The sequence below is a fragment of the Ferrovibrio sp. genome (assembly GCF_046297595.1).
Lineage (GTDB): Bacteria > Pseudomonadota > Alphaproteobacteria > Ferrovibrionales > Ferrovibrionaceae > Ferrovibrio.
The window spans coordinates 373,697-428,524 of sequence record NZ_JBKBHT010000003.1 but is presented as its reverse complement, the minus strand read 5'-3'; the positions used below and the strand labels follow the sequence as shown (position 1 = coordinate 428,524).

General features: G+C 64.8%; 53 protein-coding genes and 1 riboswitch (2 of these 54 only partly in view). Of the genes, 29 read left to right on the top strand and 24 right to left on the bottom strand.

Annotation, left to right across the window (positions count from 1 at the left end; all coding sequences use genetic code 11):
- Window positions 1-908 carry the 5' portion of a LysR family transcriptional regulator gene (locus ACK4FJ_RS10990; protein WP_409766332.1) on the bottom strand. The gene continues 85 nt to the left of window position 1, outside the view, so 908 of the gene's 993 nt are visible here — the first part of the coding sequence; its start codon is at window positions 906-908; its stop codon lies beyond the left edge, outside the window.
- A 113-nt stretch (window positions 909-1,021) separates the two neighbouring features.
- Between ACK4FJ_RS10990 and ACK4FJ_RS10985 the strand changes: the two genes are divergently transcribed.
- Window positions 1,022-1,234 carry a hypothetical protein gene (locus tag ACK4FJ_RS10985; RefSeq protein WP_409766330.1) on the top strand — a complete coding sequence of 71 codons (213 nt, stop codon included), beginning with the start codon at window positions 1,022-1,024 and terminating at the stop codon, window positions 1,232-1,234.
- 79 nt (window positions 1,235-1,313) lie between these two features.
- Complete coding sequence (locus ACK4FJ_RS10980) at window positions 1,314-2,096, top strand: DODA-type extradiol aromatic ring-opening family dioxygenase (RefSeq protein ID WP_409766327.1); 783 nt, start codon at window positions 1,314-1,316, stop codon at window positions 2,094-2,096.
- Window positions 2,097-2,109: 13 nt separating this feature from the next.
- Here ACK4FJ_RS10980 and ACK4FJ_RS10975 read toward each other — a convergent pair whose 3' ends face one another.
- Together ACK4FJ_RS10975 and ACK4FJ_RS10970 are read right to left on the bottom strand one after the other, a co-directional pair.
- Window positions 2,110-2,679 carry a hypothetical protein gene (locus tag ACK4FJ_RS10975; RefSeq protein WP_409766325.1) on the bottom strand — a complete coding sequence of 190 codons (570 nt, stop codon included), beginning with the start codon at window positions 2,677-2,679 and terminating at the stop codon, window positions 2,110-2,112.
- A 44-nt stretch (window positions 2,680-2,723) separates the two neighbouring features.
- Window positions 2,724-4,346, bottom strand: a complete 1,623-nt coding sequence (locus ACK4FJ_RS10970; RefSeq protein ID WP_409766323.1) for a tetratricopeptide repeat protein — start codon at window positions 4,344-4,346, stop codon at window positions 2,724-2,726.
- 226 nt (window positions 4,347-4,572) lie between these two features.
- Between ACK4FJ_RS10970 and ACK4FJ_RS10965 the strand changes: the two genes are divergently transcribed.
- The 13 genes from ACK4FJ_RS10965 to ACK4FJ_RS10905 all read left to right on the top strand — a co-directional run bounded on the left by ACK4FJ_RS10965 (window position 4,573) and on the right by ACK4FJ_RS10905 (window position 20,138).
- Window positions 4,573-6,492: a flagellar hook-length control protein FliK gene (locus ACK4FJ_RS10965; RefSeq protein ID WP_409766321.1), complete on the top strand. Its 1,920-nt coding sequence runs from the start codon at window positions 4,573-4,575 to the stop codon at window positions 6,490-6,492.
- Between the two features lie 24 nt (window positions 6,493-6,516).
- Entirely contained in the window at window positions 6,517-7,245 is a 729-nt protein-coding gene (locus ACK4FJ_RS10960) for a flagellar hook assembly protein FlgD (protein ID WP_409766319.1), read from the top strand.
- A gap of 61 nt (window positions 7,246-7,306) precedes the next feature.
- A complete protein-coding gene (locus tag ACK4FJ_RS10955) occupies window positions 7,307-7,660 on the top strand; it encodes a DUF1153 domain-containing protein (protein ID WP_409766317.1) in 354 nt (117 codons plus the stop codon).
- Window positions 7,661-7,834: 174 nt separating this feature from the next.
- Window positions 7,835-9,487: a flagellar basal-body MS-ring/collar protein FliF gene (gene fliF / locus ACK4FJ_RS10950; protein WP_409766315.1), complete on the top strand. Its 1,653-nt coding sequence runs from the start codon at window positions 7,835-7,837 to the stop codon at window positions 9,485-9,487.
- A 22-nt stretch (window positions 9,488-9,509) separates the two neighbouring features.
- Complete coding sequence (fliG, locus tag ACK4FJ_RS10945) at window positions 9,510-10,523, top strand: flagellar motor switch protein FliG (protein WP_409766313.1); 1,014 nt, start codon at window positions 9,510-9,512, stop codon at window positions 10,521-10,523.
- Between the two features lie 20 nt (window positions 10,524-10,543).
- On the top strand, window positions 10,544-11,200 hold the full coding sequence (locus ACK4FJ_RS10940) for a hypothetical protein (protein ID WP_409766311.1): 657 nt from the start codon (window positions 10,544-10,546) through the stop codon (window positions 11,198-11,200).
- Between the two features lie 23 nt (window positions 11,201-11,223).
- Window positions 11,224-11,559, top strand: a complete 336-nt coding sequence (fliN, locus tag ACK4FJ_RS10935; RefSeq protein WP_409766309.1) for a flagellar motor switch protein FliN — start codon at window positions 11,224-11,226, stop codon at window positions 11,557-11,559.
- Window positions 11,560-11,611: 52 nt separating this feature from the next.
- Window positions 11,612-12,982 (top strand): sigma-54 interaction domain-containing protein, encoded by a 1,371-nt coding sequence (locus tag ACK4FJ_RS10930; RefSeq protein ID WP_409766307.1) that lies wholly within the window; start codon window positions 11,612-11,614, stop codon window positions 12,980-12,982.
- 34 nt (window positions 12,983-13,016) lie between these two features.
- Window positions 13,017-15,149: a flagellar biosynthesis protein FlhA gene (flhA, locus tag ACK4FJ_RS10925; RefSeq protein WP_409766305.1), complete on the top strand. Its 2,133-nt coding sequence runs from the start codon at window positions 13,017-13,019 to the stop codon at window positions 15,147-15,149.
- A 29-nt stretch (window positions 15,150-15,178) separates the two neighbouring features.
- Window positions 15,179-16,243: a hypothetical protein gene (locus ACK4FJ_RS10920; protein ID WP_409766303.1), complete on the top strand. Its 1,065-nt coding sequence runs from the start codon at window positions 15,179-15,181 to the stop codon at window positions 16,241-16,243.
- Window positions 16,240-17,076 carry a MinD/ParA family protein gene (locus ACK4FJ_RS10915; protein WP_409766301.1) on the top strand — a complete coding sequence of 279 codons (837 nt, stop codon included), beginning with the start codon at window positions 16,240-16,242 and terminating at the stop codon, window positions 17,074-17,076. Before ACK4FJ_RS10920 ends, ACK4FJ_RS10915 begins: the two co-directional genes overlap by 4 nt.
- A gap of 28 nt (window positions 17,077-17,104) precedes the next feature.
- Complete coding sequence (locus tag ACK4FJ_RS10910) at window positions 17,105-19,141, top strand: hypothetical protein (protein WP_409766299.1); 2,037 nt, start codon at window positions 17,105-17,107, stop codon at window positions 19,139-19,141.
- Between the two features lie 97 nt (window positions 19,142-19,238).
- Window positions 19,239-20,138 carry a DMT family transporter gene (locus ACK4FJ_RS10905; protein ID WP_409766297.1) on the top strand — a complete coding sequence of 300 codons (900 nt, stop codon included), beginning with the start codon at window positions 19,239-19,241 and terminating at the stop codon, window positions 20,136-20,138.
- On the opposite strand, the gene ACK4FJ_RS10900 is transcribed toward ACK4FJ_RS10905, so the two are convergent.
- On the bottom strand, window positions 20,135-20,572 hold the full coding sequence (locus ACK4FJ_RS10900) for a hypothetical protein (protein ID WP_409766295.1): 438 nt from the start codon (window positions 20,570-20,572) through the stop codon (window positions 20,135-20,137). The genes ACK4FJ_RS10905 and ACK4FJ_RS10900 overlap by 4 nt on opposite strands.
- Before the next feature lie 17 nt (window positions 20,573-20,589).
- Window positions 20,590-21,915 (bottom strand): flagellar protein export ATPase FliI, encoded by a 1,326-nt coding sequence (gene fliI / locus ACK4FJ_RS10895; protein ID WP_409766293.1) that lies wholly within the window; start codon window positions 21,913-21,915, stop codon window positions 20,590-20,592.
- A gap of 296 nt (window positions 21,916-22,211) precedes the next feature.
- Between fliI and ctrA the strand changes: the two genes are divergently transcribed.
- Window positions 22,212-22,931 carry a response regulator transcription factor CtrA gene (ctrA, locus tag ACK4FJ_RS10890; protein ID WP_409766291.1) on the top strand — a complete coding sequence of 240 codons (720 nt, stop codon included), beginning with the start codon at window positions 22,212-22,214 and terminating at the stop codon, window positions 22,929-22,931.
- A gap of 71 nt (window positions 22,932-23,002) precedes the next feature.
- On the opposite strand, the gene ACK4FJ_RS10885 is transcribed toward ctrA, so the two are convergent.
- The 4 genes from ACK4FJ_RS10885 to ACK4FJ_RS10870 form a co-directional block, all read right to left on the bottom strand.
- On the bottom strand, window positions 23,003-23,728 hold the full coding sequence (locus ACK4FJ_RS10885) for a DUF4198 domain-containing protein (RefSeq protein WP_409766289.1): 726 nt from the start codon (window positions 23,726-23,728) through the stop codon (window positions 23,003-23,005).
- 30 nt (window positions 23,729-23,758) lie between these two features.
- A complete protein-coding gene (locus ACK4FJ_RS10880) occupies window positions 23,759-25,885 on the bottom strand; it encodes a TonB-dependent siderophore receptor (protein WP_409766287.1) in 2,127 nt (708 codons plus the stop codon).
- Window positions 25,886-26,121: 236 nt separating this feature from the next.
- Window positions 26,122-26,322: riboswitch (cobalamin riboswitch) on the bottom strand.
- 55 nt (window positions 26,323-26,377) lie between these two features.
- Complete coding sequence (gene ggt, locus ACK4FJ_RS10875; RefSeq protein WP_409766284.1) at window positions 26,378-28,069, bottom strand: gamma-glutamyltransferase; 1,692 nt, start codon at window positions 28,067-28,069, stop codon at window positions 26,378-26,380.
- Between the two features lie 7 nt (window positions 28,070-28,076).
- Window positions 28,077-28,694, bottom strand: coding sequence for a histidine phosphotransferase family protein (locus ACK4FJ_RS10870; protein ID WP_409766282.1), 618 nt, complete (start codon window positions 28,692-28,694; stop codon window positions 28,077-28,079).
- Window positions 28,695-28,783: 89 nt separating this feature from the next.
- Between ACK4FJ_RS10870 and ACK4FJ_RS10865 the strand changes: the two genes are divergently transcribed.
- Window positions 28,784-28,963, top strand: a complete 180-nt coding sequence (locus ACK4FJ_RS10865; protein ID WP_409766280.1) for a DUF3553 domain-containing protein — start codon at window positions 28,784-28,786, stop codon at window positions 28,961-28,963.
- Entirely contained in the window at window positions 28,963-29,727 is a 765-nt protein-coding gene (cysQ, locus tag ACK4FJ_RS10860) for a 3'(2'),5'-bisphosphate nucleotidase CysQ (protein WP_409766278.1), read from the top strand. Before ACK4FJ_RS10865 ends, cysQ begins: the two co-directional genes overlap by 1 nt.
- On the opposite strand, the gene trhA is transcribed toward cysQ, so the two are convergent.
- The 5 genes from trhA to ACK4FJ_RS10835 all read right to left on the bottom strand — a co-directional run bounded on the left by trhA (window position 29,724) and on the right by ACK4FJ_RS10835 (window position 35,335).
- A complete protein-coding gene (trhA, locus tag ACK4FJ_RS10855) occupies window positions 29,724-30,362 on the bottom strand; it encodes a PAQR family membrane homeostasis protein TrhA (protein ID WP_409766276.1) in 639 nt (212 codons plus the stop codon). The genes cysQ and trhA overlap by 4 nt on opposite strands.
- Window positions 30,363-30,428: 66 nt before the next feature.
- Window positions 30,429-30,992 (bottom strand): hypothetical protein, encoded by a 564-nt coding sequence (locus ACK4FJ_RS10850; protein WP_409766274.1) that lies wholly within the window; start codon window positions 30,990-30,992, stop codon window positions 30,429-30,431.
- A gap of 93 nt (window positions 30,993-31,085) precedes the next feature.
- Window positions 31,086-32,894, bottom strand: coding sequence for a feruloyl-CoA synthase (locus ACK4FJ_RS10845; protein WP_409766272.1), 1,809 nt, complete (start codon window positions 32,892-32,894; stop codon window positions 31,086-31,088).
- A 156-nt stretch (window positions 32,895-33,050) separates the two neighbouring features.
- Window positions 33,051-34,040, bottom strand: coding sequence for an MDR family oxidoreductase (locus ACK4FJ_RS10840; protein ID WP_409766270.1), 990 nt, complete (start codon window positions 34,038-34,040; stop codon window positions 33,051-33,053).
- A 128-nt stretch (window positions 34,041-34,168) separates the two neighbouring features.
- Complete coding sequence (locus ACK4FJ_RS10835; RefSeq protein ID WP_409766268.1) at window positions 34,169-35,335, bottom strand: acetyl-CoA acetyltransferase; 1,167 nt, start codon at window positions 35,333-35,335, stop codon at window positions 34,169-34,171.
- Window positions 35,336-35,627: 292 nt separating this feature from the next.
- Here ACK4FJ_RS10835 and ACK4FJ_RS10830 point away from each other — a divergent pair, with 292 nt between their 5' ends.
- The 4 genes from ACK4FJ_RS10830 (at window position 35,628) to ACK4FJ_RS10815 (ending at window position 37,801) form a co-directional block, all read left to right on the top strand.
- Window positions 35,628-36,821, top strand: coding sequence for a peptidoglycan-binding protein (locus tag ACK4FJ_RS10830; RefSeq protein ID WP_409766266.1), 1,194 nt, complete (start codon window positions 35,628-35,630; stop codon window positions 36,819-36,821).
- 27 nt (window positions 36,822-36,848) lie between these two features.
- A complete protein-coding gene (locus ACK4FJ_RS10825) occupies window positions 36,849-37,148 on the top strand; it encodes a hypothetical protein (RefSeq protein WP_409766264.1) in 300 nt (99 codons plus the stop codon).
- Between the two features lie 167 nt (window positions 37,149-37,315).
- Entirely contained in the window at window positions 37,316-37,618 is a 303-nt protein-coding gene (locus ACK4FJ_RS10820; RefSeq protein WP_409766728.1) for an usg protein, read from the top strand.
- Window positions 37,619-37,660: 42 nt separating this feature from the next.
- A complete protein-coding gene (locus ACK4FJ_RS10815) occupies window positions 37,661-37,801 on the top strand; it encodes a hypothetical protein (RefSeq protein WP_409766262.1) in 141 nt (46 codons plus the stop codon).
- Window positions 37,802-37,917: 116 nt separating this feature from the next.
- On the opposite strand, the gene ACK4FJ_RS10810 is transcribed toward ACK4FJ_RS10815, so the two are convergent.
- Window positions 37,918-38,901: a GSCFA domain-containing protein gene (locus ACK4FJ_RS10810; RefSeq protein WP_409766260.1), complete on the bottom strand. Its 984-nt coding sequence runs from the start codon at window positions 38,899-38,901 to the stop codon at window positions 37,918-37,920.
- Window positions 38,902-39,162: 261 nt separating this feature from the next.
- Here ACK4FJ_RS10810 and asnB point away from each other — a divergent pair, with 261 nt between their 5' ends.
- Entirely contained in the window at window positions 39,163-40,965 is a 1,803-nt protein-coding gene (gene asnB, locus ACK4FJ_RS10805; protein WP_409766258.1) for an asparagine synthase (glutamine-hydrolyzing), read from the top strand.
- The gene (locus tag ACK4FJ_RS10800; RefSeq protein WP_409766256.1) at window positions 40,962-42,746 is read left to right on the top strand and encodes a TylF/MycF/NovP-related O-methyltransferase; all 1,785 of its coding nucleotides are present in this window, start codon (window positions 40,962-40,964) and stop codon (window positions 42,744-42,746) included. Before asnB ends, ACK4FJ_RS10800 begins: the two co-directional genes overlap by 4 nt.
- A gap of 12 nt (window positions 42,747-42,758) precedes the next feature.
- On the opposite strand, the gene ACK4FJ_RS10795 is transcribed toward ACK4FJ_RS10800, so the two are convergent.
- The 5 genes from ACK4FJ_RS10795 to ACK4FJ_RS10775 form a co-directional block, all read right to left on the bottom strand.
- On the bottom strand, window positions 42,759-43,472 hold the full coding sequence (locus ACK4FJ_RS10795) for a class I SAM-dependent methyltransferase (protein ID WP_409766254.1): 714 nt from the start codon (window positions 43,470-43,472) through the stop codon (window positions 42,759-42,761).
- A 63-nt stretch (window positions 43,473-43,535) separates the two neighbouring features.
- Entirely contained in the window at window positions 43,536-44,522 is a 987-nt protein-coding gene (locus ACK4FJ_RS10790) for a radical SAM protein (protein WP_409766253.1), read from the bottom strand.
- Between the two features lie 158 nt (window positions 44,523-44,680).
- On the bottom strand, window positions 44,681-46,018 hold the full coding sequence (locus tag ACK4FJ_RS10785; RefSeq protein ID WP_409766251.1) for a dihydroorotase: 1,338 nt from the start codon (window positions 46,016-46,018) through the stop codon (window positions 44,681-44,683).
- A 4-nt stretch (window positions 46,019-46,022) separates the two neighbouring features.
- Complete coding sequence (locus ACK4FJ_RS10780) at window positions 46,023-46,790, bottom strand: glycosyltransferase family 2 protein (RefSeq protein ID WP_409766249.1); 768 nt, start codon at window positions 46,788-46,790, stop codon at window positions 46,023-46,025.
- 1 nt (window position 46,791) lies between these two features.
- Window positions 46,792-47,748, bottom strand: coding sequence for a glycosyltransferase family 9 protein (locus ACK4FJ_RS10775; protein WP_409766247.1), 957 nt, complete (start codon window positions 47,746-47,748; stop codon window positions 46,792-46,794).
- Window positions 47,749-47,851: 103 nt separating this feature from the next.
- Between ACK4FJ_RS10775 and ACK4FJ_RS10770 the strand changes: the two genes are divergently transcribed.
- Together ACK4FJ_RS10770 and ACK4FJ_RS10765 are read left to right on the top strand one after the other, a co-directional pair.
- Complete coding sequence (locus ACK4FJ_RS10770) at window positions 47,852-48,724, top strand: YgfZ/GcvT domain-containing protein (RefSeq protein WP_409766245.1); 873 nt, start codon at window positions 47,852-47,854, stop codon at window positions 48,722-48,724.
- Between the two features lie 17 nt (window positions 48,725-48,741).
- Entirely contained in the window at window positions 48,742-49,350 is a 609-nt protein-coding gene (locus ACK4FJ_RS10765; RefSeq protein WP_409766243.1) for a DNA-3-methyladenine glycosylase I, read from the top strand.
- A 20-nt stretch (window positions 49,351-49,370) separates the two neighbouring features.
- Here the strand turns inward: ACK4FJ_RS10765 and ACK4FJ_RS10760 are convergent, their stop codons facing one another.
- Window positions 49,371-51,434 carry an alpha/beta fold hydrolase gene (locus tag ACK4FJ_RS10760; protein WP_409766241.1) on the bottom strand — a complete coding sequence of 688 codons (2,064 nt, stop codon included), beginning with the start codon at window positions 51,432-51,434 and terminating at the stop codon, window positions 49,371-49,373.
- Window positions 51,435-51,594: 160 nt separating this feature from the next.
- Between ACK4FJ_RS10760 and ACK4FJ_RS10755 the strand changes: the two genes are divergently transcribed.
- Complete coding sequence (locus tag ACK4FJ_RS10755) at window positions 51,595-52,341, top strand: winged helix-turn-helix transcriptional regulator (RefSeq protein ID WP_409766239.1); 747 nt, start codon at window positions 51,595-51,597, stop codon at window positions 52,339-52,341.
- Here the strand turns inward: ACK4FJ_RS10755 and ACK4FJ_RS10750 are convergent.
- The gene (locus ACK4FJ_RS10750) at window positions 52,316-52,915 is read right to left on the bottom strand and encodes a DUF924 family protein (protein WP_409766237.1); all 600 of its coding nucleotides are present in this window, start codon (window positions 52,913-52,915) and stop codon (window positions 52,316-52,318) included. The two genes, ACK4FJ_RS10755 and ACK4FJ_RS10750, sit on opposite strands and share 26 nt — an antisense overlap.
- Window positions 52,887-53,402, bottom strand: coding sequence for a PAS domain-containing protein (locus ACK4FJ_RS10745; protein ID WP_409766236.1), 516 nt, complete (start codon window positions 53,400-53,402; stop codon window positions 52,887-52,889). The genes ACK4FJ_RS10750 and ACK4FJ_RS10745 overlap by 29 nt, the downstream gene beginning before the upstream one ends.
- 107 nt (window positions 53,403-53,509) lie before the next feature.
- Between ACK4FJ_RS10745 and ACK4FJ_RS10740 the strand changes: the two genes are divergently transcribed.
- Both ACK4FJ_RS10740 and hspQ read left to right on the top strand, forming a co-directional pair.
- Window positions 53,510-54,262 (top strand): SDR family NAD(P)-dependent oxidoreductase, encoded by a 753-nt coding sequence (locus tag ACK4FJ_RS10740; RefSeq protein WP_409766234.1) that lies wholly within the window; start codon window positions 53,510-53,512, stop codon window positions 54,260-54,262.
- Between the two features lie 52 nt (window positions 54,263-54,314).
- A complete protein-coding gene (gene hspQ, locus ACK4FJ_RS10735; RefSeq protein ID WP_409766232.1) occupies window positions 54,315-54,647 on the top strand; it encodes a heat shock protein HspQ in 333 nt (110 codons plus the stop codon).
- A gap of 26 nt (window positions 54,648-54,673) precedes the next feature.
- On the opposite strand, the gene ACK4FJ_RS10730 is transcribed toward hspQ, so the two are convergent.
- A protein-coding gene (locus ACK4FJ_RS10730; protein WP_409766230.1) for a sulfite exporter TauE/SafE family protein crosses the window boundary here: on the bottom strand, window positions 54,674-54,828 show its final stretch. Its footprint extends 619 nt past the window's final position; only the last 155 of its 774 coding nucleotides appear in the window; the start codon falls outside the window, past its right edge; its stop codon occupies window positions 54,674-54,676.

Below are 54,828 nucleotides of genomic sequence, written 5' to 3'. Positions count from 1 at the left end.
GCCATCATCCAGGGCGGCTGCGGCGAGAAGCGGTCGACCAGGAAATCGACGAAGGCGCGCACCTTCGCAGCCAGATGCTTGCGGGCCGGATAAACGGCATAGATCGGCCAGGATGAATCCACCAGGCAATCGTCCAGCACCGTGCGCAGGCGGCCGGCCGCCACGTCCTTGTGGCAGAGGAAATCGGCGCTGAAGCCAAGGCCCATGCCGTCCAGCAGCAGGCGGTAAAGCGCATCGCCGGAATTCGACGCGACCACGCCCTGCATCGCCACGCGTTCCACATGGCCGTCGGGAAAGCGCATCGGCCATTGGTTCAGCAGGGCCACGTTGGTGCTGAGCACGGCGCGGTGATGGGCGAGGTCGGCCGGCGTCTGCGGCACGCCGTGGCGTTCGAAATAACCGGTCGCCCCGCAGATCATGCGGCGGTAATCACCTAGTTTGCGTGCGATCAGAGATTCGTCGCCCGGCACGCCGAGGCGGATGCCGACATCCTCGCCGGCGGCGACCAGGTCCACGATATGGTCGTCGAAGGTGATCTGCACCTGCACCTGCGGATGACGGGCGATGAAATCCGGCACCAGCGGCACGATCTGGCTCATGCCGAAGCCATGCGCCACATTCACGCGCAGCAGGCCGCGCGGTTCCGCCTCGGCGCCGCCGATGCTGGCCTCCACCGCATCGATCTCGGTCAGGATGCCGCGCAGCTGTTCGAAATAGGCGCGGCCTTCCGCCGTCAGGCTGACGCGCCGGGTGGTCCGGTGCAGCAGGCGCGCGCCCAACCGGTCCTCCATGCGCGAGATCAGCTTGCTGACGGCCGACGGGCTAAGACGCAGCTTCCTGGCCGCTTCGGTGAACCCGCCGGATTCCACCACCTGCACGAAGGCTTCCATTTCGCCGTAGCGATTCATGGCCTGCTCATTTATGAATTTCAATCAATAATTACTGCCATAAATCCGTATTAATGAACAGGCCCGGGAGTCCTATCCTCCTTTCCAGCCCCCCAGCAGAGGAAGGCCTCCCCATGACGACCCAGCTGACCACCCAGACGACCCAGCAGGCCATTCCGGCCCGCCATATCTCGGCCGAAGAAATGGCATTCCATACAGCCCGGGCGCAGAGCCTGCGGGCCGAGGCCATGCAGGCTTTTATCGGCGGCATCTTCAGCCTGTTCCGCCCGGCCGGCGCGGCCGGTTCCGCGCGGGTTCAGGGCGCTTCGCTGGTGACCGCGAAGTAACGTCTTGCGGCTCTGCCGCATGCGTCATAGGTGATGTTCCGGCGCGGCCTGCGATGCGCCGCGCCGAAGGAGCATTCCGATGACCCGCCTGCCGACCGTATTCGTCAGTCATGGTTCGCCCATGCTGACGCTGGAGCCCGACCGGCCGGCGCATCAGTTCCTGCGCGAAGCCGCGCGGCACTGGCCGCAGCCGAAGGCCATTCTTGCCGTCTCGGCCCATTGGGAAACCGAGACGCCGGAAATCGGCGCCACGCCGCAGCCCGACACCATCCACGATTTCTACGGTTTCCCGCCGGCGTTGTATCGCCAGCTGTATCCCGCGCCCGGCGCGCCCGCGGTGGCGGCGCGGATCAAGACGTTGCTGGACGCGGCCGGCATCCCGGGAAGGCTCGATCCCGAACGCGGCCTCGATCACGGCGCCTGGTCGCCGCTGAAACTGATTTATCCCGATGCCGGGATTCCGGTGCTGCAGCTTTCGATCCAGTCGCATCGCGATCCGGCCTATCACTACGCACTGGGTCGCGCGCTGGCGCCGTTGCGCGACGAAGGCGTGCTGATCTTCGCGACTGGGTCGCTGACGCATAACCTGCGCCTGCTGGATCGCGCCGATCGTGGTGAAATCTCACCCTGGGCGCAGGCTTTCGCCGACTGGATGGCGAAGAAGCTGACTGCGCGCGACGATGCCGCCCTGCTGGATTACCGGCGCCAGGCACCCCATGCGGCGGTGAACCATCCCAGCGACGAGCATCTGCTGCCGCTCTATGTCGCGCTCGGCGCGGCCACGCCCGATGCGTCGGCCGAACGCCTGCATGCCAGTTTCACGCTGGGCGCGCTGGCGATGGACAGTTACAGGTTCGCGTGAACGAGGACGGCTGTCAGCGGCCGATATCGGCGAGCAGGCGGAAGATCACCACATCCAGCACGACGATATAGAGCAGCATCACCAGCAGGATGAAGTAGCGGTGGACGTCGCTGCTGAGTTTCGGTTTGCGGCGCAGGGCACTGCGCGCCAGATTCGAGAAATCGCCGACCAGGTAGGACATCTTGGCATGTTCGTTGCCCTGCCAGGATTGCAGCATCACGATCACGGCCACGCTGACGGCGCCGACGAAGACCAGGAAGCCGGCCACGAAACGCGCCACGTCGGGCGCGAAGGGCATTGCCGTGCCGATCGCCACCAGCGCCAGGCCCAGCAGGGTGAAATATTCCACCACGCGCCATTGCTGGCGCTTGGCGAACAGCACGTTCTGGGCGGCGATGTCGTAAAGCATGCGGAATTCCGCGTGGCTGGCATCATCCAGTTCGGTGGGAACCAGCTTCTCTTCGTCCGCCGCGTCGTCGTCGGCTGGTCCACCCTTGGGCGCCAGCGGACGTGGGGGCGCGCCAGTACCGCCCGGCGGGCGACCGGCGGCAGGTCCGGAAGGTTGTTTCGGTGGCAAGGCCATGCTGCAACCCTAGTGCGGCCGCGTTAATGAAGCCTTGCGTTATATCAAGCGGGTGCGAAGTCGAAATAGGTGTCGGCCAGCGTCACCCGGAAATCGAGGGCCTGTCCGGCGCGCACCAAACGGTCTTCCGGCAGCCAGCATATCGCCTGGCCCCAGTGCCGCATGGCGCCATCGGGACCGGTTGAGAGCATGATCTCGCCGTCCAGCCAAAGCTCGAACCAGAAGACCAGGGCCTGCGCCGCGCCGTCGCGCTGGATCGGCGCCGACCAGGCCATCTGCTGCGGCTGCACCCAGTCGGGCGGGTTGGCAAAATCGATGCGGCAGACCGGCAGCACGGCGCTTAAGGATTCGTGCGGCTCGTGATCCAGCCGCACCACGCCATGGGCCGACTGGTTGCGGAACCGGTCGAAAGGCGAGAGGTCGAAACCGCAGATTTCGCGCAGCGGGTTCACGGCACGCAAGTTCGGTAGACGGATCACCTGTGCCACCAATTGCGCCGCTGCCGGAATCACGACGGCGCCTGGTTTGGCCAGTCGGCGCAGGGCGTCGCGGATGGTGGGCAGCATGCCTTCGCCGGTCAGGCCGGCATCCAGCACTTCCGCCACCACCAGATCGGCGGGCGCCGGCAGGTCGCGCGCGGGATCGAGTTCGGTGGAGCGTTTGGCGATCACGCTGATGCGGTCGGCATAGCCGTTCTTCGCAACGATTTCCCGTGCCGTTTCGGCGATCAGGCCGTGGGCCTCGCAGGCCGCCACCTGTTTGGCGCCGGCACGCGCGGCCAGCATGGCCAGCAGGCCGGACCCGGTGCCGATGTCCAGCACGGTCATGCCCGACGATACGGCTTTCTCCAGCGCTGCTGCAAAGGCTTCGTTACGCGCGGTATCGGCCAGCATGGGAAAATGCCAGCCCGGGATCTGTGCGCTGAGCAGGCCGGAGAGCAAGGTTTTGATCTGCGGATCGTCGGGCGCCAGTTCGGCCGCTCGGCGGAAGGCGGCCAGGGCCATGGCGGGCTCGTTCAGTTCACGCGCGCATTGCCCGATCACCATATGTGCTGCCGCCAGCGTATCGTCGCGTTTCAGCACGGCGCGCAGGGTGTCTATGGCCTCGCGGAACCGGTGCAGCTTATGCAGCGCGAAACCGGCATTCATCTGGGCCACGATCAGGTCGGGTTGCAGGCTGGCAGCCTTGCGGTAGGCCTCCAGCGCGGCCTCCAGGTCGCCGCCGAGTTCGCAGGCAACCCCCAGGTTGACCAGCCCCGGCACATGATCCGGCTGCCGTTCCAGCAGCAGGCGGTATTCGGCCCGGGCGGCGGCGTAGTCGCCTTGATCCTTCAGCAGGTTGGCTAGGTTGAAGCGGGCCTCGGCGAAATCCGGCCGCAGGTCCAGCGCGCGGCAATAGGCGGTTTCGGCCTCGGCGGTCTGGCCCAGGGTCAGGTGCAGCAGCGCGGCATGCAGCCAGCAATCGGCGTCGGGTTTCAGCGCCAGCGCCTGCTGCAGGAATGTCAGCCCCTCGGCCACCCGGCCGATGCGATACAGCAGCAGGCCATACTGGTGCAGGGCGTCCGGCCGCTGCGGCTCGGCCCGCAACAGGGCCTGGTAGATCGCGGCAGCCTCGGTCAGACGGCCGGCCTTCACATGCTGCAGAGCGGTTTGAATCGGATCGGACATGGGGCCGGACCATAGCCGCAGCCCGGTCCCAAAGCGACAGCCGGCACCTGGGCGCCATGCCGATGCAAGGCCGAGTCGCGCACCGGCAGAAATTGCCGCCCGGCAATGGCGATGCCCCCAAATGGTTGCTGACCCGGAAATAAAAGTATTTAAAAACAACATCTTAAATGGATTTCCGGACTTGGCCCGCCGCTTGCTTCTTACCCGGCGACGAATGAGGGATTCCATGCAGGTCGCACCGGTCAACAATTCTGCCGCTTCCGTCTCCGGCTCCACCGCCGCCGAGGAAACCGACAGCCGCGCCCGCGAATTTTCGCGTCTGCTGCAGAACGCCTTTTTCAGCCAGGGCACCAAGGCCGTCGCCCGCAGCTCCGAGCCCACCGCTCCCCAGGCGGCCAGCCGCAGCGAAACCCGCAACGACACGCGGGCAGATACGCGTGGCGACAGCCGCCCCGATACCCAGATTCGCGCCGAACGCCCGGCCGCAGACAGCAACCCGGCACCCTCCAAGCCGTCCAACTCCACCACTAACGAATCCAGTGCACCGGGCAACGCTCCGGCGCGCAACGAAACGGCGCCCGGGAAAGACAGCAAGCCTGCCGACAAGCCTGTCGCCGGCGGCCAGGACAAGCCGTCCTCGACCGATACGTCCAAGCCGTCCGCCGAAACCGCACCGGAAACCGATCCGGCCATGCCGGCCGAGGAAACCGCCGATGCCGATCCGGCTGCGGAAACGGTCGAAACGCCGGTGGTCCTGGATGCCGATGCGGCACTGATCCTCGGCCTGTTGCAGATGCAGGCCCAGACGCAGCCGAATGCGGCGCCGGTGGTGCCGCAGCAGGCCGAGACTCCCGTTGCTCCCGCCGCTTCCGTTATCCCGGCTGCGACCGATGCCGCCGCCGAGGCGCAGTTGCAGGCCCAGTTGCTGGCCGCGACCGCCGGCCAGACGGCACCGGCCGCCACGCCTGCCTTGCCCGGCGAAACCGCACCGGCCGTTCCGGCTGCCTCCGCTGCCGATGCGGGAACCGACAAACCCGAAGCGCCGCCCGCATTGCCGCAGGCCGCCAAGCCTGCCGATGCACCGGCTGCACCGGTACTGCCGCAGCCGGCCGCACTGCCGGCCGAGATGATGGTCGCCGCCAAGAGCGGCACCGATACCAGCCCGGCGGCCCTGCTGGCCCAGCAGCCGCAGCAGCCGGCGATGACGCCGGAACAGCTTGCCGCTCTGCAGGCGGCGATGCAGACCGATGGCGAATTGCAGACAGCGCTGCAGGACCAGATGCCGCGCCAGCCGCAGGGCGAGTCGCAGCCGTCTGGCGATCCGGCGCCGAAGCAGGCGGCGGGCAAGGGCCTGCTGCTTGATGTCCAGCCAGCCACGACGACCGCGAAGCCTGCAGTCGACCAGGCCGTGCTGCTCGCTGCGCAGGGCGATGCCGAGGCCGCTTCCGAACAGATGCTGGTGCAGCAGCAGCTCACCGCCGCGCAGCATCATCAGTCGGCCGCCGAAGCGAAATTCACTGCTGCCCTGCATGCCCAGATGAACGGCGATGCCCAGCCGCCGGCCGTTGCGGCCGCGACGGCGCAGTCGGCTTCGGCCACGCAGCAGGGCGTGCAGCCGGCACCGATGAGCAATCCAGGCACCAGCATGCCGCAGGCCGTGCAGCATGCCACCACGCAGACCCTGGCGCGCCAGCTCGGCGCCCATATTCCGGCCGGCGAACAGGTCGCCGTGCAGATCCGGAAGGGTGTGGCGGAAGGTGCCGACAAGATTTCGATCAAGCTCGATCCCGGCAATCTCGGCAAGGTCGAGGTCAAGCTCGAAGTCGGCCATGACGGCAAGCTGCTGGCGGTGATCGCCGCCGACAAGCCGGAAACCCTGGCCATGTTGCAGCGCGACTCACAGCAGCTTGAGCAGTCGCTGCGCGATGTCGGCCTGAAGACCGATGCCAATTCGCTCAGCTTCAGCCTGCGCGAGCAGGGCCAGAACGCCGATGGCCGCGACGGCCAGGGCAATACCGGCCGCCAGCGCGGCCGCGGTCACGAGGAATATGTCGAAACCGGCCATGTCGTCGATGCGGCGGCACAGGCTGCCAGCAACGCCCAGCGCGCGGCCGCCGCGCGCGGCGGGCTCGATATCCGCATTTAAGGCGCCCCGCACAGGAGCACGATCATGGTCAGCAGCGTCACCGATACCTCCAGCGTCGCGAATACCGCATCGAATGCGGCGGCTAGCAAACTGGCCAGCGATTTCGACACCTTCCTGGTGCTGCTGACTACGCAGCTCAAGAACCAGGATCCTACCTCGCCGATGGATCCGAACGAATTCACGCAGCAGCTCGTACAGTTCAGCCAGGTCGAGCAGCAGATCAACATGAACAAGAATCTCGAGCAGATGATCGCGATGCTGCAGGCGGGTCAGAACAGCAACAACCTGAATTTCATCGGCAAGATCGTCGATGTGAACGACAACAAGGTGAAGCTGGCAGAGGGCGGCAGCGCCTTCTGGGCCTATGAGCTGCCGAGCGGCGTGATGAACGTGCAGTACAAGATTCTCAATTCCAAGGGCGAAACCGTGCGCACGGTGAGCGTCAGCTCCGATCAGACCGCGGGATTCAAGCCTGGCCGCGTCGAGGTGGCCTGGGATGGCAAGGACAGCCAGGGCAACGCGGTGCCGGCCGGCAACTACACGCTGGAAGTGGTGGCCAAGGATGCCAGCGGCAAATCTGTCGATGGGGTGAGCGTCTATGCGCGCGGTTATGTCGAAGCGCTCGAGACCGTCGATGGTCAGCAATACCTGGTCGTGTCGGGCAGCAAATACCTGCCCGAGAAGGTGGTCTCGGTCTTCGCGCCGCCGCAGAACGACAATACCGGGGGCGACGACGAGGAAGAGGCAGCCTGACGGGCGGCAATGGCTCACCAGCGGTCTTGATTTTGGAATCTTGTTGAAACGGGTGATTGGCATGGAAAACGTTCAGACTCTCAACCAGACGGCTCGCCTGCTGCCGTTGCCGGCCCGGCCGACCAGCGTGATCGGCCCCGAAGGCCAGCGCATCACCCGCGATACCCTGCCATCGCCCAACACCAAACGCTGGGTGATCCGCCGCAAGGCCGAGGTCGTGGCGGCGGTGCGCGGCGGCCTGCTCAGCCTGGAGGAAGCCTGCCAGCGCTACGCCCTGACGCTCGAGGAATTCCAGTCCTGGCAGCGCGCCATCGAGCAGCATGGTCTGCCCGGCCTGCGCACCACCCGGCTGCAGGATTACCGGCCCGGCAGCCTGCGCGCGCCGGCGGCGCGGATGTCGGGGGCGGCGGGTTGATGGTCTGCCTCTAACCCACTGATTTTATTGATTCCGGAAGGTTAACAATCCGCTAGGCAAATTTTGCCGGGGTGTTAACCTCTTCTTCATCCCGCGTTCCTACCTTGCAAGCGTGGCAGGAGGTGCCTGCCGTAACGCGTGCCTGGTGCATGGGGTGAAGCCGTGAACGGAATCATGAATATGATGCGGAACATCGGTCCCGCGCGGCTGGCGATGCTGGCGGCGACGGCGGCGGTTCTGCTCGGCTTTTTCGTTTTCCTCGGGATGAAGGTCACGCAGCCCAAGATGGCGCTGCTGTACGGCAATCTCGATCTCGAAACCTCGGCCGAAATCGTCAACCGGCTGGAAACCCAGAAAATCCCCTATCAGATCGCCGCCAACGGCGCGCAGATCCTGGTGCCCGAAGACCGCGTGCTGCGCGTGCGCATGCAACTGGCCGAAGGCGGCGTGACCGGCGGCAGCGGCGCGGGTTACGAGATCTTCGACAAGGCCAATGCCCTGTCGGCCACCAATTTCATGCAGAACATCAACCAGCTGCGCGCGCTGGAAGGCGAGCTGGCCCGCACGATCCGCTCGCTCGACCAGGTTCAGCAAGCGCGCGTCCATCTGGTGCTGCCGCGCCGCGAGGTGTTCAGCCGCGAACAGCGCGAGCCTTCGGCCTCCATCGTGATCAAGACGCGCGGCGGCCGGCTCGACCAGCCGCAGGTGCGCGCGATCCAGAATCTCGTCGCCTCGGCGGTGCCCGACCTGAAACCGACGCGTATCTCGGTGGTGGATGATCGCGGCAACCTGCTGGCGGGCACGCAGGAAGAAGCCGATCCGGCCACGGCCACGGCCAACCGTCTGTCCGACATGCGGCGCCAGATCGAGGATCGCCTGCGCAAGAATGTCGAGGCGCTGATCGAACGCTCGGTCGGTGTCGGCAATGTGCGCGCGGAGATTTCGGTCGACATGGATTTCGACCGCGTCACCACCAACCAGGAACTGTTCAACCCCGACCAGCAGGTGGTGCGCTCGACCCAGACCATCACCGAGAACAACCAGAGTCAGGAAGGCCAGCAGAACGTCACGGTCGCCAACAACCTGCCCGAGGCGCAGGGCCAGGGCGGCACCCAGGCCACCTCGACCGCGAACCGTACCGAGGAACTGGTCAATTACGAGATTTCCAAGACCATCCGCACCCAGGTGCGCGAGGCCGGCGTGGTGCGCCGCGTTTCCGCCGCCGTGCTGGTCAACAACATCATCCAGGTGGATGGCCAGGGCCAGCGGTCCTATCTGGCGCGGTCGCCCGAGGAATTGCAGCAGCTCAGCACGCTGGTGCGCAACGCAATCGGTTTCGATCAGGCCCGCGGCGATACTGTGGAAGTCGTGTCGATGCGGTTCGCCGAGCCGGGCGACATTCCCGAAGAGGTTGATCCGGCCTCGCTGCCGATCTTCCTCGGCCTGACCAAGGATGAACTGTTCCGCATCGGCGAGATCGCCGGCTATGTGCTGCTCGGCCTGCTGGCCATGCTGCTGGTGGTCCGGCCGCTGATCCGCCGCGTGCTGGAAGCTTCGCGCGAAAGCGAGGATATCCCGCCCGGCATGCTGACGCCCGCGGCGCCGGGTCTGCCCATGGTGGTTGGCGGCGCGCCGATCGCCGAATTGCCGGCCGCGCCCGATGCTGGCATGGCGCCGCCCACCCCCGGCATCGAATCGATGATCGACATTGCCCGCATCGAGGGCCAGGTGAAGGCGTCGTCGCTCAAGAAGATCGGCGAGATCGTCGACAAGCATCCGGAAGAAGCGGTTTCGATCATCCGCAACTGGCTCTACCAGACGGCCTGACGGCGGAATTTAGGAGCGCGCTATGGCAGACAAGGACTTCCGCCAGCTCAAAGGTCCCGACAAGGCCGCCATCCTGATGCTGGCGCTGGGCGAGGAGCATTCGTCCAAGATCTGGCCGCTGCTCGATGACGAAGAGATCAAGGAAATCTCGCAGAACATGGCCAATCTTGGCGCCATCAATTCCGATGTCGTCGAAAAGCTGTTCCTCGAGTTCGTCAACAATTTCTCCTCCACCGGCTCGCTGACGGGTACTTTCGACAGCACGGAACGCCTGCTGATGAAGGCGCTGCCCAGCGAGCGCGTCAACCAGATCATGGAGGAAATCCGCGGTCCGGCCGGCCGCACCATGTGGGACAAGCTCGCCAACGTGAACGAGAACGTGCTGGCGAACTACCTGAAGAACGAATATCCGCAGACCGTCGCGGTCGTGCTGTCCAAGATCCGGCCCGAGCATGCCGCGCGCGTGCTGGCGGCGCTGCCGGAAGAATTCTCGATGGAAGTCGTCATGCGCATGCTGCGCATGGAGGCCGTGCAGAAGGAAGTGCTCGACAAGGTCGAGCAGACCCTGCGCACCGAATTCATGTCGAACCTGGCGCGCACCAACCGTCGCGACGCGCACGAGATGATGGCGGAAATCTTTAACAGTCTCGACCGCAACACCGAGGCGCGCTTCCTCGCTGCGCTGGAAGAGCGCAGCCGCGATGCAGCCGAGCGCATCAAGGCGCTGATGTTCACCTTCGAGGACCTGATCAAGCTGGATCCGTCCGGCGTGCAGACCCTGCTGAAAAGCGTGGAGAAGGAAAAGCTCAGCCTGGCGCTCAAGGGTGCCTCGGAAACGCTGCGCGACCTGTTCTTCTCCAACATGTCCGAACGCGCGTCCAAGCTGCTGCGCGAGGAAATGGAATCGCTCGGTCCGGTGCGCCTGAAGGATGTCGACGAGGCGCAGATGATGATGGTCAACACGGCCAAGGAACTGGCGGCCAAGGGCGAGATCATGCTGGCCGACAACAAGGGCGAAGACGAACTCATCTACTGATGCGGAAAGCAGCGTAAGCGATGGTCAGCAAGGCCAAATTCCTGTTCGATCTGCCCTTCGACGGCACCAAGCCGAAGGTCGAACGCTCCTACGCGCCCAAACCGCCGCCGGCGAAATTCTCCACCGAGGATGTCGAGGCCGCCAAGGCCGCAGCCTTCGCCGAAGGCGAGCAGGCCGGCCATGCGGCGGCCTATGGCGAGCATCAGCGCAATCTCGAACAAGCCATGCAGGCCGTCGAAGGCCAATTGGCAGCCATCGCCGCCGGCGAGGAGCGCGCCCGCATCGCCGCCCGCGCCGAAGCGGCGGAGCTGGCGGTGGCGGTGGCGCGCAAGCTGGCCGGCCGGCTGATCGAACGCCAGCCGCTGGAACAGATCGAATCGCTGGTGCTGCGCTGCATGGACGACATGCGCGAGGAACCGCGCCTGGTGATCCGCGCCAACGAGGCGGTGGTGCAACTGCTGGACCAGCGCATCGACCAGCTGGTGGCGCAATCCGGATTCGGCGGCAAGGTCGCGCTGGTGCCCGACGAGACGATGGCGCCCACCGATTGCCGCATCAACTGGGCCGATGGTTCGGCCGAACGGCGCCAGTCGGCGCTGGAGCAGGAAGTCGACCAGGCGGTCGAACGGTATCTGACCGGGCTGCAGTCGCAGCTCGCAGAGCCCGGCGCAGCATAGCCGCGGCCAGGGAGTGAGCAGGCATGGCTGAGAACGAAGACCTCGAACTGAAGGACCTCGGACAATCCCCCGACATGATGGAGGAGGAAGATCCGAATGCCGCCCGTACGGCGGCCGACCTGCAGGCTGTGTTCGATATTCCGGTGCATGTCTCGGCGGTACTCGGCAAGGCCAACATGCAGGTCAGCCAGCTGCTGAAGCTGGGGCGTGGTGCCGTGGTGGAACTCGACCGCAAGGTCGGCGAGGCGATCGACATCTATGTGAACAACCGGCTGGTGGCGCGCGGCGAGGTGGTGGTGGTGGAAGACCGGCTCGGCGTGACCATGACGGAAATCATCAAGGGCGGCCGCGGCGGCTGATGCGGGCCGTGGCGGAATTCAGGCGTATCGGGCAGGGACTCTGGGGCGGATTATGCGACTGATCATCATCGGCACGCTCAACGGACAGATCGGTGCGGCAACCCGCATCGCGCTGCAGCGCGGCGCCAAGGTGGCGCAGGTCGAGGATATAGAGCAGGCCCTCAATACCCTGCGCGCCGGGCGCGGCGCCGATCTTGCGATGATCGATGTCAGCCTCGATGTGAAACATCTGGTCGAGAGCCTGAAGGCCGAGCGGATCAGCCTGCCGGTGGTGGCCTGCGGCATCGGCAACGATGCCCGCGCGGCCGTGGCGGCGATCCGCGCCGGCGCCAAGGAATACCTACCGCTGCCGCCCGAGGCCGACCTGATCGCCGCGGTGCTGGAAGCCGTGGCGGAAGAAAGCCATCAGCTGCTGTTCCGCGATCCGGCCATGGGCCAGGTCGTCAAGCTGGCCGAGCAGATCGCGCCCAGTTCCGCCTCGGTGATGATCACCGGCGAAAGCGGCACGGGTAAGGAAGTGATGGCGCATTTCATCCATGCGCGCTCGCCGCGCGCCGAGCGGCCGTTCGTCTCGGTCAACTGCGCCGCCATTCCCGATACGCTGCTGGAATCCGAACTGTTCGGCCACGAGAAGGGCGCCTTCACCGGCGCAGTGGCCCGTCGCCTGGGCAAGTTCGAGGAAGCCAATGGCGGCACGCTGCTGCTGGACGAAATCAGCGAGATGGATATCCGCCTGCAGGCCAAGCTGCTGCGCGCCATACAGGAGCGCGAGATCGACCGCATCGGCGGCTCCAAGCCGGTCAAGGTCGATATCCGCGTGATCGCCACGTCGAACCGCAATCTCGCCGAGGAAGTCGCCAAGGGCAATTTCCGCGAGGATCTGCTGTTCCGCCTCAATGTGGTGAACATCAAGCTGCCGCCATTGCGCCAGCGCCCGGCCGATATCGAGTTGCTGGCCACGCATTTCGTGAAGAAATACGCCGAGGCCAATGGCGTGCCGGAACGGCCCCTGAGCCCGGCCACCATTGAGGCACTGAAGCAGGCGCCCTGGCGCGGCAACGTGCGCGAACTGGAAAACACCATGCATCGCGCCGTGCTGCTGGCGCTTGGGTCGCAGATCGAGATCGCCGATATCCGCCTGCCCGATGGCAGCGCGCTGTCCGATACGCTTGGCCGGCCTGCCGCCGGCGATGGCGCGACGGCCGAGGCCGGCGGCGCGGCGCCGAACCTGGTTGGCCGCACTGTGGCCGATGTTGAGCGCGACCTGATCATCGACACCCTCAAGCATTGCTTAGGGAATCGCACCCATGCGGCGAATATTCTGGGCATTTCGATCCGCACGCTACGCAACAAGCTGAAACAGTATACCGACGAAGGCGTGGCCGTTCCGGCCGCCAACGAGAGCACGCGCGCGACGGCCTGAGGCCTTGCCGCGCGGGGGTTGAGGAGAGACAGGAATGGCGGAGAACGTACCGGCCGACGGTCAGGCTGGCGCTCCCGGTGCCGCGGGCGCCGGCGGTCCCGGCCTGTTCGACCGGATGCGCGGTGTGGGCAGTCATGGCGACATCATGCTCGCCGTGGGCATCATGGCGATCCTGTCGGTGCTCATCCTGCCGATGCCGACCTGGCTGCTCGACGTCGCCCTGGCGCTTTCGATCACCGCGTCCGTGCTGGTGATGATGACCTGCCTGTTCATCACCAAGCCGCTGGAATTCTCCAGCTTCCCGACCGTGCTGCTGATCACCACCATGCTGCGGCTGGCGCTCAACCTGGCTTCCACGCGCCTGATCCTGGCCAACGGCCATGAAGGCACCGATGCCGCCGGCCATGTGATCGAGGCTTTCGGCCAGTTCATCATGAGCGGCAACCTGGTGATCGGCATCATCGTGTTCGCCATCCTGGTGATCGTGAACTTCGTCGTCATCACCAAGGGTTCCGGGCGCATCGCCGAGGTGTCGGCCCGCTTCACCCTCGATGCCATGCCGGGCAAGCAGATGGCGGTCGATGCCGACCTTTCCGCCGGCCTGATCGACGAGGCCACGGCCCGCGCCCGACGCAAGGAACTGGAAGACGAATCGAGCTTCTTCGGCTCGATGGACGGTGCCTCGAAATTCGTGCGCGGCGATGCGGTCGCCGGCCTGCTGATCACGTTCATCAACCTGATCGGCGGCGTGATGATCGGGGTGATTCAGAATGGGCTGACCTTCGCCCAGGCGATGAACACCTATTCGATCCTCAGCGTCGGCGATGGCCTGGTCTCGCAGATTCCGGCCCTGATCGTCTCGGTGGCCGCGGGTATCATGGTCTCGAAGGGTGGCGTCACGGGTTCCACCGACAAGGCTCTGTCCCGTCAGCTCTCCTCGGTCAAGGCGCTGGGCATGTCGGGCGTGCTGGCCGCCTGCTTCGCCATCATCCCGGGCATGCCTTTCATTCCCTTCCTGCTGCTGGCCATGCTGTCCGGCGGCCTTGCCTACATCGCCTGGCAGCAGGAGAAGAGGGCGCGGCTGGCCGCCTATGTGCCGCCGCCACCGCCACCCGCGCCGGTCAGTCCGCTGGACGAGCCGGTCACCAATGCCCTTGCGATCGACGACCTGCGGCTTGAACTGGGTTTCAGCCTGCTGCCGCTGATCAACGATGCGCGCGGCTACCGCCTGACCGACCAGATCAAGGCCCTGCGCCGCCAGATCGCCATCGACATGGGCTTCATCATGCCCAGCGTGCGCATCCTGGATAACATGCAGCTGCCCGGTACCACCTATGTAATCCGCGTCAAGGAGGTGGAAGCCGCCCGCGGCACGGTGAAGCCGAACGCGCTGCTGGTGATGGATCCGCGCGGCGAGCGCATCGCGCTGGCCGGCGAGGAGACCATCGAGCCGACCTTCGGCCTGCCCGCCATGTGGGTGGACGAATCCCTGCGCGACGAGGCGATGTTCCGCGGCTATACCGTGGTCGATCCCGGCACGGTGATCACCACCCACCTGACCGAGGTGGTGAAGGACAACATGGCCGACCTGCTCAGCTATGCCGAGACGCAGAAGCTGATCGAGGAGCTCAAGAAGGCAAACGAGAAGCTGGTGGCCGAGGTGATCCCGGGCCGCATAAATGTGAATGGCGTGCAGCGCGTGCTGCAGAACCTGCTGGCCGAGCGCGTCTCGATCCGCGACCTGGCCAGCATCCTGGAGGCCATCGCTGAGGCCACCGGATACACCCAGAGCGTCACCCAGATCACCGAACATGCCCGTTCCAGGCTGGCGCGACAGATTTCCAATGCCCATGTCAGCCCGGACGGCTATATTCCGCTGGTGACGCTCTCGCCGCAATGGGAGCAGAATTTCGCCGAGGCGCTGATCGGTCAGGGCGAGGAACGGCAGCTCAGCATGCAGCCCTCGCGCCTGCAGGACTTCATCGCCCAGGTGCGCCAGACCTTCGAACGGCTGGCATCCGAGGGGCATGTGCCGGTGCTGCTGACCAGCCCGGGCATCCGCCCCTATGTGCGTTCGATCGTGGAGCGGTTCCGGCCGGCCACGGTGGTGATGTCGCAGCAGGAAATCCATCCGAAGGCCAAGCTTCGGACCGTGGCGCAGATTTGACCGTGGCTCAGATTTAAGGACGCTGAACGATGCGGCTGAAGACCTTCCAGGCAGCGACGATGACCGAGGCGATGGACCTCGTGCGCCGCAGCCTGGGCGAGGATGCCATCATCGTCTCCACCTACAGCCACCGGAACGGTGGCGGGGTCGAGATCACGGCGGCCGTCGAACAGCACAACGAGGACGACTTCGCCACGCCCGAGGCCCAGGCCCTGCGCTACGGCCAGGGCAACGGCCGGCTGTTCGTGCCCGACGAGGATTTCGCCGGCGGTTCAGAGCAGGTGGGCGAGCTGATCGCCGGTGCGCTGGCCTGGCATGGCGTGCCGCAGCGCGTGGCCGAACGCCTGACCGAGGCGGCCCTGCGCGTTGGCCTCGACGATCCGCTCGGTGCGCTGGCCGAGGCGCTGGACGAGGTCTATCGTTTTCCCGGCCTGAGCAGCGACAACCGCCCGCTGATCCTGATCGGCCCGCCGGGCAGCGGCAAGACGATCGCCAGTGCGAAAATCGCTGCGCGCTGCGTGATGGATCGCCGCCCCGTGCATGTGGTGTCCTGCGATGCCAGCCGCGCCGCCGCCGGCGAGCAACTGGCTGCGCTCTGCCGTGTCATGGCCACGCCCTTCGCCGAGGTCGCCGATGCCCGCGAACTTGGACGCGTGGCTGACGATACGCCCGCCGATGCCAAGCTGGTGATCGATACCGCCGGCGTGAACCTGTTCGATGCCAGCGAACGCAAGACGCTGAAGGCGCTGATCGATGCCAGCGGCGCCGAGCCGGTCGCCGTGTTCGCTGCCGGCACCGACGCGATGGAAACCGGTGAACTGGCCGGCCAGGCGGTGGCGCTGGGCGCGCGGCGTTATATCGCCACCCGCCTCGACACCGCCCGCCGCCTCGGCGCGCTGGTCACGGCTGCCGACCTGGGCGGCCTGGCCTTTGCCGATGCCGGCGCCTCGCCCTTTGTCGGCCAGGGTTTCCTGCGCCTCGATCCGCTCGGCCTGGCGCATCGCCTGCTGGCCGATCCCGATGCGCTGGCCGCCGAGGCCGGCGCTGCTGCCGCTTCCGCCCCGAAACCCGCCGTCTTCAAGGCTGCCGAATGACCGTGACGACCATGACGCCGACGACACCGCCTCCCTCCGCCGCCCGTCCGGCCCGCCATCCGGCCGCCGCCCTGCGCCAGCCCAACATCGTGGCGGTCGCCTCGGGCAAGGGCGGCGTGGGCAAGACCTGGCTTTCCGTCACGCTGGCGCACAGCTTCGCCCGCCAGGGCCAGCGCGTGCTGCTGTTCGACGGCGATATCGGCCTGGCGAATGTGGACATCCAGCTCGGCCTGATGCCCGACCGCGATCTGGGCAGCGTGATCGCCGGACGGTTCAGTCTGGCCGACGCGGTGATGTCGTCGGAGGCGGGTTTCGACATCATCGCCGGCAAGTCAGGCTCGGCTTCGCTGGCCACGCTGGACCAGGCGGCGCTGAGCGGCCTGCGCGACGAACTGGCGCAGCTGGCCAAGAGTTACGACCGGGTGGTGATCGATCTGGGCGCCGGCGTCGACGCCGTGGTGCGCACCCTCTCGGCGATTGCCGGCATCACGCTGGTGGTGACCAACGACGAGCCCACCGCGCTCACCGATGCCTATGCCTTCATCAAGCTCACCCGCATGGCCGACCGCAATGCCGATGTGCGCGTGGTGATCAATATCGCGCCGACCACGCGCGAGGGCGAACGCACCTATGCCAAGCTGAACAAGGCCGCTGAGAATTTCCTGAAATACTCGCCGCCGCTGGCCGGCGTCATCCGGCGCGACGACAAGGTGCGCGATGCGATCCGCAACCAGGTGCCGCTGCTCACCCGCCATCCGATGTGCGAGGCCGCCGAGGATATCGAGGCGCTGATGCACGGCCTGATGGGCGCGCCGCAGCCGGCGCCGCTCTGAAGCATTTCATCGCGGACGGAGCAGGCGCGTGAGCGAACTCGGTCCGCTGCTCCCAAAACCGCCGACGCCGCCGGCCGGCAATAGCGGCGGATCGACGTCGCCCGCTCCGGCCACGCCTGCCGCCGCACCGTCGGCAGCGGAAGGCGCAGCGGTGCAGACCGCGGCGGCCGTGACCCAGCCGGGCGGTTCAGCGCCTGCGCAGACCCAGCCCCAAAACCCGGCGCAGGCCCCGGCGCAAACGCCGACGCAGACGCCTGCCCAACCACCCGCACAAACGCCTACGCAGGGATCGTCGCCATCGCCATCCACCGTTCTGAAAGACACGGCGGCGGAAATCTCCGCTTCGCTGCGGGAGCTGGCGCGCGGTGGCCAGGTTGATGCCACGGTGATCGCGCGCGATGGCCAGGCCCTGCTGGTGCGCACCGCTGCCGGCAGCACGCTCAGCCTGCCCAATCTGGCCAGCATGCTGCAGCAGGCCAATGTCGCCATACTGAATGCCGCGCTGAAGCTGCAGATCGACCCCGAGAATCCGCAGCAGGCCACGCTCACCGCCGTCAACGGCAAGCCGCTCGCGCTGCCCCTGCCCGTGCAGGTGCAGCCGCCCACTGCCGCCCAGCTCGCGCTTGCCGCAGCCCCGCCGCAACCGGCGACCGCCGCCGCGCCCGTCTTGCCGCAGGCGGGCCAGACGCTCACGGCCACCGTGCAGCCGCTGCCCCTGCCGGCCAATGCCGCCGCGCAGGCAGGCTTGCCGCCGGGCAGCCAGGTGCAGGTGATCGTGCAGACCGCGACTTTGCCGTCTGCGTCGCCGACCGCCGCGCCAGCATTGCCGGCCCAGGCGCAACCGACTCAATCGCCTCAGCCTGCTGCGACACCGACCATTCAGCCGCCTGTCCCGCAACCCAGTTCGTCTCCGCAACCCGCCGCGGTGCCATTGCCAGCTCAGGCAGGCCAACCGGCGCCGGTTCCTGCCAGTCTGCCTTCGGCGATGGTGGCGCAGATGGCGGTGCAGACATCACAGGCACCGATCCAGACAACGCTCCAGGCTGCGATTCAGGCAACGATTCAGACACCGGCTCAGAATCCGCTGCAACCGCAAGTGCCGATGCAGCCGCCGTCACCGATGCCGGCGGGTGCACAGTTTCCCGTTCCGCAGGGTCCCGCGTCGCCCTTGTCTATGGCACAGGCCATACCTGCAAGCCTGGTGGGGCAGACGCTCACCGGCATCGTCACCGGCCAGTCGCAGACCGGCCAGGTGCTGGTCAGCACGCCGCAGGGCGTGCTGGCGCTCAGCCTGCCGCAGCCTCTGCCGCCGGGCACGCAGCTCGCACTGGAACTGGCCGCCATCACGCGACCGCCGCCGCCGACACCCACCGCGCTTGGCCCGGCGCCGCTGGCCACGGTGCTGACGCGCCTGCAGGGCGAGTGGCCGGTGCTGCAGCAGACCCTGGATGCGATCCGCGCCGCCGATCCCGCGCTGGCGCAAAGGCTGCAGGCGGAATTGCTGCCACAGCCCAACGCGCGGCTCGCCGCCACGGCGTTGCAGTTCATGGCCGCCGCTGCCGCCGGCAATGCCCAGGCCTGGCTCGGCTCGGAGGCCGTGCGCAAGCTGGAGCAACAGGGCCGGCAGGACCTGCTGCGCCGCCTGGATGACGATTTCCGCGAACTGGGCCGGCTGAACCAGCGTAGCGGCGACAACGACTGGCAGGCCCTGGTGATGCCGATGCTGATCGGCGGCAAGGTCGAGCCGATCCAGATCTTCATGCGCCGTCGCCGCGACCGCCGGCAGCAACAGCAGCAGACCCGTTTCATCATCGACTTCAATCTGGAAAGCACGGGGCCGATCCAGTTCGACGGCCTGGTCGGCGTGAAACAGCTCGATCTGGTCCTGCGCAGCGAAACCGCTTTCGGCCCTGCCTTCCGCATGGATGTGAGCGCGATCTTCGAAGAGGCCCTGGCGATCACCGGCATGGCGGGATCGCTGCATTTCCACGACCGCGAAGCGCCGCTGCCCTGGCCCAGCCCGGAACTGGAAGCCAGGGGCCCCAGCACCGAACTGAAAGCCTGACGGTAACCGCGTCGCAAGAAACGGATGGCTTTCGCCGTCCCGCCGCGCTACATGCCCGCATGGCCGGGAGAACTCTCAATCTGGATGGCGTTTCGATATGACCGGACGCGTTTGGCTGCTGCTTGGCGTATTGTCGCTGCTCTGGGGCGGCTCGTTCTTTTTCATCGGCATCGCCGTGCGCGAATTGCCGCCGCTGACCATCGTGGCATCGCGGGTCGCACTGGCCGCCCTGGTGCTCCTGCCGGCGTTGCATCTGATGGGACAGCAGCTGCCGCGCGAACGGACGATCTGGCTGGCCTTCTTCGGCATGGGCCTGCTCAACAATGTGATTCCCTTCACGCTGATCGTCTGGGGCCAGAGCCAGATCCCCAGCGGCCTCGCCTCGATCCTCAACGCCACCACGCCGATCTCGACGGCCATCGTCGCGCATGTCTTCACCAGCGACGAAAAGCTCACGGCCAACCGCATGCTCGGCGTCCTTCTTGGCGTAGCCGGCGTTGCGGTGATGCTGGGGGCCGACCTGCTCGGGGGTCTGGGACAGAATATCGCGGCCCAGGCTGCCTGCCTGCTCGCGACCTTATCCTATGCCTGCGCCGGCGTGTTCGGTCGCCGCTTCCGCCGCATGGCGGTGCCGCCGCCGGTCACCGCGGGCGGGCAGCTCATCGCGTCCACCATCATGCTGCTGCCGCTCGCCGCGCTGGTCGACAAACCCTGGGCTCTCGCCCTGCCGGGCTGGCCGGTGCTTGTCGCGTTGCTGGCGCTGGCGGTGCTGTCCACCGCTTTGGCCTATGTGATCTTCTTCCGCGTCATGGCGGCGGCCGGCAGCAACGTCAATCTCGTGACCCTACTGGTGCCGGTCAGTGCCATCCTGCTCGGCGTGCTGGTGCTGGGTGAAACCCTGCTGCCGCGCCATCTGCTGGGTTTCGGCATCATCGCGCTGGGCCTGCTCGCCATCGACGGGCGGCTGCTGCGCTGGCTGAAGGGCAGGGCGGCCTAGCCCGGCAGGTCGCCCGGTCTTTCCTGGCGGCGGCGGAAGCCCTGCAGGCCGGCTTCGTCCATCTCGGCCTGCTCGCGGCGCTCCTGTTTCTGGCGTTCGCGCCGTTCCCAGTTCTCGAGCACCAGTTCGTATTTTTTCAGCTCGCGGAAGGCGGCATTCACCTCTTCCTGGGCGGCGGCGATGCGGTCGATCACTTCGTCGCGCGAGACTTCCACATTGGCGCGACGCTCGCGGTTCATCTTGCGGTAATTGGCGAAGCCGAAGCTGGAATCGTAATGCAGCGTGGCGACATGGCGCTCATGCTCCAGCTCCTGGTCCAGCTTGTCCATCTGGCGCTCGAATCCGGCGCGCACGATTTCCAGGTCGACCACGGTGCGTCGCCGCTCGTCGAGCCGCCATTTCCACAGCCGGATCAGTCCGTCCACGCCGCGCATGGGTCAGATTCCGCTTTCTACTGGGCGGCCTGCTGGCCGCCGCCTTCCTCGCCGAGGAAGATTTCGGCCAGACGGGCATAACCCGAGGCCAGGTCGGCGCGTTCGGCCTTCTGCTGCTTGAGGAAAGCCTCCAGCAGCGGCTGGTAGCGGATCGCCTCGTCCACCTTGGGATCGGAGCCCATGCGATAGGCGCCCAGCCGGATCAGTTCGGCCATGTCGTCATAGGTCGCCATCAGCTGCCGCGCGCGGTTCACCAGGATGTTCTCGTCCTCGGTGTTGCAGCCCGGCATGGTGCGCGAGATCGAGCGCAGGATGTTGATCGCGGGGTAACGGCCGCGTTCGGCGATGGCGCGTTCCATCACGATATGGCCGTCGAGAATGCCGCGCGTGGCATCGGCGATCGGCTCGTTATGGTCGTCGCCATCCACCAGCACCGTGAACAGCCCGGTGATACTGCCTTCCTCGGTGCCCGGCCCGGCCCGTTCCAGCAGGCGGGGCAGTTCGGCGAAGGTGGTGGGCGGATAGCCCTTGGTGGTGGGCGGCTCGCCGCCCGACAGGCCGATCTCGCGCTGGGCCATGGCGAAGCGGGTGACCGAGTCCATCAGGCAGAGCACCTGCTTGCCCTGGTCGCGGAAATATTCCGCCACCGCCAGCGTCATGTAGGCGGCCTGGCGACGCACCAGCGCCGGTTCGTCCGAGGTCGCCACCACGATCACGGTGCGGGCCAGGCCCGACTTGCCCAGATCGTCCTCGATGAATTCCTGCACCTCGCGGCCGCGCTCGCCGATCAGGCCCACGACGTTCACATCGGCCTCGGTATAGCGCGCCATCATCGACAGCAGCACGGATTTACCCACGCCGGAGCCGGCGAAGATGCCCATGCGCTGGCCGCGGCAGCAGGAGATGAAGGTGTTGATCGCACGCACGCCGAGGTCGATTTTCGCGCCGACCCTTTTGCGGGAATTGGCCGGCGGCGGATTGGCGCGCAGGGGATAGGGCCGCGTGCCGTTGACCAGCGGCGGGCCGCCATCCAGCGGACGGCCGAGGCCGTCGATCACGCGACCGGCCCAGCTGATATCGGGATAGACCACCGGCTGGTCCTCGCCCACCACGGCGCGGCAGCCCAGGCCGACGCCGTCCAGCGAGCCATAGGGCATCAGCAGGGCGCGGTTCTGGCGGAAACCGACCACTTCGCATTCCACGTCGCGATGGTCGCGTGCCTGCACATGCACCCGCGAGCCGATGGACAGATGCCGCTCCACGCCGGCTACTTCCACCAGCAGGCCCTGGATCGAGGTGACCCGGCCGGTGAAACTCACATCCTTGATACGCTCGAGGTCCATCAGCAGGCTGTGCATGGCGCGCCTTTACGGGAATACGAAGCCGGCAGATTAACGGCTGCGGCCTTAACCGCCGGTAAAGCTTCCGATTCCCGGCTGGATCGATACCCTTTGTATTTTGCCAGTTTAGCCGGATTTTCAAGCCGGGTCAGGCGCCGTTTTTCCTCGTCCCGGGGCCTGTGGACAAATCCGTTAACTTTAATCGTTAACAATGGTAAACTATTTCGAATCGGGGCGGAAAAACGCCAAACCTGGTGCCCGGCCGGTGGGGCCGGACCCGAGAAAAGCGTGGGGGTGCCATGCGGGTGCTGCTGATCGAAGACGACGCCGCGATGGCCAAGAGCATCGAACTGATGCTCGGCGCCGAGGGCTTCAACGTCTACAAGACCGAGTTCGGCGAAGAAGGCCTGGATCTCGGCAAACTGTATGACTACGACATTATCGTGCTCGACCTGAACCTGCCCGACATGCACGGCTATGACGTGCTGAAAAAGCTGCGGGCGGCCAAGGTCAACACCCCGATCCTGATCCTGTCGGGCATGGGCGAGGCCGACAAGAAGGTGAAGGGTCTGGGTTTCGGTGCCGACGACTACATCACCAAGCCCTTCAACAAGGACGAGCTGGTCGCCCGCATCAATGCCATTGTCCGCCGCGCCAAGGGCCATTCCCAGTCGGTGATCCAGACCGGCAAGCTGACCGTCAACCTCGACGCCAAGTCGGTCGAGGTCGAGGGCGGCCGCCTGCATCTCACCGGCAAGGAATACGCCATGCTGGAGCTGCTGAGCCTGCGCAAGGGCACGACGCTGACCAAGGAGATGTTCCTCAACCATCTCTATGGCGGCATGGACGAGCCCGAGCTGAAGATCATCGACGTGTTCATCTGTAAGCTGCGCAAGAAGATCGCGTCCGCCACCGGCGGCGACAACTATATCGAAACCGTCTGGGGCCGCGGCTATGTGCTGCGCGACCAGGTCGAGCCGGTGGCCGCCGGCGCCAAGCGTGCGGCCGGCGTCCGGTAAGTCGCGACGGATGGGCAACAAAAAAGCCGGCCCTGAAGGCCGGCTTTTTTGTTGCCCGATTGTCGGGGCGATTACTGTTTCACTTTGAACACCAGCGAAGCATTGTAGAAGGTGCCTTCCACCTCGCTGCCGGCATCCTTGGCGAAATGGCTCACCTCCAGGCCGGCGAAGCCGCGCTTCGGCACGGTCACGCTGGCCTTGCCGTCCTTGCCGGTCTTGATCTTCTCGGCCTTGGCATCATGGCCGAGGAAGATGTCGGCCACCAGGTTGGCATCGGCCAGCGGCTGGCCCTTCAGCAGCACCAGAACGGTGAGTTTGTCGCCGGGCTTCAGCGTGGCCGGATCGGCCTGCGGCACGATCTCCAGATCCATGCCCAGCGGCGTGGCGAAGGTCGCCACCGGCGCCAGATAGGTCTTGGGCATCTTGTAGGACGACCCCGCGATGGTTGGATTGGCCACGGTGCCCTTCGGACCGTTGTTCCATTTGCCGTCCTGGCCCTTGGCCCAGTATTTGTTGTCGAAGAAGGCCGCCACCAGCGCGGCATTGCCGGCCGGTTTCACGGCGGCCGATTCCGTCATGCGCTCGACCTCGGCCGGCACCAGCTTGCCGGCGCCATCGAAGGCCCAGGCCTTGGTGACGCGGGCCGGATCGTAGACATCCAGGTCGCCCGGATCGCCGTTGTTGATCACCAGCTTGCCGGCCTTGTCGGGTTCGATCCACACCGAATGGGCGGCAGCGGGCTGCGCCAGACCAAAAATCAGCAGGCCGGCGGCCAGCAGGAAAAGTTTCATCATCATCTGTCCTTTCATGGATGAGGCATGGGGTAATCAGAATTTGATCGACAGCGAGGCCACGGCGCTGAGCGGCTCGCCCGGCACCACGCGCAGGGGTCCAAGCGCGCGTTCGTAATATTCGGTGTCGAACAGATTGTTGATGTTGAGCGACAGCTTAGCCGCCTCGGTGATTTTGTAGAAGGCCAGCAGGTCCACCTTGGCATAACCGGGCATCAGGAAGCCGTCGTTGCTGCTGCTGCCGGCGCGGTCGTCCACGGCATTGACGCCGCCGCCGAAGCCGAAGCCCTTCATCGGGCCATGCAGGAATTCATACACGCTCCAAAGACCGAAGCTGTGCATCGGGATGTTCTGCAGCCGCGTGCCCACCGCGATGGTGGTGTCCTTGGTCACCTCGGCATCGATATAGGCGTATCCGGCCACCACCCGCCATTCCGGCAGCAGATTGGCGGTCAGGTTCAGGTCGAAGCCCTTGCTGCGCACCTCGCCGGTCTGGATATAGGTGTTGCTGTCGGCCGGATTGGTGGCCAGCACGTTCTTTTTGGTCAGATGGAACACCGATGCCGTGGCGCTGAGCCTTTTGTCCAGCAGTTCGGTCTTCACGCCGGCCTCATAGCCCAGGCCGGTTTCCGGCTCGAACGGCTGGTCGCCGGCCGCCGTGGTGAAGCCGGTATGGGAATCCATCACCGGGCGGAAGGATTTCGCCACGCTGGTATACAGGGCCAAATCGGGCACAACCTTGTAGGTCAGGCCGGCGCGCGGACTGAAGCCCTGACGCGATTGCGGCACGCTTTTGCCGCTGACGCGGTTGGCGAAATCCTGTTCATACCAGTCGGCGCGGAAACCGAGCTGCGCTTCCAGCTTTTCGGTCAGGCTGATCTGGTCCTGCAGATACAGCGCGTAATTGTCCGATGTATCTTTCAGGTCGCTGACCGGATTCAGCGTCGCCGAACTCGGACTGTAGACCGGATTGTAGATGTTGATCGAATTGACGTTGGCGCGGCTGAATAACTCGCTCGATGTCGCACGCTCGTATTCCAGGCCGGCCAGCAGGGTATGGCCGATGCCGCCGGTTACCAGGTTGCCCACGGCCTCGAACTGCGTCGTTGCGCTGTGCCAGGTGTAATCGCGCAGGGCACGGCGGCGTGTCAGCACGCCTGTCGTTGCGTTGAGCGTGTTCGGTTCGGTGGCATAACCATACATCGAGCCGTTTTTCGCCTGTACGGCTGCGCGCAGGGTCCAGTCATCGCTGACGTCATGCTCCAGTCGGGCCGAGGCCATGTAGTTGCGATTCTCGATCCTGCCATCGCTCGGCTCGCCCAGAAAGCGGCTGATCGGGATCACACCCAGCTGGCCGTTCACCGCCACTACGCCGCGGTCGAACACGCGTTCGTCGTTGATCGCCTCGGCCTCGATGGTCAGCCGATTGTTGCCGTTGGGCTGCCAGGTCAGTACGGGGGCAAAGAACTGCCGCTCAGAATCGACATGGTCGCGGAAGCTGTCGCGGCTTTCGATCGCCAGGTTGGCGCGGCCCAGCAGCGACTTGTCGTCATTCATGATCGCGTTGGCATCCACCGTGCCGCGATACAGCCCATAACTGCCGATGCTGCCCTGCAGGATGGTGAAGTTTTCCGTCAGCGGTTTCTTGGTCACGATATTGACGAAGCCGCCGGGATCGCCGCGACCGTAAATCGAAGCCGAAGGACCGAGCAGCACATCGACCTGTTCGATATTGGCGGAGTCGGAGGTGGCGTCGTAACGCCGGCCGGTGGTGAAGCCGTTCTTGGCCGAGTTCGTCGTCTTCAGGCCGCGCAGGTTCATCTCATAGAGATTGAGGCCGCCGAAATTGTTGCCCTTGGAAATGCCGCCCACGTAATCCAGCGCCTTTTCCACGTTGGTCGCGCCGGTGTCTTCCAGCAGTTGCTTGGGCATTGCCACCACGGTCTGCGGCACGTCGATCAGCGGCGTGTCGGTCTTGGTGGCGCTGGAACTGCGCGGCGCGCGATAACCTTCGGTTTCGTCGGCCGGCACGGTTCCCTGCACGGTGACGGGCGGCAGATTGACGGCATCGGTTTGTGCGGTCTGGGCCAGGGCCATGCTGGGCAGGGCGATCAGGGCCAGGCCGAGCAGGCCGGGCCGATTAAAGATTTGAGATTGGCTCATTTTCCCCTCAGGTCTTCTTGTGCAATTCAGTCTGGATCGCAATTTATGCCTGTAATGTTATAATATAACAATACTCAGGCAACAAAAGAGGCCGGACTCAGGAGGGGCGGATAGGCAGAATCATCGTCATGGCGGTCTCGCGGCAACGCAGTGGCACGTCACCGCGGGCGCATGTCAGACCGGGGCTGGTCACCCGGCCGAAACATCCATCGGAATCACCCCGCCCGACGTGCCCGCGTATGACCACGGCTGACGGCAGGTCTCCTGGCTTGCGGGTCGTCGCGTTCCGTCGGCCTTCCCGGTGCGAGACGCGCCAGTGGCCATGACGACAGAAAACTCGCCGCTTACAGTTGCGGGGGCAGCCACGGCATAGGGCATGTAGCCCGCACCGCGTTCCCTGTTAGGCCCGAATGGGCACCGTCGCGGCGGATGCTAGGAGATTGCTCCGGGTCCGGTCAATGACGACGACCGGAGATTCAGCGTGGCGTGCTTTCAGCGTCTGGGTGCGTCTGGCCAGAAGCGCACACCTTCGCGGGCCAGGCCGCCCGCGACGCCCATCGGCGTGCCATCCGCGCGCCAGCAGGCCGCACCTTCCAGGCCGTTGCCCGCATTCTCCGGTAGGAAGCGGATTGCATTCATGCCGCCGCCCACATGCGGCACCGGCAAGATGTCGTGGCCGAAACCGGCCAGCGCATCCCGTGTAGCCTGCGGAAAACCGTCCTCCAGCTCCACCATCTGGCCCTGGGTCCACAGGCGCGGCGCTTCCACCGCCTGTTGCAATGTCATGCCATGGTCGATCAGGTTGACCAGGGCCTGCATGGCCGAACCGAAGATGCGCAATCCGCCGGGCAGGCCCAGCGCGTAGACCGGTTTGCCGTCACGCAGGGCCATCAGCGGTGCCTGCGAGGTGGTGATGCGCTTGTTTGGTGTCACCGACAAAGCTTTGCCCGGATGCGGATCGAACAGATACATGTAGTTGTTCGGGATCACGCCGGTGCCGGGCAGGATGAAGCGCGCCCCGAACAGGCTGTTGATGGTCTGCGTGCTGGTCACCACATGGCCATCGGCATCGGCCACCGTCACATGGGTGGTGTTGGCCGACTCGCCGGCGGCCACGCCGGCGCTCCAGCTTTGCGCCCTGTGCCGGTCGATCTTCGCGCGCCGCTCGGCGGCATAGGTTTTTGAGATCAGTTTTTCCACCGGCACGTCGACGAAGGCCGGATCGGCGGTGGCGGCGGCGCGGTCGGCGAAAGCGATCTTCAAAACTTCGGCCAGCAGATGCAGCGCCTCGGGCGAGCCGAAACCCAGCCCGCCGATGTCGTACCCTTCCAGGATGTTGAGCATCTGGATCACATGCACGCCGCCCGATGAGGGCGGCGGCGGGCCGACGATCTCGAATCCGCGATAACTGCCGCGTACCGGTGCACGTTCAACGGTGCGATAGGCCAGAAGGTCATCGCGGGTCAGCCAGCCACCAGCCTTCTGCATTGCGGCCACGATGGCATCGCCCAGCGCGCCGCCATAAAGAGCTTCTGCACCTTCTCGCGCGATCAGCTTCAGCGTCTCGGCATAGCCGCCTTGCACCAGTCTCGCGCCGGCCCTGATCGGCACGCCGTCGGGCAGATACAGCCGGCTGATCGCCGGATCGCGTGCCAGGTCGGCTGCGCATTCTGCCACGCATTCGGCCAGATAGGGCGTGACGGTGAAACCGCGTTCGGCATGGCGGATGGCCGGCTGGATCACATCCTGCAGCGGCAGCCGGCCGAAGCGCTGCAGCGTCTCGCACCAGGCTTTCAGGTTGCCGGGCGAGGCCACGGCTTTTGCACCCACGGCATTCTCGCGGCCTTCGGTTTCCAGGTAATCCGGTCCGGGCGTATCGCTCACCGGGCGATAGCATTCGGCATGACTGGCCAGCGGCGCGCTGCTCAGGCCATCGATCACGGTATGGCGGCCATCGGGCAGACGAAGATGCGCCATGCCGCCGCCGAAGATGCCCACCATCATCGGTTCGACCACAGTGAGGGTGAACAGCGCGGCGATGGCGGCATCCACCGCATTGCCGCCGGCTGCCAGCATCTCGATGCCGGCCGCCGAGGCCAGCGGATGGTTGCTCACCACCATGCCGCGACTGGCGGTGGCGGGTTGTTTCTGGCAGTGGAAGAACAGCGTCATGGCATGCAGCACGCGCGGTTCATGGCGCGAAGTTCAGCGTCAGCGTCGTCTCGTTCGCCTCCGCCGCCACGCTCAGGTCGCTGGCAATGGCCAGCAGGCGGGCATAGCGCGCCATGGCCGGTGCGGGCTCCTGCGACCAGTCGGCTTCACCGCCAAAGGCGGCGGCCACGCCATCCTGCCAGCGCAGCATCGAGCCTTCGGCACGAATCGCCCAGCCTGCGCCGGCGCGCGTGAGGCTGAGCGTGCCGCCGCGCGGCAGGGCCTGACCCGCGAGAGCGAGCCCCAGCAGCAGGGCCTTGCCCAGCGGCTTGGGCAGATCGACATTCTCCTGCGGCAGAACAAGGCCCAGCCGGCCGCCGGCAAAATAACTCTGCGCCACGCGGCTGATCTCGCCCAGCGCCATCGGATCCTGCACGCCGCCCGAGGCGCCCAGCGCCAGCCGGAAGAAGGCCAGCCGGCGCGCGGCGTCGTTGGCCGATTGCGCGATCAGGCCGATGGCTTCCTCGCGCATACCCGGATCGGTTTCCTCGGCCAGCAGCTCGACGCCGTTATTCACCGCGCCGATGCTGCCCGCCAGATCGTGGCACAGCCGTGAACAGATCAGCGCGACCAAGTCGAGCGTTTCGGTAGTGGCCATGGCTGAATTCTCCGGCGGCGGGCGGTGGCGGTGGGACTCCGTCCTGTCTAAGATGTCTGCGGCAGGCAATCAACCGCAAGCGAGTCCTCATGCTGGCCCCTTTTGCGCCCGGCGACTGGGTGAAAAACCCGCTGGAACCCGAATGGGGGCCGGGCCAGGTGCAGTCAGCCATCGGCAGCCGCGTGACGGTGAATTTCCTGCATGCCGGCAAGCGCCTGATCAATACCGACCAGGTGATGCTGCGCCCCGTGAATGCCCCGGAAGACTGATGCCGGCCGATATCGCACAGCTTGCCCCGGCAATCCTCGCCCTGGCCCGCAAGGCCGAGGCCGCTATCATGGCGGTCTATGCCACAGCCTTTGAGCAGCGCGCCAAGCAGGATGCCAGCCCGGTCACCGATGCCGACGAACAGGCCGAGGCGATCATCCTGGCCGGTTTGCAGGCGCTGACCCCCGATATTCCCGTGGTGGCCGAGGAACAGGCCGCGCGCGGCGAGACCCCGGATGTCGCGGGTAAAAACTTCTGGCTGGTCGATCCGTTGGACGGCACGCGCGAATTCGTCGACCGCAACGGCGAATTCACCGTGAATATCGCCCTGATCGACCATGGTGCACCGGTTCTGGGTGTGGTGACCGCACCGGCGCTTGGACTTGCATGGCTTGGATACGGTGGCAAAGCCTGGCGCCATGAAGGCGATGTGGTCGCGCCGATCCGCGCGCGACCAGTGCCCTTGCGCGGCGCGCATGTGCTGGTCAGCCGCAACCACATCGACCGCGAGGTTGCCGGCTGGCTGGCGCAGCAGCCTGATGCGACCCGGCAGACGGTCGGCTCGTCGCTGAAATTCTGTCGCATCGCCGAGGGCGGCGCCGATCTCTATCCGCGCTTCGCCTCGATCTCGGAATGGGATACGGCGGCAGGACAGGCGGTACTGGAAGCAGCCGGCGGCGCGGTGGTCACCTGGCAGGGCGAGCGCCTGCTCTATGGCAAGCCGGGATTCCGCAATCCAGGGTATCTGGCGCGCGGCGCGGTTTAGGCGATCGCCACGTCGATCAGGATGGCGGCGTAATGGCATGCAGCCGCCGCCAGAACGAAGACATGCCAGATCGCATTCTGAAACGGCAGGCGTTCCCACAGATGGAACAGCACGCCGATGCTGTACAGCCCGCCGCCCACCATCAGCAGGACCAGCGCGGCCAGCGATGCACCGTCCAGCAGGGGCTGGAAAGCGGCCAGCACTGTCCAGCCCAGCAGCAGATAGGCCGCCACCGATACGCGTTCGAAACGCAGGGGGAAGAACAGCTTCACGGCCACGCCGGCCAGCGCGATGCTCCACACGAAAGCCAGCAGGGCAATGCCCCAGATGCCGCCGATCACCATCAGGGCGAACGGCGTATAGGTGCCGGCGATCATCACGAAGATGGCGGCATGGTCCAGCCGGCGGAAGCGCGCCTTCAGCGCCGCATGGGTGGTCATGTTGTACAATGCAGAACAGCCCAGCATGGCGAGCAGGCCGAAGCCATACAGCGCCAGGCTGACGGCGCGCGGCAGGGCCGGGTCGAGCAGGATCATCACGACCAGCGTAGCGCAGGCACCCACGGCAAAGGCCAGGCCGACCAGATGGACGACGGCATCGGCGATGTATTCGGCGCGGCTGATGCGGCGCTGCATGCGGGCCTCCTGAAATCAGGCGACCAGCTTAAAGCGATAATTGCGGCAGCAGAATGACGAAACGCGTCAGCGGCCTAGGTCGTCGCGTGCCAGATCGTCGCGGGCGCTCGCAGGCGTGGGGGCTACGCCATGCTGTTCGGCGAAGCGCAGCAGTTGTTCCGGCGTCAGGGCATCGCGGGCCGCCAGGTGGCCGCGCAGGCGCGTCGCGCGCAGGCGGCCCTGCAGGTTGGCGATTCGCGCGGTCTGGCCGTCCAGGCGGCCGGCATCGATGTTGCCTTCGGCGAAGGCGCGTTCCAGCCGGCGTTCCTCGGTCAGGATTCGGCGGGCCAGGGCCATGGTCTCGGCTTCCAGCGCGAGCTGGAGCTGGCGGATCTGCTGGCGCTGATCTTCATTCAGGCCAAGCGATTCCGCCATCTGCAGCAGGGTCTGCGGCGCCGGGAACAGGTTGCTCTCGGCGCGGCTGTGGTCGTCGGTCTGCAGGGGCACGATGATCGCCGCCGTGGGCGGAATCGTGGGGATGTCGGTGTCGACCACCTGCTCTGGCGCAGGCTGGCGGCCGATCGAACCGAGCGCAAAGCCGGCAGCCAGTGTAAGGCCGAACGCCAGGGTGGCGATCAGGCGGCGCGTCATGAGCGTCTCTCCAAGAATTTCTGCGCCGCAGGCGACAGGACGAATATGGGTCCCGCCGGAATCGGCAGTAAGCGCAGAATAGGGAGAACGATCCTAACTGTCGGTGACGGTGATCACGTCGGCGTCGGGCGGATCGGCATAAAGCCGGTTCACATCCGCGTGACGGCGCTCCAGCACGGCGCGCTGGTTGATATAGCCCTTGTCGGTGATTTCGTTGGCATCGATCGAGGGCGGATCGTTCAGCAGCAGAACGCGCTGCACCTTCAGCGATGAACCGCCCTGCGATTTGTTGTGCGCGCGCAGTTTTTCGGCGATCTGCCGGCGCAACTCATCTGGCGCCATGTCCTTCGCTGCCGCCGTCGGCCAGGCCAGCAGGCCGACATAGGGTTTGTCGGGGCCGGTCACCACCGCATCCTGCAGCAGCGGCGAACAGGCGGCGATGGCCGCCACGCGCACGCCGCCCACATGCACCCAGGTGCCGGTGGTCAGCTTGAAATCCTCGGCGATGCGGCCGTCGAACACCACGCCACGATTGAGGTCGTCAGGGTCGACCAGCTTTGCGGCATCGCCGATGCAGTAGAAGCCTTCATCGTCGAAGGCCTGCGCGGTCTTTTCCGGGTCGCCCAGATAGCCCGGCGTCACGTTCGGGCCTTTCACGCGCACTTCCAGCTTGCCGCCCGAGGGCGTGAACTTCAGTTGCACGCCCGGCACCGGCACGCCGATCACGCCGGCGCGCTCGATGGGGAAATGCGCCGCCGTCACCATCGGCGCGGTTTCGGTCGAACCCCAGCTCGAGGTCATGGTCACGCGTTTGCCCAGCGTGCGGATCGACAGCGTCTCCAGCCGCGCCCACAGATCGGGCGGCAGGGCGGCGCCGGCATAGAAGATCAGCCGCAGGTCGCCGAAGAAGCGGCGGCAGAGCTCCTCGTCGCGTTCGAGATACGGCAGCAGCATGGCATAGCCGGCAGGCACGTTGAAATAGACGCTGGGCGAGACTTCGCGCAGGTTGGCGATGGTCTTCTCCACCAGGCCCGGCGCCGGCTTGCCCTCGTCGATATGCAGCGTGCCGCCATGGCGCAGCACCATGTTGAAATTGTGGTTGCCGCCGAAGGTGTGGTTCCACGGCAGCCAGTCGAGCAGCACCGGCGGCTTTTCCTGCAGGAAGGGCCAGATCTGCGTGATGGCCTGCTGGTTGCTACTCATCATGCGGTGCGTGTTGATCACGCCCTTGGGCAGGCCGGTCGAACCCGAGGTGAAGAGATATTTCGCCACCCAGTCCGGCACGATCTGCGCCAGCCGCGCATCGACGGCCGATGTCGCGCCGGTGTTCAGCAGGTCCTTCAGCACGGTGCCGCCGGCACCGTCGGAAGTCACCACCTCGACGCCATCGAGATTAAGGCTGGCCAGCACCTTGGCGAACAGCGCGCCCTGTTCGGCGAAGATCAGCTTCGGCCGCACCAGGTTGAAGATGTGATGCACCTTGGCGAAATCGCCGCTCATCAGCGAATAGGCCACCGAGATCGGCGCCACCGGCACGCCGGCGACAAAGCCACCCAGCATCAGCAGGGCATGGTCGATGCTGTTGGCCGACAGGATCATCACCGGCGCGGTCTGGCCCAGACCGCGATCCAGCAGGGCCTGGGCGATGCTGCGCGCCGAGGCCCAGGCCTGGGCATAGGTCACGCGGCGCCAACTGCCATCCGCCTGGCGCTGGGCGATGAATACGGCATCGGGTCGGCTTTCCGCCTGGGCCTGCAGCACCAGGCCCATATGGCCTGGATAATCGCTTAAGGGCTCTTCGGAATGCAGGATGAAGCCGCCATCCGGGCGGTCGGTGCGGCGGATGCGCGGCGTGGCCAGGGCCAGCGGCAGGAAAGGCGGTTTTTCGCCCTGCTGGATCATCGGGTTTCCTCCCAGAAACCATTTTATGTTGCCGCCATATTTGTAAGGCAGCGTTACAATATTGGGGCCATCATAGCGTCTCGCGACCGCCGCACAAGAGGGAAAAGAAAAGGCCCGGACGAGCCGGGCCTGATTTCCTTCGATGAACGTGAAGCCTCAGGCATTCACGTCGATCACGACGCGGCCGCGGATCTGGCCGGCGATGATCTTCGGCGCCAGCTCGAAGATGTTCGACAAAGGATGCAGCTCCGTCATGGCGGCCAGCTTGTCCTTCGGCAGGTCCTTCGCCAGCTGCCACCAGGCACGCTTGCGCTTGTGCATCGGCGCCATCACGGAATCGACGCCCAGCAGGCTGACATTGCGCAGGATGAAGGGGAACACGCTTGCCGGCAGGTCGGTGCCGCCCGCCAGGCCACAGGCCGCGACCCAGCCGCCATACCGGATCTGGCTCAGCACGGTAGCCAGCGTCTGGCTGCCCACCGAATCCACCGCCGCGACCCAGCGCTCCTTGGCCATCGGCGGGCCCTTCTGGTTCAGTTCCTCGCGCGGAATGAAACCGCTGGCGCCAAGGGATGTCAGATAGGCATGCGTTTCCGGCCGGCCGGTGGCGGCGATCACGCGATAGCCCTTCTGCGCCAGCAGGGCGACGGCCACAGAGCCGACGCCGCCGGCCGCGCCCGTCACCAGCACCTCACCGTCATCCTTGGTCAGGCCGGCATCCTCCAGCGCCTGCACGCACAGCATGGCGGTATAGCCGGCTGTTCCTATTGCCATCGCCTCCTGCATCGTGAAGGCATCGGGCAGGCGCACCAGCCATTCGCTTTTCATCCGTGCGAAGCGGCCATAGGCACCCCACTGGGTTTCCGACAGGCCATAGCCGTTCACGATCACCTTCTCGCCCGGCTTGAAGTCGGGATTGGTCGATTCGACTACGGTGCCGGCCAGATCGATACCGGCCACCAGCGGCATCTTGCGCGCGATGCGCCCGCCGGTCAGCGCCAGGCCGTCCTTGTAGTTCAGCGTCGAATAGGCCACCTCCACCAGCACGTCGTGCGGCGGCAGGTCGGATGTGCTGATGGTCTTGAAGGCGGCTTTCGGCTTGCCGTCGACCTCTTCGATCATCACGGCGCGGAAGGTTTCGGGCATGGCGCTTCCCTGAAAAAAGTAGCACGTGGATGGCCGGGCAAGCCCGGCCATGACGGTTTATGAGAAAGGGCTCAACAACAAAATTGGTCATGCCCGGGCTTGGCCCGGGCATCCACGATTTTCCTTTCTTACCGCAGCGGCTCGAGGATCGAGACGTAGTTGGCCACGGCCACACCGCCCATGTTGAACACGCCGCCCAGCTTGGCGTTCTTCACCTGGATGTCGCCGGCGGTGCCCGAAAGCTGCATCGCCGCCATCACATGCATGGAAACGCCAGTGGCGCCGATCGGATGGCCCTTCGACTTCAGGCCGCCCGAGGGATTGACCGGCAGTTTACCGTCGGCCTGGGTCCAGCCTTCCATGATCGCCTTGGCGCCCTGGCCCGGCGCGGTCAGGCCCATCGCCTCGTATTCGATCAGTTCGGCGATGGTGAAGCAGTCATGGCTTTCGGCGAACGACAGGTCCCAGATGCTCAGGCCGCCCTCGGCCAACGCATCGGCCCAGGCCTTGGCCGGGCCTTCGAAAGCGATCACGTCGCGTTTTGCCATCGGCAGGAAATCCTGCACATGCTTGGAGGCGCGGAAGGCAATCGCCTTCTTCATGCCCAGGGCCGTCTGCACGTCGCTCAGCACCAGGGCTGCGGCGCCGTCGGATACCATCGAGCAGTCGGTGCGGCGCATGCCGCCCACCACCAGCGGGTTCTTGTCCGACACGGTCTTACAGAATTCGTAGCCGAAATCCTTCTGCATGTGCGCCAGCGGATTCTTGGCTCCGTTCTTGTGGTTCTTGGCGGCGATCATCGCAGTCGCATCCGACTGGTCGCCATAGCGCTGGAAATACTGCTTCTGGATCGAGTCGAACACGCCGGCGAAGCCGCCCTCGTTGAAGATCTCCGCCTTGCGGTAGCTGGCCTTCAGCAGCACGTTGCCGACCACATCGTTGGGCGAGGAGGTCATCTTCTCCACGCCGACGCACAGCACGAAGCGTGCCTTTTTCGCCGCAATGGCGTTCAGGCCCTGGAAGATCGCGGCCGAACCGGTCGAGCAGGCATTTTCCACGCGCGTGGCCGGCTTGAAGCGCAGGCCCGGATCGGCCTGCAACACCAGCGAAGCCGAAAAATCCTGGTCCACCAGGCCGCCGTTGAAATGGCCCAGATAGATGGCGTCGATGTCCTTCGGCTCCAGGCCAGCGTCGCGGATCGCGCCGACCGCGACCTCCACGATCAGGTCCTCGGCATCCCTGCCGTCCAGTTTGCCGAATTTGCTGTGGCTCCAGCCGACGATGCAGGCGGTCATGGCTCTGGTCCCTTTCTCTAGCCGTGCTTGCTTCGGGTCTCGCTCCCGGCGCCCGACCCGCCCCAGGCAATGCTCAAGGGCAGATTCGAACGCTCGGTCGGAAATAAGAGGGTGGCCGCCCGGTGGAAGTCAAGGCGGGCCCGTGATGCTCCTCCGCTACCCCAGCCGCCGTCCGGCCGGGAATGGCTGATTTCCGAGCGGAAACGGCAGAATGAGAACATAAGAAGAAAATAATATTGAAAACAGGAAATTCAAGTTTATATTCACTTTATGTTCTTAACTGGAGGCGCCCATGCCGGCCTATCAGCGTCTGTTCGATCCACCCAGTCAGGACGATCTCGAATACCTGCCCGACCCGCTCGGCCGGCTGGACATGGGCAGCTATGTGGAGAAGCCGGCCGACATCCCCGATCCGGGCTGGGACGCGGCGCGCGGCGACTGGATGGACGGCGCGCCGCTTGGCCGGATCTTCGGCGACAGGCTGTTCGAGCTGCAATCCGGCGTCGGGGCGGGGCAGGCGAACCGGCGCGGCGATGTGTTCAAGCTGCAGGCCCTGCTGCACAGGGAAGGAGTGCTGGATGCCGCCGCCACCGAGGGACCGACGGGCTACTGGGGCGGTCGCGACGATTACGCCCTGCGCAAATTCCAGAAAGACAACGGCCTCGCCATCGACGGCTATGCCCTGCCGGACGGCGAGACCATCGAGACGATCAAGGGCTTCTACACGCCGCCGGCTTCATTGCGTATCCGTACCATGGAAAAGCGCGGAGGCTATCCCGAGCCGCAATTGCGGCCCATCGGTTTGGGTTCCGACCGACCGATGAAACCCACGCTGCTGTCAAGCGATCGGGGCACCCAGCAGGAGGCGCAAGCCGATACCGGCCTCCGCGCTGATGTTCCCGCTGGCACGCGGCAGGATGTGCCGCTGGTGAACATAAGGGCCGACCGCGAGAAGGCAATCATCGACGACACTCCGGCACGCTTTGGCATTGCCGACAATCCGGATGCCGACGGCACTGCGCCGATCTGGCGGCAGCCATGGCGCGGGCATGAAGCGATCGATACTTATGGAAAACTGATCGAGCGCGAGGCGGAGCGGCAGAAGGTCGATCCTGACCTGATCAAGGCAATCCTGTATTACGAGAATGCCGATGGCCATAAGGGCGGCTTCGATGCGCTGGCGGATATGGTCGGATTGTCGCGTTCACAGCGGCCGATGAGCATCCGTGCCGACGTCTGGCATTCGCTTGGCCTGCCGAAGGACAAGGCGACGGATCCCGAAACCAACATCCGTGCCTCAGTCACCCTGGTCAAGCGGATCATCGAACGTCTGGACGACCCATCGCCGGAAAAAATCGGCACGCTGTGGAACTCGCTGGCGCAGGAAAAGGTATCGAAAAGGGGCGCGCGCATTGGTAGGCTCTATCGCGACAAGCCGTGGCTCACGCCCCTGCCGCCGCCGACCGTCGGTACAGATTTTCCCTAAAAGTTTCCCTGAAAACGCCTGTCCGTCATGAGCCCCTTCTGGAAACACGTCGTTCCGCTGGTTGCCCTACTCAGCCTGGCGGGTCCGGCCCTAGTGCCGGGCTTCAATCTCTATGAGCTTTACACCACCGGAGAGACGGACGATTACGGCGAGTTCTGCGACGACGTGGACAATCCGCATTTCGTGCTGGGGGCGGCCAGAAGTTGCGAGCTCAGCCTGCGCCAAGTCGGGCTGTTCGCTGTATTCTCCTATGTCGCGGCAATTCCGGTGGCGTTTGTCTGCGCGATCATCCTCGCCGGGTTTGCCGGCCTCTGGCGGAGGCGCTAGCAGCCGCGATTGCCGAGTGCCAATCTGCGTGCCGTTTACAGAAAGTTATTGTCATCGGACCGACACTTTCGGCAGGCTTTGACTGAAGGTGTGCCGGCCCGCGAGTCGGTTTTCGTCGAGACGTCGGGTGCGGCTCCCGCAGAAGGCAGGAGGCGATAATGTCCGATATGTCTCGTTCAAATGCGTCCCGTTCAACCCATCACGCTTCGGCCGAGTGGCTGGAAAAGCTGCTCACCTATCACCTGACCACGGCCGAAATCCTCTACCACATGCCCGATCATCCGCGGCTACTGCAGAGTTATGTCTGGCAGGATTACGACCTGGCGCCGAAATTCCCCGGCCTGCGCAAATTCCTCGATTTCTGGGAGGCCAGGCTGGACGGCAAGCTGCATTCCGTGCGCGTGGTTTCGGCCCGGATCGTCAGCGCGCAGGATTATCGCGCCGCCGCCGCCAGTTACGACCTGCATTAAGCCGCAGCAAGCTATCCCGGAGGCCGGTTCCGGACGACGGCTATGTTAGTCTGCGCGCGGTCTTGCCGTTCATTCGCGCAGGAAACGCATGGCGCCGTCATCACGGCCTGGAGCAACGATTACGATTATGCCAGCCTGTTTGCCCGCCAGGTCGAGGCCTATGGTCGCGCCGGCATATACTGATGCTCCATTGCGACGTGCTGATCGAGGCGCCGTCGAACTTCACGTCGCAGATCCACGTCTGCCTGTATCACTACATCTGCGACAAGGTCGAAAGCGCCCTGGCGGCCTAACGGATTTCAGGCGCCGCCTGTCAGGGTGCGCGGTTCAAAAAAACGGCCGATGAAATTGTCGATGATGATTTTAACAGCGAAATCCGCCACATGGCGCGGCGTATTATCGGCGTTGAAGGTGGGGGCCGCTATATGGCTGCCAACCCAGCGGACAATTTCAAAGGATGGCCAGTAATAGACCTGCGGCAGGTTCATATCCTCGATTTCGCCGAGCGCGACGCGCAGCACCGATTTGCTGCGGCAATCCGATACAATGGTTGGCCTATTCAGGAACGAAGCGTTGAGCGGGACCGGCGACAGCGTAAAGATAATTGGCTTCGGACCGCAATGCCGGTGTATCAGTTCGACAATCTTGAGCAGGTTCTGCTTGTTCTCTTCGACCGAACTGAGCACGCATTCGTGCTTGTCGGCCTCGAACACTTTCTCCGGCACGCCACGCCAGAACACGCCGCCGGTGGCCTTGTCGCGCCAGACCTCGGCCATCCCGACGGTGACCACAATGCCGGTGCACTCGGTCAGCGCCTGGCGATAGTAGGTATATTCCTGCTCGGATTCCCAGCGCGAGATGTGTTTGTCACCGCCCTGTTCGTACCAGTAAGCATCCTCGGCGCGCTCGCCAGTCAGGCACCATTGGATAAACTGGCGGACGGCAAAGCTGTTGTTTAGCGACTCGGGCACGTCGATGCCGTAGGCGTTGCGCGTGTTGGCGAGCAGCCAGCGGCGCAGGCGATCCGCAAAGCATGACCCCATGGTGATCAGTTTGGAGTCCTCGCCGAAAATCGGCTTCTCGGGACCATAGCCCTTGAATACGAAATCGCGGGCGATTGCTTCAACATCGTCGAACATCGCCACTTCGCGCGGAAAGAAGGTCATGTCTTCCGACATGTGCCAGTAATCGGCCCACATCGAGGCCTCGCGGTTCACGGCAAGCGAGCCGATGAACTGCTTCTGTCCGGGGGTTTTGATTGAAAGAAGCTTGTCGACGGACATGGCTGCACCTTCCGTTGTCGAGGCTGTATCGCTTGCCGGGCTGTCGTACTGGCAAAGGCCGGTCCGCTCGCAATTGAGTCGGGGGTCGGACGGAACCATATCATACCGACCTCTGTCGGATGAAGTTGAATGGGAAAAGTGAAAAATCGCTTACCCGCGCAGCCCGCGATGCCGGTTCCCTGAGCTGATGAAATTTTACGCGTTGTTAAGTATGCGATTCGTATATTGGATTATTGTAAATCCTGCGGGTCAGGCCTGATAATGTGCGGCATTAATGGGTACATGAATTTCAAGTCCAGCCGCTCGCCGGACGAGTTACAGGCCTTGATTGGCCGCATGAACGCTGCGCTGACCCATCGCGGGCCAGACGACCGCGGTCAGTGGGCCGATCCGGAGAACCGGTGCCATCTCGGCCATACCCGTTTGAGCGTGCTCGATCTGTCATCAGCCGGCCATCAGCCGATGGAAAGCGCTGACGGCCGCTATGTCGTCAGTTTCAATGGCGAGATCTATAATTTCCGCGCATTGCGTGCCCAGCTCGAAAAGATGGGCCATCGCTTCCACACCGGTACCGATACCGAAGTGCTGCTGGCGAGCTTCGCGCAGATCGGTACCGGGATATTCCGCGTCATCGACGGCATGTTCGCGTTGGCGATCTATGATCGCGAGACGCGTTGCCTGACCTTGGCGCGTGATCGTGCCGGGGAAAAACCGCTCTATTATGTTGCGACCGACGCGCTATTCGCCTTCGCGTCCGAATTGCGCCCGCTGCTGCAGATTCCCGACGTCAGCTTCGGTCTGTCGGAAGAATCCCTGGCGCAGTATTTCACCCTGCGCTACGTGCCGGATTCGAACGCCATCCTTGATCCAGTGCGCAAGCTGGAACCAGGCATGATCCTGCAGGTTTTTGCGGATGGGCGCCAATACCTTCAGCGCTATTTCGATTTCACCATCGACCAGGATAACGAGGTTGGGCCGCAGGATACCGACCGGTATGTTGATGCGGTCGAAAGCGCGCTGTCGCTCTCGCTGGCTAACCGGCTTAACAGCGACGTGCCACTTGGCGTGTTTCTCTCCAGCGGTGTCGATTCAGCGCTGACCTGCGCATTGCTGACCAGACAACTCGGCCAGAAGGTGAAGACCTTTACCGTAGGTTTCGAGGGCGACCGGGATTCCGAGCATGTAGCCGCCCGCGACATTGCCGCCCAGCTTGGCACCGAACATTATGAGCATATCTTCACAGCGGCCGATTTCGACCGCATCTGCGACCGCATCGGTCATTTGCTGGACGAGCCGAACGGTGACCGCAGCTGTGTACCGACCTACCTGCTGTCCGAATTCACCCGCCAGCATGTCACGGTGGCGATTTCCGGCGACGGAGGTGATGAGCTTTACGGCGGATATAGCCGCTATCCGTTGCTGGCGCCGCCCCTGGACAGTGCAAGCGAAGCAGCACCGGCCGCAATGGTGCAGGCTTATCTTGAAAAGGGATTGCCGGTGACGCCTGTCGAGGCCGTGCGAACCGCTTTCCCTGTCGGATATGCGGCTGTCACCGGTTTCTGCGAGCGTTATGCGCCGTTCTTCATGCATCCTGAACGGCCGGCGCTGCATGCCTTGCGACAGCTGGATTTCCATACCTATCTGCCCGGCGCGGTACTGGCGAAGGTCGACCGCATGAGCATGCAGCACGGCCTTGAAACGCGGACGCCCTTTCTGTCGCCGGATATGATGAAGACCGCTAGCAAGGCCAATCTGGCTCTGTGCTCCGATGGCAAGCTCCAGAAAGTGGCGTTGCGTCGCCTGTTGGCGAAATACCTGCCCGAGCAGCACGCGTTGGCGCCCAAGCGCGGCTTCGGCATGCCGGCCAGCGTATTCTTCAACAACAAACCGCGGATCGAAGCGGAACTGAAGGCGGCTTATCGCCGTCTTGCCGACACCCGCTTCTTTGCCGCCCGGGACGGCGCGCTCGACAGATTATTCAGGGGCGTGCCCACCAACATCAATTCGATCTGGGCCACGATTGTGCTGGCGCGTTGGGTTGACACGGTGGATTGTCCGCTATGAGCACCAGTGCCTTCAATTCCATGGAAGGTCTGATGGATTACGCGAATGCCCGCGTGTCCGACAGCCTGCCTCCCGCGCTGGCGGCCCGCGTCGACATGCTGGCGGCCAGGTTCGATGCCGCGGTGGCGGGTCAGCCGGCGCCGCCGCTCACCGTGGTGATATTCCATCTGGCACTGACCGAGGAAACCCGTCGGATCGACTATGTCGACATCCAGGGTGACCAGGGCGACATCGATTACGGCCCGGTGCTGAAGCACGCCTTCCATGTCGCACAAGCCTTCAATCCCGACTGTCGGATCATCTTCATTGTGGGCGAAAACGACGATACCGGCTTCGTGCCGCCTGATGTGGTGGTGGTGCGGTTGCCGCTGGATCCGGCCCACCTGATGTACGAGCGGGTGGTGGCGGCGAATGCTTACATGCAGTCTTCAGCTTTCGCCGGCCACACGGCTTTCCTGGATAGCGACGCCTTCGTCAATCGGCCGCTGGCGCCCCTGTTCCGTCTGCCTTTCGATGTGGGCGTCACGTTCCGCAACGATCCCGGCATGATGAAGATCAACGAGGGGGTGATCCTCGCCGCCCATCGGCCCGGCCTGAAGGCGCGCGCCTTCTTCAACCGTTATCTTGCCAGCTACGAGGTGTTGCGGGAGGACCCGGAAATCATCGGTCTATATCGCGACATCCGGCGCTGGCGCGGCGGCCAGCTCTCGCTGTCGGCCGTAGCGCATTTTCCCGGCGTGGTATCCGAGACCGACAGCCGCGATATCGCCGGGGCTCTGGTACGCTACCTGCCCTGCAGCCTGTGCAATTTCCTGGTGCGGCATAATGAGCAGTACATCCCCAAGGTGCTGAAGCGAAAATACGTTCTGCACCTGAAGGGCCGCAGCAAGGACAGCCTCGACATGATCGCGGGTTTTCAGCTCGCCTGGCTCAAGGAGTATCGCGATCGGCCGGCGATAACGGCAGCGCCAGCAGCAGCGCCTGTGCCGACACCGACCGGCTACATCAAGCCGATGTTCGCCCTGTTCAACAAAGAATATAATAACCCGCCGTTCAACACGCCCGATGGTCGCCAGCAATTTACCGGCCTGATGCACGGCATGACCCAGATGCTGGGCATCAACCGGCCGGATAGCGGTGCCGTCGCCGTCGACGACATGGTGGTCTGGTTCCGTAATGCCGGGTTCCTTCAGCAGCAGGATTTCATCAGCGCCTTCGCGCCTTATGTCGAGAATCCGACCCTGCGCGCCCGTATCTGGCGCATCTACATGCTGTGCTGGGGGGCGAAGAGCTGCCTGCGGCTGGACGGCGACTTCATGGATATAGGCTGCTACGACGGTCGCACCGTGGATATCATGCAGCGCTACTGCGGCTTCGACCAGGTCGCCGGCAAGACCTGGTGGCTCTATGACATGTTTGAGAATCCGCCGAAGGAAGCCAGAAAGGCCGGCCATGGGCCGGAACTGTTCGACACGGTGCGGGCTATGTTCGAACCGCTCGGTAATTTCCGGGTGATCAAGGGAGCGGTGCCGGACAGCTTCGCGCAGGGCCTGCCCGAGAGGGTTGCCTTCGCGCAGATCGACCTGAATGCGGCCGAACCCGAGATCGGCACCCTCGATGCCATATACGACCGGCTGGTTCCCGGCGGGATGATCATTTTCGACGATTACGGCTTCCGCCGGCATCGTCCCAGTTACGAGGCCGAGCTGGATTATTTTTCCCGGCGCGGCGACATCGTCTGGGAAAGCCCGACCGGGCAGGGGTTGTTCATCAAGCGCTGACGGCGCCGCGGGTCATTTCTTCTTGAGTACCGCCATCTCGCGGTAGAAGTGCACGAACTCAACGTCGCTGCGACGCCAGTCCATCTGCGTTAGAATATTGTTGATCATCATCAGGAAGTGGACGCGGTTGAAGCGTTCCGGCGGGATGTCGAACGGCAGCAGCTTGGGATAATCCGGGTTATGCGTGCATTTCAGGTCTTCGATGAAATAAAACCCGCCGGATTTCAGCGTCGGCCAGTTTATGTTGAATGCGTCGACGATGTCGGCGCTGACATGTGATCCGTCGTCGATGATGATGTCCCAGTCAGTGCCGAACGACTTCTGGGTGGCATTGCCAATTTCGATGCGGATATTCGGGTAGTTCCGGCACAGGGTCGCGCATTCCGGACGGATGTCGATGCCGACGATCTTTGCATCCCGGAAATAGCGAGCCCAGGTTTTCAGCGAGCTGCCGCAGGCGACGCCGATTTCCATCAGCCGGATGCCCGGGCGGTCGCGCAGGCCGGAAAGGTATGTCTCGTAAACGGCCGTATAGTTGTGCTTGATGTTGCCCTTATCGGTTTTGAAATGGTCAGCCAGCTCGGTCAGGCTGGCCCCGGCATAATCGATCGGCTGCGGCGGCTCGTAATCCACTGGCGGGGTGGTGTCCAGGGAATACAACCGGTCGGCAGGAGAGAGGGCCATGGTGTCGTCCTTGTGCGGGGGACCGGAATCCTGCCCGGCCAAGGCGGGCGGCAGACCGATGATCGTGGCGGCGGTTTGATGAAAGCTTAATGGCGGCGATATGACTTACTGCGTCACCACATGTAGCTCTGTTCCGGTCTTACCCGAGCGGCCGAGTGCCGCCTCATTGCCGAAGACCCGCGGATTGAGTGGGCAGCCGTGGCAGATTGGAGTGTTGTCATGCAGGAATTCGTGGATCCAGCCCAGCAGCGAGGGTTGTTTCCATGCTTCGGCGAAAGACATCTCGCCCAGGCCGACATAACCGAAATGCGACGGGTCGAAAGTCGTGCAGCATGGCGTGAGATAGCCTTCCACCGAGATGGCGGGCCGGAGCCATGGCGCGGTGCAGATGCTGCCTTTCGGCCGGGTGAAATTCGGCGGTACTATCGGCAGGCCGGCTAATTCCGGCAACACCTGACGCACCAGCTGGATGAACTCGACGCGCTGTTCCTGGTTCATCAGGCCGTAGGGCTCGCCGTAATCCTGGAATTCCTGCATATGGATCGGCGGTCGGCCCATACGGTGCAGCTCGCGCAGCGTGTTCGGGATATCGCGGTAGTTGACGGCGCTGACCACCATCGAGACATGCAGCGGCAGACCCGCGTCCAGGCAGGCGGCGACATTTTCGCGCAGCTTTTCGACCTTGGTGCCGGCGCGCATCTGGTTGGCGATCACCGGATCGAAGCTGTCGATCGAGATCCAGAATTCATCCAGGCCGGCAGCAAATGACTTGGCATAATATTCGGGCGAACGTGTGATGCCGTTCGATGTCACCTTCATCTTCCCGAACTTGCCGCTTTTCTTGGCCATGGCGACCAGTTCGACGAATTCCGGATGCAGGGTGGGTTCGCCGATGCCATGCAGGGTCACGAAGCCGGTGGGTGGCAGGGTGTCGAGGATACGCTGGAACAACGCCAGGTCCATATGGCGATCGACCCAGCTGTTATTGGCGATGCCCATGGTGCGCGGACAGCCTGCGCATTTGAGATTGCACAGGGTGGTGATCTCGATGGTCAGCTTCTGCAGCGCGGTCGGTGCAATCAGGGCGGTCATGGCTTCATGCTCCGGCTTTCCGGCTTTCTGCCGGCCTGCCAGTCTGGACCTAGCCAGTCTGGTCCTGACTAGTCTAGACCGAGGGCGGGTGGTTCGTCACCCGCACTTACCCCGCAGGTTAGGAGCTCAGTCTTTCCAGAGGGTTAACGCTGCCCGGATCAGCCCTCGGGCTGCAGCGTGTCCAGGAACCGCACCGGACGGCCGATGGGCTGGCCCAGTTCGCCGTCGCGCATGGCGAACTGGCCGCGCACGATGGTGGCCATCGGCCAGCCGGTCACGCTCATGCCGGTGAAGGGCGACCAGCCGCATTTCGATTTCAGCCAGCTTTCCTCGATGGTCCGCTTGGCCTTCAGGTCGACGACGGTGAAATCGGCGTCATAACCCAGCGCGATGCGGCCCTTGCCCGACAGGTTGAACAGCCGCTGCGCCCCGGCCGAGGTCAGGTCGATCAGGCGCTGCAGCGTCAGCTTGCCCTGGTTCATGTGATCCAGCAGCAGCGGCAGCAAGGTCTGCACGCCGGGCATGCCGCTCGGGCTCTGCGGATAGGGCTTGGCCTTTTCTTCCTTCGTATGCGGGGCATGGTCGGACCCGATCACATCCACCACGCCGTTGCGCACGGCTTCCCACAGGGCGGCACGATGCTCGGCCGAGCGGATCGGCGGGTTCATCTGCGCATATGTGCCCAGCCGGTCGTAGCAGTCGGGCGCGGCAAGGGTTAAGTGCTGCGGCGTGGTTTCCACCGTGGCGACGTCCTTGTGGCCGGCCAGCCAGGCCATTTCCTGCGCGGTGGTGACATGCAGCACATGCACGCGGCGGCCCACCTTGCGCGCCAGTCGCACCAGACGCTGCGTGGCCAGCAGGGCGCTTTCGGCATCGCGCCATTCCGGATGCAGATGCGCCGTGGCGCCCGGCACCTCGGTCAGGTGCTTGCGGTCACGCATGCGGTATTCGTCCTCGCAATGCACGGCCATGCGGCGTTTGCCATGGCGCAGCACACGTTCCAGCGTGGCGTCGTCGGCCACCAGCAGGTCGCCGGTCGAGGCACCCATGAACAATTTCACGCCGACGCAGCCGGGCAGTTTCTCCAACTCGGGCAGGGTTTCGACATTCTCGGCCGTGGCGCCGACATAGAAGGCATAGTCGCAATGGGTGCGGCCCATGCCGCGCTGCACCTTGTCGGCCAGTTCGGCCGCCGTGGCGGTGCTCGGTTTGGTGTTGGGCATCTCGAACACGGCGGTCACGCCGCCCATGGCGGCGGCGGCCGTGCCGGTGGCGAGGTCTTCCTTGTGTTCCAGGCCGGGCTCGCGGAAATGCACCTGGGTGTCGATCACGCCGGGCAGCACGGTCAGGCCGTTGGCATCGAAGCTGGCGGCGGTACCGGCCTGGCCGAGGCTGCCCAGCGCAACGATGCGGCCGTCTTTCACGCCGATATCCAGCGCCTCGATCCCGTTGGGGGTGGCCACCATGCCGTTGCGGATCACCAGATCGTAGCGCATCGCCTCATTCCTTCTCCAGCGTAGCTTTGAGATAGCTGAGCAGCGGATAAAGGCCAGCCATCAGGGCGATCAGGAAGCCGTATTGCCCCTCGCGGTAGCCCTTGCGGGTAACATAGCATTTGTAGAAGCGGCTGAAGACGCGTCGCACATTGGCACGGAAGCTGCCGATATCCTCGCCGGCCTCGGCCCGTGCCCGCAAATCGGCGGCCCGCGCCGAGGTATAGCGGTTCAGTCGTGCGATCATGTCCGTGATGTCGCGGTCCACGTAATGGATCATGCGCGACTTCAGGAACCGCTTCTCGCCCTTCAACTCCAGGGCCGGATGCACGCGCTGCTCGCCCCAGCGCTTGGCGCCTTTCGCGAACAGGCGCGGCGCCATCATCACGCCGAATGAGCCGCCCCAGCCCCAGCGCACCAGGCGCTTGCCTACGTAATTGTCGAAGGGGATCAGGATATGGCCGAACGGGGCGGCGGCGATCACGTCGCGGATTTCGTGCGCCATTTCGGCCGGCACGCGTTCGTCGGCATCGACTTCCAGAATCCAGTCGCCGGTGCAGGCTTCGATGCCGGTATTGCGGCGTGGGCCTTCCAGCGGCCATGCGCCCTCGATGATGCGGGCCTTGAATTGCGCGGCGATCTCCACCGAACGGTCGGTGCAGCGATCCAGCACCACCACGATCTCGTCGGCGAAGGCCAGCCGTTCGAGGCAGTCGGCCAGCTGGGCCTCTTCGTTATGCGCCACCACCAGCGCGGAGAGTTTGGGTCCGCTCATTTCAGTCCCGCGAATAGCGCCACAGATGCTCGGCGGCGCGCTGCGCCTTGTCGACGCTCAAACTTAGCATATGGCTGTCGTGGCTGCGGTGGTCGTAACCTGGCTGCTTGATGATTTCGTCGAAACTCAGGTCGGTGCGTACCGCGGCGGTTTTTTCGCCCCAGGGACCATAGGTGTCTTCGCGGCTGGGGCCGAACAGGCCCAGCGTCGGCACACCGCTCGCCGCCGCCAGATGCATCAGGCCGCTGTCGTTGCCGATATAGAAGTCGCAGCGCCGCATGGCGGCCGAGATGGTCGGCAGGTCAAGTTTGCCCACCAGATCGATGGTGCGCTCCGGCGGCAGGTGCCTCAGCGTGTTGGCGGCCAGCGCTTCCTCGCCCGGGCCGCCGAACACGGCAATACGGGCATCGGGCAGGATGCCATCGGACGCGGTCAGGCGCAGGGCCAGGTCTGCGAAACGGTCGCCGGGCCAGATCTTGCCGCCCCAGTTTGCGGTGGGGCCCAGAGCCAGCACCGGCCGGCCATCGTTGGCCCACAGCGCGGCGGCGGCCTTCTCATGCTCGGCGCCGATCCATACCTTCGGCGCGGCGGGCTCCTTCAGCTTCAGGATCTGCGACAGCACAATCACCTTGTGCATGCGCGAGCCCGAGCCATGGAAGGTGCGGCGCCGGCGCGCCAGCAGGAATTGCCCGATGCCTGAGCCACGCAGGTCCAGGATCAGCCACCAGCGCGTGGTTGCAACCTGTTTCCACAATTCCCACCAATGCCCCGCCCAGGGCCTTTTCTGCATCACGATCACGCGGTCCAGATTGGGCATGGCCGCGAACAGCCCGGCGGCGGCCGGGCCGCAGGCGATGGTGAAACGCGCCTTGGGAAGCTGGCGGTGCAGCGAATCGAGCAATCCGGTGGACAGGATGGCGTCGCCGAGCCGGTTGGAGGTGATGAACAGGATGCGCATGGACCCGCAGCTTTAAGGGTTTGGCCGGTTATAGGGGGGTGGCCTGCCCTTGCCAAGCCGTCGGCTCTCCCATACCTCAGAGGGGCCGAAAACCGGAGGATTCATGGCCGATTGCACCTGCGTTGCTCTGCCCGAGCGGGCCCTGCTGTCCCTGCAGGGGGAGGAGGCTGCCGGCTTTCTCAATGCGCTGGTGTCCAACAGCGTAATCGGGCTGCAGCCCGGCCAGGCCGCCTATACGGCCCTGCTTACGCCGCAGGGCAAGTTCCTGCATGATTTCTTCGTCACGCCCGACCCGGCAGGGCCCGGCCTGCTGCTGGACGTGACGGCCGACCGTCTGCCGGACCTGCAGCGCCGTCTGACGCTGTATCGCCTGCGGACAAAGGTCGGAATCCAGCCTGTCGAGCATTTCCGCTGTTTTGCGGTCTTCGGGGATGTGCCATCGGGACTGGCCGGATCGCCCGCTTTCGTCGATCCGCGTCTTCCCGCATTGGGATGGCGGATATGGGCGCCAGCCAATGCCCCGCCGCTGGAGCCGGTATCCGATCACACGGCCTATGAGGCGTATCGGCTTGCGCTGGGTGTGCCCGATGGCGCCCGCGACATCGAGGTCGAAAAGGGCATCCTGCTGGAAAACCATTTCGAGGCGCTCCATGGCGTCGATTTCAGGAAGGGCTGCTATATCGGCCAGGAACTGACCGCACGTACCAAGTATCGCGGCCTGGTGAAGAAGCAGCTTCATATCGTGCAGACAGAGAACGGTGCAGTCCTGCCGCCGGCCGGCACATTGGTCATGCTTGATGGTGCCGAGGCCGGTGAGCTGCGCTCCTCGTTGAACGGCACCGGCCTTGCCCTGCTGCGGCTGGAGGCAGTGGCCAAAGCTCAATCGGAAGGCAAGAAACTGGAAGCCGGCGGCCTTGCGCTGCGTGTGCGTCGCCCCGATTATGCCGGTCCGCCGCCGGACGGCGGCAAGGCATAAGGCTGCGGGGGCGCTGCATGGTGAAGTCTGTTCCACAGGGCGAGGATGGCCTGTGCCGCTGCGGCTGGTGCGGCACTGATCCGCTTTACATGCATTACCACGACACCGAATGGGGCGTGCCGGAATACGACGACCGCGCGCTGTTCGAGAAACTGATCCTCGACGGCTTCCAGGCCGGCCTGTCCTGGATCACCATCCTGCGCAAGCGCGACAATTTCCGCAAAGCCTTCGACGGCTTCCAGCCCGAGAAGATCGCGCGCTATACACCGAAGAAGCTTGATGCCCTGATGCAGGATGCCGGCATCGTGCGCAACAAGGCCAAGATCGAGGGCAGCGTGCTGAATGCGCGCGGCTGGCTGCAGATCATGGAAAAGGAAGACGGCTTTTCCAATTATCTGTGGAATTACGTGGACGGTAAGCCGAAACAGAATGCCTGGGCCAGCCTGAAGCAGGTGCCCGCCGAAACGCCCGTCAGTCAGGCGATTTCGAAGGATCTGCGCAAGCGTGGCTTCACCTTCGTCGGGCCCACCATTGTCTATGCCTTCATGCAGGCGGTGGGCATGGTCAACGACCACATCGTCGATTGTCACCGCCACCAGGCGGTGAAGAAGCTGAAGCGCCGCTAGGCGCTTCAGCTTATCCCGTGTCAGGCCGCGCGGCCGTCGGCATCCAGTCCGAGCGCCAACCGTCCGGCCAGCCGCTGCTGCGACAGGGTCGTCAGCGGGTGGTAGCGTGCGGCCTGCAGGTCGCGGAACAGCCGCTCCACGGTATTCACGCGATAGAAGGCGCTGCCGCCGGCGGCATCCAGCGCCGCATTGCCCAGCGTCAGCAGGCTGTCGGTCATGGTCCGCTTCAGGGTCATCACCATGGCCGAGGTTTCCGGTCCGGGCGTGGCATGGTCGGCGATGTCAACCATCTTTTCATGCGCTGCCACGACGGCTGCCAGTGCGGCTTCCATCGCGCCGACCTGCAGCTGCGCGTCGCCCTCCAGCCGGCGCTTCGAGGCCAGTGCGACGGCCTCGTCGCGCAGCCGCTCGCCCACGCCGCGATACACGCTGTAGATCAGCGGGAAGGCAACCATGCTCACCAGATGGAAGAAGGGATGCCAGACGCCGGCCGGGCGTTTCACCGCGATGGCGGCTTCGGGCACGAACACCTTGTCCAGCACCACGTCCTGCGATCCGCTGGCGCGCATGCCCAGCGTGCGCCAAGTCTGCTCGATGCGCACGCCTTCGGCCTTCATCGACACGCCGGCATGCAGCACGGTATCGCCATGGATCGCCATGGTCATCAGCAGGTCGCCGGCTTCGGCACCGCTGACGAAACGCTTGCGCGCCGAGATGCGATAGCCGCCGTCCACAGCCTCGGCATTGCCCGAGCCGTTCAGCCAGTCGTTGCCGCCGGTCGACAGCAGCATGAGGTTCTCGGCTGCCACGCGCTTGAGCAGGCCTTCCACCGGCGCCTTTTCGCGGCGCCAGCGCCAGACATTGGCCATCAGCGGATGCGTGTGCATCGCCAGGGCCAGGGCCGTGCCGCTGCAATGATGCGCCATTTCGCGCAGCATCTCGCTCATGTCGCGATAGGACGCATCGCCGCCGCCCAGTTCGGCCGGCACGCCAGCGGCCAGCAGGCCGGCGGCCTTGATCTCGGCGAAATTCTCGGCGGCGAAACGGTCATGGGTATCGTAATCGGCGGCGCGGCGGGCGAAACCAGCGGCCAGCGAACGCACGCGCTCCACCGGGCTGCCGCTGGCCGCGGCGATCTTGCGCTGTTCAGTCAGTGGCGCATTCATGGGGTGAACTCCTCCTCGGGATTCGGTTGAGGGCGGCACAATGCCTGCGGCTCGGGCCGGCCTAAAGTTCCAATTCGGAACCGCGCCGCGGCCGGTGCCGGCCTGCATCTCGTGCAGCAATGCTGCCAGTTCCCCGGCATGCGTCAGTGGAATCATGTGCGCCGCATCCTCGATGCAGACGCGGTGCGCCTTCGGGATGGTCGCCTCCAGCCGCCGTACGATGTGGTTGACCGGCCCGGGCGAGCGACCGCCGCTGACCAGCAATGTCGGAATTGTGATCGATGCATAATCGGGCAGGCGGGTCGCTTCCGCGAACACGGCGAAGATGTCCTGGGCGATCACGTCGGTCATCTCTGCCATCGCGTCTTGGGCCGGCGGGGGCAGAGCGGCCCATTTCCCGGCGCCGTTCCAGTAGTCCATGAAAAACGCCATGGTGTCGTGCCGGGCTTGGCGCGTGCCGCTCATGGCGCCGCTTCGCACCACACGCGCCAGGTTTGCCGCCTCGGCGAACAGATGATCCGCCTCCGGGCCGTCGTCGCGCAGCAGGAAGAAGGCCGATGGCTCGATCAGCGTCAGTGTGCGCACCCGCTCGGGGAACATATGGGCGAATTGCAGGGCGACGGCGCCGCCGAAGGAATGGCCGACCAGGTCGACCGGTTCGCCCGCCCTGGCCAGCATCCCAGCGACCAGATGCACATGATCCTGCAGCGTGATGGGGCGGCGGTTGGGCCAGCGGCCGGTCTGGCCGCAGCCGAAAAGTTCGGGACACAGCATGCGGCGCGGCTTGTCCGCGATGGCGGACCAGGCCTTGTCCAGCCTGTCCCAGTGCGTGCGGCTGGCACCCGAACAATGCAGCAGCGCGACGGGCCGGCCATGCCCCGTATCGCCGCAGCCGACGGAAAAGCCAGATGGAAGCACACTAAATGTATGTGCTTCTCTCGATGTATCGAGTTGCTCCGTACGCGTCCCGGTCATTCGCTGCCCCCTGGTTCGGGGCGCACCATGACGTCCGCGTGATCGCGGCTGAAGTATCAATTTGGAACTTTGAGTTGCAGGGGCGCCGCGGTAAGAATCCGGCATGGCCAATCGATATGGTTCCTTCTGCCCGGTCGCCAAAGCCGCCGAGGTGATCACCGGACGCTGGACGCCGTTGATCCTCTACGAACTCATGCGCGGCAGCGAACGCTTCAGCGATATCCAGAACGGCGTGCCGCTGATGGCGCGCAGCCTGCTGGCGCGTCGCCTGCGCGAGATGGAGCAGGATGGCCTGATCCTGCGGATCCGCGCCGAGGGCCAGCGCGGCCATATCTATCGCCTCACGCCGGCCGGCGATGCATTGCGGCCGCTGATCGACCTGCTGGGGTACTGGGGCACTGACTGGCGCGTGCCGTATGTCGATGCGGAAGACCGCAATGTCACGCATCTGATGTGGTCGATGCGCAATGCGCTGATGGGCGACGCGTCGCGCGGCCTGAATTTCGTTTTCCATTTCCGTTTCCGCAACGTCCCCAGCCGGGACCACAAGCTGCGGCAATGGTGGATGATCCTGCGCGATGGCGAGGTGGATCTCTGCTACACGGATATGGGTTTCGAGGTGGATCTCACCATCGATGCCGACCTGCTGGATTTCTTCCGCGTCGTGCATGGCCTCAAAAGTCTGCGGCAGGCGCGCCGGGCCGGCGAGGTGGACATTGGCGGTAGCGGTGATGCGCTCGATTATTTCATGGAGCGTTTCGGAATCACCGAGCCGCCCCAGCCGCATTTCGCCACGGTTTCGACCCTCGTGCCGCCGGAATCGATCAGAACGACGATCCAGGCTGCCTGAGGAATTCGGTTTCCTCCGGCGTGCTGTCGCGGCCCAGCGCTGCATTGCGATGCGGAAAGCGGCCGAAGCGCGCAATGATGGCGCGATGCCGTTCGGCAAAGTCCAGAATGTCGTGGCCCGGCAGGTCCTTCTCAAGCGCGGCGAATAACAGGCAACTGAAATCCTGGTCGGCCAACGCCTCGCTGTGCTCGAACGGCATGTAGGCGAATTGCCGCATCACCGGCGGCAGGCCGATATCGTGGCCTCTGTCCGTCATCTGCCGTGCAACGGCGCGCGCCCGCTCGTCGCCGGCAAAGGCCCTGGCGCTGCCGCGGAACAGGTTGCGCGGAAACTGGTCGAGCAGGATGATCAGGGCCAGCGCGCCCTCGGCCTGTCCGGCCCAGGCCTCATAGCCGCCGTCCAGCGCATGCTCCACGGCCGCCCCAAAGCGCCGGCGAATCTCCTCGTCGAAGGCCGGGTTCTTCTCCCACCACACCTTGCGCGGCTTCAGCGCTTCGGCGCCGCCACGATCGAACCAGAAATCCAACACGATATCGGCAGTGATGTCAGAGGGTGCTGCGGTAACGTTGCTCATTGCCCAGATTTTCCCATAGCCAGTAGCCGATCAGATGGCGCGGCTGGTCCTGTTCGTCCAGCAGGGGAGCAATGATGCGTTGAAATACGGCGAATTCATGATTGGGCAGAGGCGTGGCGCGCCGCACATAGGCAGGTTCCCCACTGGCCAGGATGCCGGCATACTCCGCCAGCAGGGCGGCGACCGTGTTGGGGGCATGCACCTCATCGAAATAGCAGCCGCTCAGATTCCGCTGGATCGCCCGTATGTGGTTGTCGCCCAGCAGGCGGTAGCGGATGCGGATCGCCCCGCCGGTCTGCGGCAGCCAGTCGAAGATGCCGATCCCCGGCAGCAGGCCGCGCGGGATTTCCAGCGGGTCGATCTCGCGACGGCGCGGGACGCGTCCGGCCCGTCGCCGCAGGTTCTGCCAGTAGGCGTGAAACCGCTCCAGCGGCGCCGGCAGTGTTTCCGGCCATTCCGTATCGACTGTGCGTTCCGCGATCTGCATCCCGATTCCCCAGGCCAGATTAGGCATACGGCGTTGGCCTGCAAAGGCTGTCATGATGACAGTTTGGTCTGCTAGCCTGCGGTGGGAACAAGGGAAGAGAGACTCAAATGAATGCCATTGATCTGAAGGGCCGGCGCGGAGTGGTGACTGGCGGGGCGCAGGGCATCGGCCGCGCGGTGGCCGAACGCCTGCTGCGGTCCGGGGCATCGGTTGCGATCTGGGATCGCGATGCCGCGCTGGCCGCCCGCGTGGCCGGCGACCTGGCTGGGCTGGGCCGCGTCGAGGCGGTGAGCGTGGACGTCACCGACTGGGCCAGCGTGGAGCAGGCGACGGCTAAGACCGGGGCGGCGCTGGGCGGCATTGATCTGCTGGTCAACAATGCCGGCATCGCCGGGTCGAATGCGCCACTGGATCAGTATCCGCTGGCCGACTGGCACCAGGTGATCGCCATTGACCTGACCGGGGTGTTCCATTGCTGCCGTGCCGTGGTGCCGCTGATGAAGGCGGCCGGTTATGGCCGTATCGTCAATGTCGCCTCCATCGCCGGCAAGGAAGGCAACCCCAATGCCTCGGCCTATTCGGCGGCCAAGGCCGGGGTGATCGCGCTGACCAAGTCGCTGGGCAAGGAACTGGCCGGACAGGACATCGCGGTGAACTGCATCACCCCGGCGGCGGCGAAAACCGCGATTTTCGACCAGATGACGCAGACCCATATCGACTATATGCTATCGAAGATACCACGCGGCCGCTTCGTGGCGGTGGATGAGATCGCGGCGATGGTGGCCTGGCTGCTGTCGGCGGAGAATTCCTTCACCACCGGTGCGGTGTTCGATCTGAGCGGCGGCCGCGCGACCTATTGAGTCGGTATCCTGTTGAGTGAGTATCCTGTTGAGTGAGTATGCGGGGAAGACGATGCCCGAAACCCGGGTTGCCAAATTTGCCATCGGAGATGTGGTGCGCCACAGGCTGTTTCCGTTCCGCGGCGTGATCTTCGACGTCGATCCGGTGTTCAGCAACACCGAAGAATGGTGGCAGTCGATCCCCCCCGACCTGCGCCCACGCAAGGACCAGCCCTTTTATCATCTGCTGGCCGAGAACGCGCAATCATCCTATGTCGCCTATGTCTCGGAGCAGAACCTGCTGCCCGATTCAGAGGCCGGCCCGGTGAACCATCCCGATATCGGCAAGTATTTCGCCGGCTTCCGCGACGGCCGCTATCACTGGCGCGCGGCACCGCGGATGTGATCAGGCGAATATAATCAGGCGGGTCGCTACAGAAGTTTCCCGATCAGCATGATCAGGGTCGGCATGTTGATGCCGATCAGCACGATGCCCACGGCGCCGGCAATCAGCCGGCCGGGCAGACGGTTGACCAGGAAGGCCGCTACCGGCGCGGCCAGCAGGGCGCCGATCATGATCGCCAGCG

Coding starts and splice junctions, on each gene's coding strand:
- ACK4FJ_RS10985 (WP_409766330.1), top strand. CDS start 1,022: ATGACGACCCAGCTGACCACCCAGACGACCCAGCAGGCCATTCCGGCC.
- ACK4FJ_RS10980 (WP_409766327.1), top strand. CDS start 1,314: ATGACCCGCCTGCCGACCGTATTCGTCAGTCATGGTTCGCCCATGCTG.
- ACK4FJ_RS10975 (WP_409766325.1), bottom strand. CDS start 2,679: ATGGCCTTGCCACCGAAACAACCTTCCGGACCTGCCGCCGGTCGCCCG.
- ACK4FJ_RS10970 (WP_409766323.1), bottom strand. CDS start 4,346: ATGTCCGATCCGATTCAAACCGCTCTGCAGCATGTGAAGGCCGGCCGT.
- ACK4FJ_RS10965 (WP_409766321.1), top strand. CDS start 4,573: ATGCAGGTCGCACCGGTCAACAATTCTGCCGCTTCCGTCTCCGGCTCC.
- ACK4FJ_RS10960 (WP_409766319.1), top strand. CDS start 6,517: ATGGTCAGCAGCGTCACCGATACCTCCAGCGTCGCGAATACCGCATCG.
- ACK4FJ_RS10955 (WP_409766317.1), top strand. CDS start 7,307: ATGGAAAACGTTCAGACTCTCAACCAGACGGCTCGCCTGCTGCCGTTG.
- fliF (WP_409766315.1), top strand. CDS start 7,835: ATGAATATGATGCGGAACATCGGTCCCGCGCGGCTGGCGATGCTGGCG.
- fliG (WP_409766313.1), top strand. CDS start 9,510: ATGGCAGACAAGGACTTCCGCCAGCTCAAAGGTCCCGACAAGGCCGCC.
- ACK4FJ_RS10940 (WP_409766311.1), top strand. CDS start 10,544: ATGGTCAGCAAGGCCAAATTCCTGTTCGATCTGCCCTTCGACGGCACC.
- fliN (WP_409766309.1), top strand. CDS start 11,224: ATGGCTGAGAACGAAGACCTCGAACTGAAGGACCTCGGACAATCCCCC.
- ACK4FJ_RS10930 (WP_409766307.1), top strand. CDS start 11,612: ATGCGACTGATCATCATCGGCACGCTCAACGGACAGATCGGTGCGGCA.
- flhA (WP_409766305.1), top strand. CDS start 13,017: ATGGCGGAGAACGTACCGGCCGACGGTCAGGCTGGCGCTCCCGGTGCC.
- ACK4FJ_RS10920 (WP_409766303.1), top strand. CDS start 15,179: ATGCGGCTGAAGACCTTCCAGGCAGCGACGATGACCGAGGCGATGGAC.
- ACK4FJ_RS10915 (WP_409766301.1), top strand. CDS start 16,240: ATGACCGTGACGACCATGACGCCGACGACACCGCCTCCCTCCGCCGCC.
- ACK4FJ_RS10905 (WP_409766297.1), top strand. CDS start 19,239: ATGACCGGACGCGTTTGGCTGCTGCTTGGCGTATTGTCGCTGCTCTGG.
- ACK4FJ_RS10900 (WP_409766295.1), bottom strand. CDS start 20,572: ATGCGCGGCGTGGACGGACTGATCCGGCTGTGGAAATGGCGGCTCGAC.
- fliI (WP_409766293.1), bottom strand. CDS start 21,915: ATGGACCTCGAGCGTATCAAGGATGTGAGTTTCACCGGCCGGGTCACC.
- ctrA (WP_409766291.1), top strand. CDS start 22,212: ATGCGGGTGCTGCTGATCGAAGACGACGCCGCGATGGCCAAGAGCATC.
- ACK4FJ_RS10885 (WP_409766289.1), bottom strand. CDS start 23,728: ATGATGATGAAACTTTTCCTGCTGGCCGCCGGCCTGCTGATTTTTGGT.
- ACK4FJ_RS10880 (WP_409766287.1), bottom strand. CDS start 25,885: ATGAGCCAATCTCAAATCTTTAATCGGCCCGGCCTGCTCGGCCTGGCC.
- ACK4FJ_RS10870 (WP_409766282.1), bottom strand. CDS start 28,694: ATGGCCACTACCGAAACGCTCGACTTGGTCGCGCTGATCTGTTCACGG.
- ACK4FJ_RS10865 (WP_409766280.1), top strand. CDS start 28,784: ATGCTGGCCCCTTTTGCGCCCGGCGACTGGGTGAAAAACCCGCTGGAA.
- cysQ (WP_409766278.1), top strand. CDS start 28,963: ATGCCGGCCGATATCGCACAGCTTGCCCCGGCAATCCTCGCCCTGGCC.
- trhA (WP_409766276.1), bottom strand. CDS start 30,362: ATGCAGCGCCGCATCAGCCGCGCCGAATACATCGCCGATGCCGTCGTC.
- ACK4FJ_RS10850 (WP_409766274.1), bottom strand. CDS start 30,992: ATGACGCGCCGCCTGATCGCCACCCTGGCGTTCGGCCTTACACTGGCT.
- ACK4FJ_RS10845 (WP_409766272.1), bottom strand. CDS start 32,894: ATGATCCAGCAGGGCGAAAAACCGCCTTTCCTGCCGCTGGCCCTGGCC.
- ACK4FJ_RS10840 (WP_409766270.1), bottom strand. CDS start 34,040: ATGCCCGAAACCTTCCGCGCCGTGATGATCGAAGAGGTCGACGGCAAG.
- ACK4FJ_RS10835 (WP_409766268.1), bottom strand. CDS start 35,335: ATGACCGCCTGCATCGTCGGCTGGAGCCACAGCAAATTCGGCAAACTG.
- ACK4FJ_RS10830 (WP_409766266.1), top strand. CDS start 35,628: ATGCCGGCCTATCAGCGTCTGTTCGATCCACCCAGTCAGGACGATCTC.
- ACK4FJ_RS10825 (WP_409766264.1), top strand. CDS start 36,849: ATGAGCCCCTTCTGGAAACACGTCGTTCCGCTGGTTGCCCTACTCAGC.
- ACK4FJ_RS10820 (WP_409766728.1), top strand. CDS start 37,316: ATGTCTCGTTCAAATGCGTCCCGTTCAACCCATCACGCTTCGGCCGAG.
- ACK4FJ_RS10815 (WP_409766262.1), top strand. CDS start 37,661: ATGTTAGTCTGCGCGCGGTCTTGCCGTTCATTCGCGCAGGAAACGCAT.
- ACK4FJ_RS10810 (WP_409766260.1), bottom strand. CDS start 38,901: ATGTCCGTCGACAAGCTTCTTTCAATCAAAACCCCCGGACAGAAGCAG.
- asnB (WP_409766258.1), top strand. CDS start 39,163: ATGTGCGGCATTAATGGGTACATGAATTTCAAGTCCAGCCGCTCGCCG.
- ACK4FJ_RS10800 (WP_409766256.1), top strand. CDS start 40,962: ATGAGCACCAGTGCCTTCAATTCCATGGAAGGTCTGATGGATTACGCG.
- ACK4FJ_RS10790 (WP_409766253.1), bottom strand. CDS start 44,522: ATGACCGCCCTGATTGCACCGACCGCGCTGCAGAAGCTGACCATCGAG.
- ACK4FJ_RS10785 (WP_409766251.1), bottom strand. CDS start 46,018: ATGCGCTACGATCTGGTGATCCGCAACGGCATGGTGGCCACCCCCAAC.
- ACK4FJ_RS10780 (WP_409766249.1), bottom strand. CDS start 46,790: ATGAGCGGACCCAAACTCTCCGCGCTGGTGGTGGCGCATAACGAAGAG.
- ACK4FJ_RS10775 (WP_409766247.1), bottom strand. CDS start 47,748: ATGCGCATCCTGTTCATCACCTCCAACCGGCTCGGCGACGCCATCCTG.
- ACK4FJ_RS10770 (WP_409766245.1), top strand. CDS start 47,852: ATGGCCGATTGCACCTGCGTTGCTCTGCCCGAGCGGGCCCTGCTGTCC.
- ACK4FJ_RS10765 (WP_409766243.1), top strand. CDS start 48,742: ATGGTGAAGTCTGTTCCACAGGGCGAGGATGGCCTGTGCCGCTGCGGC.
- ACK4FJ_RS10755 (WP_409766239.1), top strand. CDS start 51,595: ATGGCCAATCGATATGGTTCCTTCTGCCCGGTCGCCAAAGCCGCCGAG.
- ACK4FJ_RS10750 (WP_409766237.1), bottom strand. CDS start 52,915: ATGAGCAACGTTACCGCAGCACCCTCTGACATCACTGCCGATATCGTG.
- ACK4FJ_RS10745 (WP_409766236.1), bottom strand. CDS start 53,402: ATGCAGATCGCGGAACGCACAGTCGATACGGAATGGCCGGAAACACTG.
- ACK4FJ_RS10740 (WP_409766234.1), top strand. CDS start 53,510: ATGAATGCCATTGATCTGAAGGGCCGGCGCGGAGTGGTGACTGGCGGG.
- hspQ (WP_409766232.1), top strand. CDS start 54,315: ATGCCCGAAACCCGGGTTGCCAAATTTGCCATCGGAGATGTGGTGCGC.